This is a genomic window from Flavobacteriales bacterium (genome assembly GCA_020635795.1).
Classification (GTDB): Bacteria; Bacteroidota; Bacteroidia; order Flavobacteriales_E; family Vicingaceae; genus Vicingus.
Genome location: JACJZD010000001.1, coordinates 944,731 through 1,002,401 on the forward strand (window position 1 = coordinate 944,731; position 57,671 = coordinate 1,002,401).

At 32.9% G+C, this 57,671-nt stretch carries 53 protein-coding genes (2 of these 53 only partly in view); 37 read left to right on the top strand and 16 right to left on the bottom strand.

The features are described 5' to 3' along the window. The 11 genes from H6589_04080 to H6589_04130 form a co-directional block, all read left to right on the top strand. A protein-coding gene (locus H6589_04080) for an SDR family oxidoreductase (protein ID MCB9173764.1) crosses the window boundary here: on the top strand, positions 1 to 395 show its 3' portion. 340 nt of this gene lie to the left of the window's left edge; the window shows 395 of its 735 coding nt (coding positions 341-735); the start codon falls outside the window, past its left edge; it ends in the stop codon at positions 393 to 395. 29 nt (positions 396 to 424) lie between these two features. Then, on the top strand, positions 425 to 3,226 hold the full coding sequence (locus H6589_04085) for a molybdopterin-dependent oxidoreductase (protein MCB9173765.1): 2,802 nt from the start codon (positions 425 to 427) through the stop codon (positions 3,224 to 3,226). A 55-nt stretch (positions 3,227 to 3,281) separates the two neighbouring features. Next, positions 3,282 to 4,214 (top strand): FAD binding domain-containing protein, encoded by a 933-nt coding sequence (locus H6589_04090; GenBank protein MCB9173766.1) that lies wholly within the window; start codon positions 3,282 to 3,284, stop codon positions 4,212 to 4,214. Positions 4,215 to 4,345: 131 nt separating this feature from the next. Further along, entirely contained in the window at positions 4,346 to 4,873 is a 528-nt protein-coding gene (locus H6589_04095) for a hemerythrin domain-containing protein (GenBank protein ID MCB9173767.1), read from the top strand. A 36-nt stretch (positions 4,874 to 4,909) separates the two neighbouring features. Next, positions 4,910 to 5,251: an alkylphosphonate utilization protein gene (locus H6589_04100; GenBank protein ID MCB9173768.1), complete on the top strand. Its 342-nt coding sequence runs from the start codon at positions 4,910 to 4,912 to the stop codon at positions 5,249 to 5,251. A 10-nt stretch (positions 5,252 to 5,261) separates the two neighbouring features. Then, complete coding sequence (locus H6589_04105) at positions 5,262 to 6,194, top strand: TIGR01212 family radical SAM protein (GenBank protein MCB9173769.1); 933 nt, start codon at positions 5,262 to 5,264, stop codon at positions 6,192 to 6,194. Positions 6,195 to 6,284: 90 nt separating this feature from the next. Beyond that, complete coding sequence (locus tag H6589_04110) at positions 6,285 to 7,688, top strand: FAD-binding protein (protein MCB9173770.1); 1,404 nt, start codon at positions 6,285 to 6,287, stop codon at positions 7,686 to 7,688. A gap of 230 nt (positions 7,689 to 7,918) precedes the next feature. Further along, complete coding sequence (locus H6589_04115) at positions 7,919 to 10,129, top strand: T9SS type A sorting domain-containing protein (GenBank protein ID MCB9173771.1); 2,211 nt, start codon at positions 7,919 to 7,921, stop codon at positions 10,127 to 10,129. A gap of 91 nt (positions 10,130 to 10,220) precedes the next feature. Further along, on the top strand, positions 10,221 to 11,372 hold the full coding sequence (mqnE, locus tag H6589_04120; protein MCB9173772.1) for an aminofutalosine synthase MqnE: 1,152 nt from the start codon (positions 10,221 to 10,223) through the stop codon (positions 11,370 to 11,372). Next, positions 11,372 to 12,124, top strand: coding sequence for a hypothetical protein (locus H6589_04125; GenBank protein MCB9173773.1), 753 nt, complete (start codon positions 11,372 to 11,374; stop codon positions 12,122 to 12,124). Before mqnE ends, H6589_04125 begins: the two co-directional genes overlap by 1 nt. A 42-nt stretch (positions 12,125 to 12,166) precedes the next feature. After that, complete coding sequence (locus H6589_04130; protein ID MCB9173774.1) at positions 12,167 to 12,799, top strand: YceI family protein; 633 nt, start codon at positions 12,167 to 12,169, stop codon at positions 12,797 to 12,799. Here H6589_04130 and H6589_04135 read toward each other — a convergent pair. The 6 genes from H6589_04135 to recR form a co-directional block, all read right to left on the bottom strand. Continuing rightward, positions 12,796 to 13,458, bottom strand: coding sequence for a YggS family pyridoxal phosphate-dependent enzyme (locus tag H6589_04135; protein ID MCB9173775.1), 663 nt, complete (start codon positions 13,456 to 13,458; stop codon positions 12,796 to 12,798). The genes H6589_04130 and H6589_04135 overlap by 4 nt on opposite strands. A 5-nt stretch (positions 13,459 to 13,463) precedes the next feature. Further along, positions 13,464 to 14,705 carry a DUF1015 domain-containing protein gene (locus tag H6589_04140; protein ID MCB9173776.1) on the bottom strand — a complete coding sequence of 414 codons (1,242 nt, stop codon included), beginning with the start codon at positions 14,703 to 14,705 and terminating at the stop codon, positions 13,464 to 13,466. Next, entirely contained in the window at positions 14,705 to 15,658 is a 954-nt protein-coding gene (locus H6589_04145; GenBank protein MCB9173777.1) for a D-2-hydroxyacid dehydrogenase, read from the bottom strand. Before H6589_04145 ends, H6589_04140 begins: the two co-directional genes overlap by 1 nt. A gap of 87 nt (positions 15,659 to 15,745) precedes the next feature. Further along, positions 15,746 to 16,819, bottom strand: coding sequence for a 3-phosphoserine/phosphohydroxythreonine transaminase (gene serC / locus H6589_04150; GenBank protein MCB9173778.1), 1,074 nt, complete (start codon positions 16,817 to 16,819; stop codon positions 15,746 to 15,748). 75 nt (positions 16,820 to 16,894) lie between these two features. Continuing rightward, complete coding sequence (locus H6589_04155; GenBank protein ID MCB9173779.1) at positions 16,895 to 18,469, bottom strand: glycosyltransferase; 1,575 nt, start codon at positions 18,467 to 18,469, stop codon at positions 16,895 to 16,897. Positions 18,470 to 18,472: 3 nt separating this feature from the next. Further along, complete coding sequence (gene recR / locus H6589_04160) at positions 18,473 to 19,090, bottom strand: recombination protein RecR (GenBank protein ID MCB9173780.1); 618 nt, start codon at positions 19,088 to 19,090, stop codon at positions 18,473 to 18,475. 103 nt (positions 19,091 to 19,193) lie between these two features. Between recR and H6589_04165 the strand changes: the two genes are divergently transcribed. The 9 genes from H6589_04165 to H6589_04205 all read left to right on the top strand — a co-directional run bounded on the left by H6589_04165 (position 19,194) and on the right by H6589_04205 (position 27,007). Continuing rightward, a complete protein-coding gene (locus tag H6589_04165; protein MCB9173781.1) occupies positions 19,194 to 20,633 on the top strand; it encodes a sodium:solute symporter in 1,440 nt (479 codons plus the stop codon). 97 nt (positions 20,634 to 20,730) lie between these two features. Next, positions 20,731 to 21,630 carry a hypothetical protein gene (locus tag H6589_04170; GenBank protein MCB9173782.1) on the top strand — a complete coding sequence of 300 codons (900 nt, stop codon included), beginning with the start codon at positions 20,731 to 20,733 and terminating at the stop codon, positions 21,628 to 21,630. 29 nt (positions 21,631 to 21,659) lie between these two features. Continuing rightward, a complete protein-coding gene (locus H6589_04175) occupies positions 21,660 to 22,304 on the top strand; it encodes a hypothetical protein (protein ID MCB9173783.1) in 645 nt (214 codons plus the stop codon). Positions 22,305 to 22,375: 71 nt separating this feature from the next. Next, positions 22,376 to 23,362 (top strand): bifunctional oligoribonuclease/PAP phosphatase NrnA, encoded by a 987-nt coding sequence (locus H6589_04180; GenBank protein ID MCB9173784.1) that lies wholly within the window; start codon positions 22,376 to 22,378, stop codon positions 23,360 to 23,362. Continuing rightward, on the top strand, positions 23,362 to 23,880 hold the full coding sequence (locus H6589_04185) for an FKBP-type peptidyl-prolyl cis-trans isomerase (protein ID MCB9173785.1): 519 nt from the start codon (positions 23,362 to 23,364) through the stop codon (positions 23,878 to 23,880). Before H6589_04180 ends, H6589_04185 begins: the two co-directional genes overlap by 1 nt. Before the next feature lies 1 nt (position 23,881). After that, positions 23,882 to 24,694: an FKBP-type peptidyl-prolyl cis-trans isomerase gene (locus H6589_04190; protein MCB9173786.1), complete on the top strand. Its 813-nt coding sequence runs from the start codon at positions 23,882 to 23,884 to the stop codon at positions 24,692 to 24,694. Positions 24,695 to 24,718: 24 nt separating this feature from the next. Beyond that, entirely contained in the window at positions 24,719 to 25,441 is a 723-nt protein-coding gene (locus H6589_04195) for an FKBP-type peptidyl-prolyl cis-trans isomerase (GenBank protein ID MCB9173787.1), read from the top strand. 11 nt (positions 25,442 to 25,452) lie between these two features. Next, positions 25,453 to 26,199 (top strand): FKBP-type peptidyl-prolyl cis-trans isomerase, encoded by a 747-nt coding sequence (locus H6589_04200; protein ID MCB9173788.1) that lies wholly within the window; start codon positions 25,453 to 25,455, stop codon positions 26,197 to 26,199. A 49-nt stretch (positions 26,200 to 26,248) separates the two neighbouring features. Continuing rightward, positions 26,249 to 27,007, top strand: coding sequence for an FKBP-type peptidyl-prolyl cis-trans isomerase (locus H6589_04205; GenBank protein ID MCB9173789.1), 759 nt, complete (start codon positions 26,249 to 26,251; stop codon positions 27,005 to 27,007). Between the two features lie 51 nt (positions 27,008 to 27,058). On the opposite strand, the gene H6589_04210 is transcribed toward H6589_04205, so the two are convergent. Then, positions 27,059 to 29,938, bottom strand: a complete 2,880-nt coding sequence (locus H6589_04210) for a class I SAM-dependent DNA methyltransferase (GenBank protein MCB9173790.1) — start codon at positions 29,936 to 29,938, stop codon at positions 27,059 to 27,061. 85 nt (positions 29,939 to 30,023) lie between these two features. Continuing rightward, on the bottom strand, positions 30,024 to 32,564 hold the full coding sequence (locus H6589_04215; GenBank protein ID MCB9173791.1) for an LPS-assembly protein LptD: 2,541 nt from the start codon (positions 32,562 to 32,564) through the stop codon (positions 30,024 to 30,026). 130 nt (positions 32,565 to 32,694) lie between these two features. Here H6589_04215 and H6589_04220 point away from each other — a divergent pair, with 130 nt between their 5' ends. From H6589_04220 to H6589_04245, 6 genes are all read left to right on the top strand, one after another. Further along, positions 32,695 to 33,888 (top strand): N-acetylmuramoyl-L-alanine amidase, encoded by a 1,194-nt coding sequence (locus H6589_04220; GenBank protein MCB9173792.1) that lies wholly within the window; start codon positions 32,695 to 32,697, stop codon positions 33,886 to 33,888. 71 nt (positions 33,889 to 33,959) lie between these two features. Then, positions 33,960 to 34,868 (top strand): MCE family protein, encoded by a 909-nt coding sequence (locus tag H6589_04225; GenBank protein MCB9173793.1) that lies wholly within the window; start codon positions 33,960 to 33,962, stop codon positions 34,866 to 34,868. A 17-nt stretch (positions 34,869 to 34,885) separates the two neighbouring features. Next, positions 34,886 to 36,202, top strand: coding sequence for a (Fe-S)-binding protein (locus tag H6589_04230; protein ID MCB9173794.1), 1,317 nt, complete (start codon positions 34,886 to 34,888; stop codon positions 36,200 to 36,202). Then, complete coding sequence (locus H6589_04235; GenBank protein ID MCB9173795.1) at positions 36,192 to 36,611, top strand: phosphoheptose isomerase; 420 nt, start codon at positions 36,192 to 36,194, stop codon at positions 36,609 to 36,611. The genes H6589_04230 and H6589_04235 overlap by 11 nt, the downstream gene beginning before the upstream one ends. A 3-nt stretch (positions 36,612 to 36,614) precedes the next feature. Further along, positions 36,615 to 37,403: a (Fe-S)-binding protein gene (locus H6589_04240; GenBank protein ID MCB9173796.1), complete on the top strand. Its 789-nt coding sequence runs from the start codon at positions 36,615 to 36,617 to the stop codon at positions 37,401 to 37,403. Positions 37,404 to 37,411: 8 nt separating this feature from the next. Further along, positions 37,412 to 37,903 (top strand): hypothetical protein, encoded by a 492-nt coding sequence (locus H6589_04245; GenBank protein ID MCB9173797.1) that lies wholly within the window; start codon positions 37,412 to 37,414, stop codon positions 37,901 to 37,903. Here the strand turns inward: H6589_04245 and H6589_04250 are convergent. Together H6589_04250 and H6589_04255 are read right to left on the bottom strand one after the other, a co-directional pair. Continuing rightward, complete coding sequence (locus tag H6589_04250; GenBank protein MCB9173798.1) at positions 37,890 to 39,104, bottom strand: 3-deoxy-D-manno-octulosonic acid transferase; 1,215 nt, start codon at positions 39,102 to 39,104, stop codon at positions 37,890 to 37,892. The genes H6589_04245 and H6589_04250 overlap by 14 nt on opposite strands. A gap of 4 nt (positions 39,105 to 39,108) precedes the next feature. Next, on the bottom strand, positions 39,109 to 39,870 hold the full coding sequence (locus H6589_04255) for a hypothetical protein (protein ID MCB9173799.1): 762 nt from the start codon (positions 39,868 to 39,870) through the stop codon (positions 39,109 to 39,111). Positions 39,871 to 40,014: 144 nt separating this feature from the next. Here H6589_04255 and H6589_04260 point away from each other — a divergent pair, with 144 nt between their 5' ends. Genes H6589_04260 through H6589_04300 form a run of 9 tightly spaced genes read left to right on the top strand, consistent with a single transcriptional unit; the run spans position 40,015 to position 49,177 of the window. Next, on the top strand, positions 40,015 to 41,130 hold the full coding sequence (locus H6589_04260; protein MCB9173800.1) for a DegT/DnrJ/EryC1/StrS family aminotransferase: 1,116 nt from the start codon (positions 40,015 to 40,017) through the stop codon (positions 41,128 to 41,130). A gap of 10 nt (positions 41,131 to 41,140) precedes the next feature. Continuing rightward, a complete protein-coding gene (locus H6589_04265) occupies positions 41,141 to 42,454 on the top strand; it encodes a UDP-glucose/GDP-mannose dehydrogenase family protein (protein MCB9173801.1) in 1,314 nt (437 codons plus the stop codon). Between the two features lie 3 nt (positions 42,455 to 42,457). Next, complete coding sequence (locus tag H6589_04270) at positions 42,458 to 43,444, top strand: SDR family oxidoreductase (GenBank protein ID MCB9173802.1); 987 nt, start codon at positions 42,458 to 42,460, stop codon at positions 43,442 to 43,444. A 1-nt stretch (position 43,445) separates the two neighbouring features. Beyond that, positions 43,446 to 44,018, top strand: coding sequence for an N-acetyltransferase (locus H6589_04275; GenBank protein ID MCB9173803.1), 573 nt, complete (start codon positions 43,446 to 43,448; stop codon positions 44,016 to 44,018). 1 nt (position 44,019) lies between these two features. Beyond that, entirely contained in the window at positions 44,020 to 45,063 is a 1,044-nt protein-coding gene (locus tag H6589_04280) for a Gfo/Idh/MocA family oxidoreductase (protein MCB9173804.1), read from the top strand. Positions 45,064 to 45,095: 32 nt separating this feature from the next. Next, complete coding sequence (locus H6589_04285; protein ID MCB9173805.1) at positions 45,096 to 46,385, top strand: nucleotide sugar dehydrogenase; 1,290 nt, start codon at positions 45,096 to 45,098, stop codon at positions 46,383 to 46,385. A gap of 10 nt (positions 46,386 to 46,395) precedes the next feature. Beyond that, on the top strand, positions 46,396 to 47,448 hold the full coding sequence (gene rfbB / locus H6589_04290; GenBank protein MCB9173806.1) for a dTDP-glucose 4,6-dehydratase: 1,053 nt from the start codon (positions 46,396 to 46,398) through the stop codon (positions 47,446 to 47,448). Continuing rightward, the gene (locus tag H6589_04295) at positions 47,448 to 48,434 is read left to right on the top strand and encodes an SDR family oxidoreductase (protein MCB9173807.1); all 987 of its coding nucleotides are present in this window, start codon (positions 47,448 to 47,450) and stop codon (positions 48,432 to 48,434) included. The genes rfbB and H6589_04295 overlap by 1 nt, the downstream gene beginning before the upstream one ends. Continuing rightward, positions 48,431 to 49,177, top strand: a complete 747-nt coding sequence (locus tag H6589_04300) for a capsular biosynthesis protein (protein MCB9173808.1) — start codon at positions 48,431 to 48,433, stop codon at positions 49,175 to 49,177. The genes H6589_04295 and H6589_04300 overlap by 4 nt, the downstream gene beginning before the upstream one ends. Here the strand turns inward: H6589_04300 and H6589_04305 are convergent, their stop codons facing one another. The 5 genes from H6589_04305 to mutY all read right to left on the bottom strand — a co-directional run bounded on the left by H6589_04305 (position 49,178) and on the right by mutY (position 55,295). Next, entirely contained in the window at positions 49,178 to 51,745 is a 2,568-nt protein-coding gene (locus H6589_04305; protein MCB9173809.1) for a carboxypeptidase-like regulatory domain-containing protein, read from the bottom strand. 97 nt (positions 51,746 to 51,842) lie between these two features. After that, positions 51,843 to 52,415 (bottom strand): gliding motility lipoprotein GldD, encoded by a 573-nt coding sequence (gene gldD, locus H6589_04310; protein ID MCB9173810.1) that lies wholly within the window; start codon positions 52,413 to 52,415, stop codon positions 51,843 to 51,845. After that, on the bottom strand, positions 52,412 to 53,626 hold the full coding sequence (gene gldE / locus H6589_04315) for a gliding motility-associated protein GldE (protein ID MCB9173811.1): 1,215 nt from the start codon (positions 53,624 to 53,626) through the stop codon (positions 52,412 to 52,414). Before gldE ends, gldD begins: the two co-directional genes overlap by 4 nt. A 134-nt stretch (positions 53,627 to 53,760) precedes the next feature. Beyond that, positions 53,761 to 54,183 (bottom strand): single-stranded DNA-binding protein, encoded by a 423-nt coding sequence (locus H6589_04320; protein MCB9173812.1) that lies wholly within the window; start codon positions 54,181 to 54,183, stop codon positions 53,761 to 53,763. A gap of 53 nt (positions 54,184 to 54,236) precedes the next feature. Next, the gene (gene mutY / locus H6589_04325) at positions 54,237 to 55,295 is read right to left on the bottom strand and encodes an A/G-specific adenine glycosylase (protein MCB9173813.1); all 1,059 of its coding nucleotides are present in this window, start codon (positions 55,293 to 55,295) and stop codon (positions 54,237 to 54,239) included. 139 nt (positions 55,296 to 55,434) lie between these two features. Here mutY and H6589_04330 point away from each other — a divergent pair, with 139 nt between their 5' ends. Both H6589_04330 and H6589_04335 read left to right on the top strand, forming a co-directional pair. Further along, positions 55,435 to 55,725: an integration host factor subunit beta gene (locus H6589_04330; GenBank protein MCB9173814.1), complete on the top strand. Its 291-nt coding sequence runs from the start codon at positions 55,435 to 55,437 to the stop codon at positions 55,723 to 55,725. Between the two features lie 256 nt (positions 55,726 to 55,981). Beyond that, complete coding sequence (locus tag H6589_04335; protein MCB9173815.1) at positions 55,982 to 57,541, top strand: Rne/Rng family ribonuclease; 1,560 nt, start codon at positions 55,982 to 55,984, stop codon at positions 57,539 to 57,541. Between the two features lie 39 nt (positions 57,542 to 57,580). On the opposite strand, the gene H6589_04340 is transcribed toward H6589_04335, so the two are convergent. Continuing rightward, positions 57,581 to 57,671, bottom strand: partial view of a 6,7-dimethyl-8-ribityllumazine synthase gene (locus H6589_04340; protein MCB9173816.1) — the final stretch only. 398 nt of this gene lie beyond the right edge of the window; only the last 91 of its 489 coding nucleotides appear in the window; its start codon lies beyond the right edge, outside the window; it ends in the stop codon at positions 57,581 to 57,583.

The window sequence follows — 57,671 nt, forward strand, 5'->3', positions numbered from 1 at the left end:
TCATGTGTAAAAATGCTGCCAGCATTATGAAAAACCAACAAAATGGACGTATAGTAAACATTACATCAAGAGCATGGTTGGGAAACCCTGGTCAATCAAACTACTCTGCATCAAAAGCTGGAGTGGTAGGTTTAACACGTGTATTAGCATTAGAGTTAGGTAAACATGGTGTTTTAGTAAACGCTATTGCTCCTGGTTTAATTGATACGCCTTTAACTCAAAAATTACCTATAGATGTTCAAGAAAAATTGATTCAGGCACAACCTACAAAATCGATGGGTAAACCTGAAGATATTGCCAATGCAGTAGCATTTTTAAGTAGTGAAAAAACACAGTTTATTACAGGGCAAACACTTTATGTTGATGGCGGAAAAAGCATAGGAGCTGGCTTATAAAAATTGGAATAGTTTTTAAAGAAAACAATATGGAAATAGTAAGTTATATCGTTAATGGAAAGGAATACAAAGTTATTGTAGAGCCACACGATACTTTAGCGAAGGTTTTACGAGAAAAAATAAATTTAACAGGTACAAAGCTGGGTTGTGAGCAGGCAAGTTGTGGTGCTTGTACTGTTTTTGTTGATGGAAAAGCTGTTCAAAGTTGTGTTACTCCAGCATTAAGAGTTGCAGGATGTGTAATTACGACCATTGAGGGCGTTGCTGACCAAAATAAACTGCATAAGCTACAAGAGAAATTTGTTGAAAAAGGTGCCATACAATGTGGTTATTGCACTCCTGGTATGATTATGACTTCGTTAGATTTTTTAGAAGAAAACCCTAATCCTTCTACCGATGAAATTAAAGAAGCATTATCAGGAAATTTATGTAGATGTACTGGGTACAAAAAAATTATTGAAGCTGTTGAATCATACGTAAAAGAAGAAAATCATCTTCATCCACCTTTAGGACATCTTCCAAAAAGTGATGCTTCAAAATTTAAAATGGTTGGACAGGGTAGACCATATATTGAATCAACAAAAAAAGTTCAAGGAACAGCTGATTATGCTGATGACATTAAAATTAAAAATGCCTTATGTTGTAAGTTTTTGAGAAGTACGCACGCTCATGCTAAAATCAATAAAATAGATATTAAAGCTGCTTTGGCATTGCCTGGAGTAAGAGCCGTTATTACTGGTAAAGAACTACCTATAAAGTTTGGTGTTTTACCTATTTCGCAAGATGAAACAGCAATGGCTGTAGAAAAAACAAGGTATATTGGCGAAATTGTTGCTGCTGTTGCTGCAGATACAGAAGAAATTGCTCAACAAGCATGTGCTTTAATTAAATTAGATTATACACCATTACGACCATTTTTTGATATGGAAGAATGTTGTGAAGACATTGGTGATTACGAGAAAATTCACGAATACGGAAAATTTAACAACAACATTCATAAAAAGGCTGAATTACGTTTTGGAAACCAACAAGAAGGTTTAGCTGCTGCCGACCATAAAGTTAAAGTTGATTTTGATTTTCAAGGAATTAATCACGGGTTTACTGAACCGCATGCTGCAACTGCATGGTGGGACGAAAATGGGTTAACTATTATTACGGCAACCCAAGTGCCACATTATTTACATCGATATTTAGCCAAAGTATTAGAAGTTCCAATGAATAGAGTTAGGGTTGTAAAGCCTTATGTTGGAGGTGGTTTTGGTGGTAAATCCGACCCATTTCCTCATGAAATTATTATTTCACATTTATCTAGAATTCTAGGACAACCTGTTAAAATGCGCTTTAATAGAGAAGAAGTGTTTCTAACCAACCATGGTCGTCACCCATCCAAAATGAGTGTTGAAATGGGAGTTAATAAAGATGGAACTATTCAAGCATTAGATGCCGATATTATAATTGATGGAGGTGCTTATGGTAGCTTTGGTGTAGTAACATCATATTACAATGGGGTTTTATTACAAGCTCCATACAAAATAAACAACTTTGGATTTAGAACACGTAGGGTTTATACTAATAAGCCACAATGTGGTGCAATGCGTGGTCATGGTGCTGTAAATTCACGCTATGCTGTAGAAACCATTATTGACCGATTGGCTCATGAAATTGACATGGATCCATGTGAAATGAGATTGAAAAATTTTCTTGATGGAAATACCTTAACGGTTGGTCAGTATAGAATAACGTCAAACGGAAGTAGAGAATCCTTACAAAAAGTAATGGACTTGTCGGATTGGAAAAACAAGTTTAAAAAATTACCAGAAGGGTATGGAATAGGCGTGGCTTGTGGTTTTTTTATTAGCGGTAGTGCGTTGCCAATTCATTGGAATGAATATCCACAATCGGTGGTTCATTTAAAAGTTGATTTAGATGGTAGAGTTTTGGTAACATCAGGTGCTAGTGATATTGGACAAGGAAGTGACACCATGTTGGCTATTATTGTTGCCGAAGTGTTAGGATTGAGTTTAGATAACATTTTTGTTGTAGCTGCCGACACAACACTAACTCCAATAGATTTAGGTAGTTATTCTAGCCGTGTAACTTTTATGGCTGGTAATGCAGCAAAAACTGCTGCTGAAAACCTGAAAGAACAAATTTTAGACGCAATCTCAATACTTCATAATGTTAGTAAAGATGAACTAAACTTCCAAAACGAACGTGTGTTTAGTAATGATGGAAAGGTTGATTTGTCGTGGTCAGAAGCTATTGAAAATTCGACACGAAGAGTGGGCGCTTTAAACAGTACAGGAGCATATAATTCACCAAAATTAGGAGGCGATTTCAAAGGTTCTGGTGCGGGTTTGAGCCCGTCGTACAGTTTTGGGGCGGTAATTACTGAGGTAAAAGTAGATGCAGCAACAGGACATGTTAAAGTAATTGATATTTGGGGCGCTCACGATGCTGGAAAAGCGTTGAATCCTTTAGCTGTTGAAGGGCAATTAGAAGGTTCTTGGCACATGGGCTTGGGTCAAGCGTTGAGTGAACAAATGAAGTATTACAATGGCTTATTGGTAAACAGTAATTTGGTAGATTACAAAATTCCTACCACCAAAGATACTCCGCCAATACACACCAATATTATAGAAACCATCGACCCAGAAGGACCTTTTGGAGCAAAAGAATGTGGAGAAGGAGCAATTCACCCAGTAATTCCGGCAATAGCCAATGCTATTTTTGATGCTGTTGGTATAAGAGTTACTTCGTTGCCCATAAATTCGGAAGAGGTATTGAATCAGTTGAAAGTTAAAAGTGAAAAGTTGAAAGTGGTCAAATAAACAATCCATTTCAACTTTATAAACTTTAATCTTTACAAACTTTAAACTAATAAAAATGATTGCAGAAAAAAAATACATCATTGCAACAACAGTTGAAGAAGCAATAAGTCATGCAAAAGCCCATTTGGGTAATTTTAAATATTTATCGGGTGGAACCGATGTAATGGTTAATCGTTTTCAAGGAAATGAAACCTCTGATTGTTTGATAGATTTAACCAAAATTAAAGCTTTAAAAGGAATTGAAAAACAAAACGATTATCTTCGAATAGGGGCTTTAGAAATTTTAGAAGAATTAAAATTTAATCAAGCCATTAAAAACGAATTCCCAATGCTTATTGAAGCAGCTCTTTCGGTAGGTTCGCCATTGATTAGAAAAACAGCTACAATTGGAGGTAATGTATTGTGCGAAAATCGTTGTTTGTATTACAATCAATCGGAATGGTGGAGAGAATCTATTGGTTATTGTTTAAAATGCGATGGAGATATTTGTATAGCAACTCAAGGTAAGAATGCTTGTTTTTCGGAATTGGTTTCTGATACAGCTCCAGCTTTAATAGCTATGGATGCAGAAATTGAATACATAGATTTTAATGGAACACAACGTCAAAAACTTGAATCTATTTATTCTGGTGATGGTGTAAAACCTAGAAACTTGCCCGAAGAAGCAATAGTTACAGCTATATATTTACCTCTAGGCAGGGAGTTTAAAACGGCGTTTTATAAATTACGTGAGCGTGAAAGTTTAGAATTTACATCACTAACTTCTGCTTTAGCAATAGACAAAGCGGGAAAGATAAAAATTGCATTATCTGGCGTAGACCCAAAAGCTGTTGTAGTTGAAGGATTGAGTACTGATGATAAACAAGAACTAATTAAAAAAGCCATAAAGGGTTCTAGAACTGTTGATAATGATATGTATTCTCGAAAGTACCGCAGAGAAATGATTAGTGTGTATTTAAATAGAAGTTTTGAAAAAATTGAGCTATAATTTTAATAAAGGATGTTTTTGTCTTTTATTATTTTATTGTTAATTTTGATCTTATAAACATACCTAACTCTCAGTTTAAAACGAAGTATAAAACACAAAATTGAATGAGAGGAAGTAAAAAATCTATATAAATGGAAAATAATCCTTTAAGTGTAATGTATGCAGAGCATGACGTTATAATGAAAGCAGAAAAAATTATAGACAACATTGATGGTCTTTGGGAAAAAGATTCTGCAACCTATATTGAAATTGTTGACAATTTAGTATTGTTTTTTAAAGAGTATGCTGATGGATATCATCACCGTAAGGAGGAGGAAGTATTGTTTCCTGCCGTTTACAATCATCCCGATTTTGTATTGCAGGGGATTATTGATGAATTTGAACAACATCACGAAAGTTTTAGAGATTACACTCAAGAAATTCAAGAAGCTTTGGATAACGAGGAATTTCCAAAATCGTACAACTTACTTCAAGAGTATTGCAATGATTTATTAGACCATATTGCCGCCGAAAACGAAGAATTATTTGTTTTGGCAGAGAATTTATTGAGTGAAAATGAATTAGAAACAATTTTTTTTAAGTTTAAAGATATAGATATGGAGCTTGGTGAGGCACGTAAAGTGGAGTTAGAGAAAAGCATAGAAAATATTTTAGTTTAAATCATTTTATTAGCTTTGTTTTTTTAATAATACAACATGCAAGAAGAAATAACCCCGTGTCCTAAATGTAATTCCCCTTATGGATATCCAACTAATAATAATTTATTTGCTTGTCCTGAGTGTGGTTACGAATGGAGTCCTGAAGAGTTAGCAGCAGAATATGAATTGGTTGTGAAAGATGCTAATGGAAACAAATTGAATAATGGTGATGATGTGGTAATTGTTAAAGATTTACCAGTTAAAGGCTATTCGAAATCGATAAAAGTAGGAACAAAAGTAAAAAACATACGATTGGTAGAGGGCGACCATAATATTGATTGTAAAGTTGATGGTTTTGGAGCTATGGCTTTAAAATCGGAGTTTGTTAAAAAAGCTTAGTGCAAATCTTCTGTTTTTGAATACCTCAAAACCTTACAACGATTATTCGTCGTTTATTAAGCAAAAATTTAACGAACGAGTTCAAAAAATTTCGCTAAATACGGGGTTTACCTGTCCAAATCGCGATGGTACAAAAGGAGTAGGAGGTTGCACGTATTGTAACAACAACACTTTCAATCCATATTATTGTAAACCAAGTAAAAGTATAACTCAGCAGTTAGATGAAGGGATTTCATTTTTCTCAAAAAAATACAAAACACAACAATACTTAGCTTATTTTCAGGCGTATACCAATACCTATGCCGATGTTTATATAGTTAAAGAGTTGTATTTAGAAGCTATTAATCATCCAAATGTTATAGGTTTAGTAATTGGAACACGACCTGATTGTATTAATGAAGATTTGATAAATTTTTTGTCGGATTTAGCTAAAACTCATTACATAGCTTTGGAATTTGGGGTGGAAAGCACATTAAACAGAACACTTGATTTAATTAATCGCTGCCATACTTTCGAAGAAACCATTGCAGCTTACGAGTTGGCTAAAAATAAAGGGTTGCATTTAGGAGCTCATTTAATTATTGGTCTACCTAGAGAAACACGAGCAGAAATGCTCAAACATGCTGTTGAAATTTCTAAACTACCGATTAACACACTAAAAATACATCAACTGCAAATTGTAAAACATACCAAAATGGCTTTACAATTAAAAACAGAACCAGCCATATTCGAGTTGTTTGAAGCAGAAGAATACATCGATTTTATTTGCGATTTTGTGGCATTACTCCGACCAAACATTATCATTGAACGCTTTATTAGTGAATCACCCAGTCATTTATTACTTGCTCCAAAATGGGGTGGGATTAAAAACTTCGAAATGGTAGTTAAAATAGAAAAACGGATGGAGGAAAAGAATCTGTGGCAGGGAAAGTATTTTAACTAAGGGTTTATTAATTACAAGTTAAACTTTAGTATTATTTAAGTTAATAACTATCTTGTATTTTATTTATTTTTAGACCATAAAATCTGATAAATGAATTATACAAAAATAAGTGATAACCATATAAAAATGCTTCAACAAATAGTGGGAGTGAAATATGTACTGTTTGATAAGGAGAGTCTTGAAAAATACGGCCAAGACCAAACAGAAGACTTGATTTTTCATCCAGAAGTAATAGTAAAACCGAGAACGCCACAAGAAATTGCTGAGTTGATGAAATTCTGTAATCAAGAATTGATTGCAATAACGCCTAGAGGAGCAGGTACAGGATTGAGTGGAGGAGCATTACCTATAAATAAAGGTGTTTTGTTGTCGATGGAGCGATTTAATGCAATTATAGAAATAGACGAAAGAAACTTGCAAGCAACCGTTGAACCAGGAGTTATTACAGAAGTTTTTCAAAATACTGTTAAGGAAAAAGGATTGTTTTATCCCCCAGATCCTGCAAGTAAAGGAAGTTGTTTTATTGGTGGTAACTTGGCTGAAAACTCTGGTGGTACAAAAGCTGTAAAGTATGGTGTTACAAAAGATTATGTGTTGAATCTTGAAGTAGTTTTGCCAAATGGAGAAATAGTTTGGACTGGTGCCAATACCTTGAAAAATTCAACTGGGTATAATCTAACACAATTGTTTGTTGGTAGTGAAGGTACTCTTGGAGTTATTACTAAAGCAGTTTTTAAATTGTTGCCTTATCCTAAATTCAATTTATTAATGCTGGTTCCTTTTTTTAAAGTTGAAGACGCTTGTGCCTCTGTATCAGAAATATTTAAAGCGGGGGTAATTCCATCTGGTATGGAATTTATGGAACGTGATGCAATTTTGCTTGGAGCTAAATATATTGGAGACAATTCTTTTCAAATTGCTGATAATGTTCAAGCTCATTTATTAATAGAAGTAGATGGGAATGATTTAGATGTTCTATATAAAGATTGTGAAATTATTACTGAAGTACTACAAAATTTTAATTGTGATGAAATTCTTTTTGCAGATGATAATGCTCAAAAAGAACGATTATGGAAGATTAGGCGAGTAGTTGGAGAGGCTGTTAAATCACATTCAATTTACAAAGAAGAAGATACAGTGGTTCCAAGAGCTGAGCTTCCAACTTTGTTAAAAGGAGTAAAAGAGATAGGATCGAAATATGGATTTACCTCTATTTGTTATGGGCATGCTGGAGATGGAAATCTACATGTGAATATTTTGAAAAATAATCTTTCAAATGAAGAATGGAATAATAATATTTCATTGGCTATCCGAGAAATATTTTCTTTATGCGTTAAGTTAAAAGGAACGCTATCTGGGGAGCATGGCATTGGATTAGTTCAAAAAGAATATATGGATATTGCCTTTGCAGATACTCTAATAAAAATTCAAAAGGAAATAAAGATTTTATTTGATAAGAATCAAATATTAAATCCTGGAAAAATGTTTAAATAAAAAAACCCTGAATGGGTTCAGGGTTTCTTAAGGGAGAATAAAATTTTTTAAGACCTATCTATATTAACTTTAAAAACTCCTTTCAACCAAGACGATTAATATATAAAAAAGGTTGCTTTGACAGAACAACTTTAGGATTCATCGAATAAATAAAATCGCATATTGTTTTATTTAACACAAATAACTAATTTTAGTTGCTAATTTTAAAACAAACTAAACTTTAATTAAACATGAAAAAAACTACTTTATTTATTTCATCGTTGGTATTGAGTTCAATTTTGGTGTTTGGTCAGTCTTCAAGAAAAGCTGCTCCTATAACTAAATCAACTCACATTAATGCAATTGATGATCAAAGGAGTTTTGAAGTAATTCAAAACGCAAAAAGAACTCCTTCTGGACATATTAGATGTGTAACAACAGAAATGGAAGATTTACAAAGAGAAGCTAATCCAAATTTAAAGAGTAAAGAAGAGTATAGTGAATGGCTTGAACAACTTATAAAAAATAATCAGAACAATAATTCGACAAATAAAGCTTCAAGAAATATTCCTGTAGTTGTCCATGTTATCCATAATGGTGATGCTTTAGGTTCAGGTGAAAATATCTCAGACGCTCAGGTGATGTCTCAAATAACTGTATTAAATGCAGATTTTTCTGCTACAAATTCAGATTTTAATAGTACATCATATTTTAATTCTGTAAAAACAAATATGGATATTCAGTTTTGTTTAGCCAAAACTGATCCTAATGGTCAGCCAACAACAGGTATCAATAGAGTAAATTATGGTACAGCTTCATTTGGTCAATCTGCTACACAAGCAATGAAAGCTGCTACACAATGGGATCCCACTAAATATTTTAATATATGGGTGGTTCGTTTTGGTGGTGATTTAAATGGAGTGCTAGGTTATGCTCAGTTTCCAAATAGTGGAGCAGCTAATACTGATGGTGTTGTAATTGGGTATAATTATTTTGGTACAACTGGAGCTGTTTCAGCTCCTTATAATAAAGGTAGAACAGCTACTCATGAAGTTGGTCACTGTTTTGGATTGTATCATATATGGGGTGATGAATCTGCATGTGCTGCAGATGATAATGTAGCTGACACTCCACAACAAAAAGGTGAAAACTATGGTTGTCCTTCTTATCCACAAACTACTCAATCAGGAGGAAGATGTAGTACTTCTGACCCTAGTTCTATGTATATGAATTATATGGATTACACAGATGATGCATGTATGTATATGTTTACTGCTGGTCAAAAAGCTAGAGTAGATGCTGTTTTAGCAAGTGCTCCTAGGAGAGCATCATTATTAACATCTACTGTTTGTAATGTTGCAGCTATTAATGCTGATTTTACTGGAAATCCATTGGTAATAAACGAAGGTCAAACAGTTACTTTTACAAGTACTTCATCAAGCCCAGCTACCTTAAATTCATGGAATTGGACGTTTACGGGTGGTGTTCCAGGATCATTTAATGGTCAAACTCCTCCAGCTATTACTTACAGTACTGCTGGTACTTATGCTGTTTCTTTAACAGTTACGGATAATGCTGCAGGTACTGATACAGAAACGAAAACTGCTTATATTACAGTAAATGCAGCAGGAACAGTTACTTGTGACTCTACTGTTGCTGGATGGGATTGGAATACAGAAAGTTTTGGAGGAGCTTATTGGACTCAGGATGCGGCTGCTTGTAACTTACCTTTAGAAGGATATATTGTTGGAAACAACTGTTATGATGATAATGGGTGGGCTTCAAAAATTACTTCACCAGCTGGTGCAAAAGAATTGGTTGAGGTTAGATATGTTTTTGTTCAATCAACAGGTACTGGAGGTGCTAAATTAAAAATATGGAATGCAAATGGTGCAGGAGGAAAACCAAGTACAGTGCTTGCATCTACAGCTATTACTACTGGTCAGTTCTCAGGAAACTTAAATCAATTTATTTCAGTTCCAATTAGTCCTGCGATACCGATGAGCGCAACTGCTGGAGCTTTCTTTATTGGTTATGATCATGATGTTACTCCACTTAATGGTGACACAATAGTAATGGGTGTTGCTAATGCAACAACTAATAATACTTGGGCTAATGAATCAGGTGGTGGTTGGTTAGATTTAAGTGCTTATTCTGTTCTTTATAAAGGTACAGTTGTAGCAATCGTTTGCGATATCGCTACGGGCGTTCAGTCTCATTTAGCAGATTTGCAATCAATTGTGGCTTATCCAAACCCAACTACTGGTATAGTTGAAGTTATGTTGCCAAAAAATAACGGAACTGTTAAAGTTTATAATATGATAGGGGAAGAAGTAACTAATGCTTCTACAACTTCAAATATGATGAAAGTTGATTTAAGTAATCAGCCAAATGGTATTTATTTTGTTAAAGTATCTTCTAATGGAGAGGTTACAACGAAAAAAGTTATTTTATCTAAATAGTTAAATACTTTTTAATAAATATTAAGAGTCCCGATTAAATCGGGACTCTTTTTTTTGTCTAATAATCTTATCTTTGGAAAAAGATTTTTATATGTCAAGTGAAACCGTGAATCTATTATTAAATAAAACAATAACTGATAATAGACTGTTAGATATTTCAAGAAAAGTTTTAAGAAAAACTAGAATAAATACTGAAGAGGGTTTGTATTTATATCAACATGCAGAACTTAGTTTATTAGCTATGTTAGCTAATTATATTAGAGAAGATAGACATGGAGACAAAACCTATTTTAATAAGAATTTCCATATAGAACCTACCAATATATGTGTTTACGATTGCAAGTTTTGCTCTTATTCTCGAATGCTGAGGGATAAAGATGATTATGAAGCTTGGGAAATGACTGAAGAGCAAATTTATGATGCTATCAAAGCCTATAATAATCTAGATATTACTGAAGTACATATTGTTGGAGGGGTTCACCCGAAAATGGGTTTGGAGTATTTCAGAAACCTTATTCAAAACATAAAAGCTATTCGTCCAGAGCTTCATGTTAAAGCATTTACGGCTGTTGAACTGGAGTATATGTGTAGAAAAGCTAAAGTAAGTTATAAGGAGGGGTTACAGATTTTAAAAGATGCTGGTCAAGGTTCATTGCCAGGTGGAGGAGCAGAAATTTTTGATGAAACGATACGTGAGCAAATATGTAAAGATAAATGTACGTCTTCTCAGTGGTTAGAAATGCATGAAGCTGCCCATTCCGTTGGTATGCCTTCTAACGCAACAATGTTGTATGGGCATTTAGAAAATTATACCCATTTGATTGACCACATGAACAGATTGCGGGAGTTGCAAGATAAAACAGGTGGTTTTAATGCTTTTATTCCTTTAAAGTTTAGAAACAAAAACAATCAGATGTCAGGCATTAACGAAGTAAGCATTGTTGAGGATTTAAAAGTGTTTGCTATGAGCAGAATATTTTTAGATAATTTTAACCATGTTAAAGCTTATTGGCCGATGATTGGAAGAAAAACAACTCAACTACTCCTGTCGTTTGGAGTAAATGATATTGACGGAACCGTTGATGATTCAACTAAAATATATACTATGGCTGGATCAGAAGAGCAGAAACCTGTAATGACTTCTGAACAAATGATTGCTTTAATCAAAGAAGTTGGACGAAAACCGATTGAAAGAGATAGTGTTTATAATGAGTTAAACGATTATTCTTTAGTAGAGGCGTAATGAGAAAACCTTTAATAATAACTGGACATAGAGGTGCTGGAGGTTTAGCTCCAGAAAATACTTTGGCTTCAATTCAATTGGCTTTAGATTTAGGGGTGGATAGAATTGAAATTGATGTGCAACAAACCAATGATAATGTAATTATTGTTTTACACGATAGAACTTTGCGTCGAACAACTGATGGTTTTGGTTTTGTAAAAAACATGGATTACATAGATTTGTTGAAGTTCAGTGCTGGAATCAAATTCAATAAAGTTTATGCAGAAGAAAGAATACCTACTTTAGAACAAGTTATTGATTTAATAAACGGTAGAGTAGAGTTGGTTATTGAGACCAAATACAGTTATTTATATTATCCAAATATTGAGAGGCATATCTTAAATATTATTAAGAATAAAGATGCTTTTGGATGGTGTAAAATAATATCATTTAACGATAGGGCGTTGTTTAGGATTAATAAGCTAAATAAACATGTTAAAACAGGAAAATTATTTGTTGGAAAGCATGCTAAATTGCCTTTGTCATTCGATACTACTATTAACTTTAAACCTTTAGGAAGGTACGATTTTGTTGATGAAATTATTGTACAGCACAAATATGCTACTCAAGCATTAATTGATGAAGTTCATAAATTTGGAAAAGAATTGCATGTTTGGACGGTAAACGACCCTGAAACAATTGAAAAATTGATTGAAAGAGGTGTAGATGGAATTATATCTGATTATCCAAACCTTCTTTTAAAGTACAAATAGATAATTGTTACTTTTGTGTTATTAATCCTAAAAACAAAAAAAATGAATAACTATTTTTTAACCATCTTATTTGCTTCTTCGTTAATAATTTCTTCTTGTGGAAACGACAGTGCTAAACCAGAAAAAGAAGTAGCTTGTTTTTATGAATATGAAAAAACCAATGCTGTAAGCTTGAAATGGACGGCTTATAAAACGTCAGAGAAAGTTGCTGTTGGAGGTTCTTTTAATGATGTGTTAATTACCGGTGGTGAAAAATCGACAAAACTCGCAGAGGTATTGAATACTATTAAGTTTACAATTTTAACCAACAGTACAAATACAACTAATCCTGATAGAGACGATAAAATTGTAAATTCATTTTTTGGTGCTATGATGGGAACAGATATAATTATGGGACAAGTAAGTGGAGTAGAAGGTGACAACGAAAAAGGAAAATGTTCGTTTTTTGTTACCATGAACGAAATTGAAAAAGAAGTTGTTTTAGATTATACTGTTACCGACAATGTTGTAAAACTTGTTGGAGAATTAGATTTAAATAACTGGAATGCAACAGGGGCTATTGCATCTTTGAATAAAGTATGCGAAGATTTACATAAAGGTGCTGATGGTGTTAGTGTGTTGTGGCCAAATGTTGGTTTGGATATAGAAGTGGCTTTATCAAAAAGATGTCATTAATTGTAGTTACGTTTTCCAAAAATGGAACTACCAACTCTTATCATTGTTGAACCTTCTTCAATAGCTATTTTATAATCGCTACTCATTCCCATACTTAATATGGTAAGTTTGGAGTTTAAAGTTGAAAGTTTTTGAAACAAACTTTTCAAACCTTTAAACTCATTTCTAATTTGCTCTTCGTTAGGGGTGTTTGTTGCCATTCCCATCAAGCCTACAACAGCTATATTGGTTAGTTTAGTTAACTCGTTCGACTGAAATAGTGAAATAACTTCTTCTTCAGAAAAACCAAATTTGGTTTCTTCTTTGGCAATATGTATTTGAAGCAAAACATTAATGTTTCGTTGATTTGATTGGGCACGTTTGTTTACTTCGGTAAGCAATTTTAAGCTATCAATGCCATGAATTAAATGTACGAAAGGAGCGATGTATTTAACTTTGTTGGTTTGTAAATGCCCAATCATGTGCCACTCAATATCTTTTGGCAAAGTTTCGTATTTCGTAACCAATTCTTGAACTTTATTTTCACCAAAAGCTTTTTGACCTGCTTCGTAAGCTTCTAAAATAGCGGAGTTTGGATAGGTTTTAGATACTGCAACAAGGGTAACATTTTTGGGGATATTACTTTTAATCTTGTTTATGTTTTCTTTAATTTTAGACATGAATACTACTTCAAATCGTAAATGGTTAATCCACTTCTCATTTTTGGTTCAATCCAGGTGCTTTTTGGAGGCATAATTTCATTAGCATCAGCAACTGCTTTTAACTGTTCAATAGATACTGGGAATAATCCAAAAGCTACCTTTGCTTTACCAGAATCAACTACTTTTTTTAAACCTTCAACACCTTTAGTTCCTTCAATAAAAAATATGCTATCGTCTGTTTTTAAATCCTTGATGTTTAATATCGGGTTTAACACGTGGTCAGATAATATTTTTGTATCTAAATTCTGAATGATATTTTTATTTGAAATTAACTCTTCTTTTGTTTTAAGCAAGTACCATTTTTTATTTAAATACATTGAAAAATGATGGATTTGAGTTGGTTTAAAGCTTGATTTTTTTAATTCAATATCAAACGATGTAGATAGTTTGTTTAGAAACTCATCTTCGGTTAATCCATTGATATGATTTACCACTCTATTGTACTCAACTATATTGAGTTTGCTTTCGGCAATAAAGTAAGCTAAAAAATAATTGAATTTATCGTTAGGATTGTAATTTGGATTAACTTCTCTTCTTGTTTTAGCATACAAAACAGATGAGGATGAACGATGATGTCCGTCAGCAATATAAATTTCATTTACATGCTCGAAAGCAGAAGTAAGTATTTTAATATCTTCTACATTATCTATTAGCCATAAATCTTGCTTAATTAAATGGGTTGTACAGAACTCATATTCAGAGCGTTTTGAAAGGTATTTGTTAATAATACTTTCAATTATTGGGTTGTCTTTATAAGTTAACAAAACGGGTTCAGCGTTGAACTGACAAACATCCAAATACATTTTAAATGTTTCTTCACGCTGAGTTAGTGTATGTTCATGAATTTTTATTGTACCGTTTAAATAATCATCAACAGAAATACCAGCAATAATTCCTATATAAGTGTTTTGTGGTGTAATTTGTCGGTAAAGGTATAGGCAATCTTTTTTATCTTGAATAAACACTCCATTTTTTCTAAACTCATCAAACTTTTCTTTTACTTTCTCAAATCGTTCAATAGAGTTTGGTTTTGTCTTGTTGTCTTTTCTAAATTCAGGATTTATAACGTGTAAAAACGTATAAGGATTGCTCTCTAATTTAGCAGTTAATATATTTTTTTTATAAACATAAGAAGGCAAGGATGAAACCAAATAGGCTTTATCACGTGTTGGACGAATAGCTTTAAATGGAATTATCTTAGCCATTACTTTAACAACTCAATAACTTGCGTAGCTAATTCTTCTCCAATTCTGTCTTGAGCTTCTTCTGTTGCAGCGCCAGTATGTGGAGTTAATGAAATTTTTGGGTGCGACAACAAATCTTGACGAGGAGTAGGCTCGTTAACAAAAACATCTAAGCAAGCATGAGCCACCTTACCAGAGTTTAAATTAGCTATTAATACATCTTCATCAATAACACCACCTCTTGCAGCGTTAGCAATTACAACACCTTTTTTCATTTTATCGAATTCTTTTTCGCCTAAAACTGCACTACCATCTTTTGGAGCAGGAACATGTAATGAGATAAAATCAGCAGCAGCAAGTAAATCATCTAAAGAAATGGTTTTAATCTCCACATTTACGGTTTGATTAGCTACTTCTACTGAGACAGTTGCTTTTTCCATAAAAGGGTCGAAAGCAACTACATTCATACCACAGCCTAATGCATATTTTGCAACAGATTGACCTATACGACCAAAACCAATGATACCCATTGTTTTTCCTCGTAGTTCAATTCCTTTACCGTATTTTTTCTTTAAACCATTAAAGTCGTTTAATCCATGTGCAGGCATTTGGCGGTTAGCATCGTATAAAAAACGTACTGCACCAAACAAATGAGCCATAACTAATTCTGCTACCGATTGTGATGATGAAGCAGGAGTATTGATAACATGTAAACCTTTTTCTCTTGCATAAGCAACATCAATGTTATCCATACCAACACCGCCACGACCAATTAATTTTAAACTTGGGCATGCGTCAATAATATCTTTTCTTACTTTGGTGGCACTTCTAACAATTATCCCAACATAATTTTCTTTATTAATTACATCAATTAAATCGTTTTGAGGAACAGTTTCTGTAACTACTGTAAAACCTGCTTTTTCTAAATTTATTTTTCCGATTGGTGCAATACCGTCGTTTGCTAATATTTTCATTTTTTTATTTTCGATATTCCGCAGATGTCATCCTGAATTTGTCGAAGGATTGATGCGGAATCTATTTATAAATTCTTAATATAGATTTTAACCAAATTTAACTGCAAATGCTTTCATAACATCTACCAATGCTTGCACACTTTCTAAAGGCAAAGCATTGTACATTGATGCCCTGTAACCACCAACATCTCTATGCCCAACTATTCCACTGATGTTTGCGGCTTTCCACATTTTATTAAATTCTTCGCTTAAGCTTTCGTCTTTTAAAACAAATGTCGCGTTCATGTTCGAACGGTCAGCTTTATTAGCAGTTCCTTCAAACATTGGGTTAGCATCAATTTCGTTATATAATAAATCGGCTTTTTGTTGGTTAATTCCTTCTATCCATTCAACACCACCATTATCTTTTAGCCATTGTAGGGTTAACATTGAAACATAAACAGCAAATACTGGAGGTGTATTGAACATCGATTCTCCTTTTATGTGCGATCTAAAGTCTAACATGGTTGGAATTTCTCTTCCTGTTTTTCCTAAAGCACTATCTTTTACAATAAATACAGTAGTTCCTGCTGGTCCCATATTTTTTTGAGCACCTGCATAAATCATATCAAATTGGCTCACATCAATTTTTCGGCTAAATATATCAGAAGACATATCGCAAATAACTGGAATTCTACTTACAGGAAAATTTTTAAATTGAGTACCAAAAATGGTATTGTTACTTGTAATGTGTAAATAATCTGCATCGCCAGGGAGTTGGTAATTTTTAGGGATGTAGTTAAAATTTTTATCTTTTGATGAAGCCACTTCAACAACTTCGCCAAATCCTTTTGCTTCTTTTTGTGCTTTTGTAGCCCAAACTCCTGTATTAACATAAGCAGCTTTACCGTTAACTTTCATAAAGTTAAAAGGCACTTGCAAAAAACCAAGACTTGCACCACCTTGTAAAAACAAAATCGAATATCCTTCAGGAACATTTAATAATTCACGAACCAACGATTGTGCTTTTTCCATTACGGCAATAAAATCTTTACTGCGGTGCGAAATTTCAATCAACGATAAGTTTAAGTTGTTAAAATTAATTACTGCTTCAGAAGCCTGTTTTAATACCTCTTGAGGTAAAATACACGGTCCTGCACTAAAATTGTGAACTTTTGACATGTGGCTGTTTGTTTAAGGTTTAAAATTTTGAACAAAAGTAAGCTATAAATTAGCGGTATAAAAAAAGTATTTCTATTATTTTTTTATAATTTTTTCCACATGATGACCACCGATAATAAAGTCATTATTTACCGAAATTTTAAAGTCGATGTACTTACTTTTAGTGTTGTTCATTAACGTAATAATATCCTTGTACGATAAATCATTTGATGAAAATACAACTTCGTTTGCTTGATAGATCTCTGCAATATCGGGTAACTGATTTCTTTTTCCAATAAATTTTTTTTCGTCGCCACTCGTATAAATATCATTGTGTTTAATATTTAAAATATCGCTTGAAGGATTTCTTCCAATAATAAGGGATGAGATAACTTTTATAAACTCAGTTGTGCCAGATACAAGTGTGGTTTTTTTATTGTTTCGTTTAATTTTTAATTTATCAAAATAGTAAAGAATAAACCTACTTAAAGGAATAAACACAAATACGCCAGATAATATACTGATTAAGAATTTGTTAGAAAAAGATGAGTTTTCAGGAAAAACACTGTTTGACGAAAATAAGACGATTGAGCCTAAAATAAGCCCAATTAATGTTCGAGTAATGTTTACGGTTTTAGAATATGATTTGGTAATAGTTAAACCTATAATAAAAGAAAATATGGCTACCAATACATTTAATAATCCCCAATCGTTTGAAATTTCTATTTGATTTGGGAAGCCAATAAATGGTTTAAACAAAGTTAAAAGTGCCAATACTGATGAGATAATTAGAGTGTCTAAAATAGGTAGACGAATAAAATTTAAAAAACGAACTACAATTGCAAGTATTGCCCTTAAATAGATGGCGATGTTGATGAAAAAAGAAAACGCTTTTGCTTTTTTTGCAAAGTGCTTTTTCGAGAAAATAATCATGGCATTGTAAAAAACGTACACATAGTTAATACTTCCTTTTTTTGTGCTTTCACCTTTATAATGGATGATTTTTGCTTCGGGGAAATAATAGTTTTTGTATCCTGCTAAAATAATTCGATAGGATAAATCAATATCTTCGCCATACATAAAAAAACTTTCGTCAAGGTAGCCAATTTTATCTAATACAGATTTTCTCATCCACATAAAGGCTCCCGATAAGATTTCAATTTCGTTGGTTTCGTTATTGTTTAAATAACCCAAATGATATTTAGAAAATACTTTAGATTTAGGAAATAAACTCGATAAACCAAAAATTTTATAAAAAGAAACTGAAGGAGTAGGTAATCCTCTTTTTGATTCAGGTAAGAAAACACCATTTCCATCAATCATTTTAACACCTAAACCACCAGCTTCAGGATGTTTGTCCATAAAAGCAATACATTTTTCAAAAGTATCTTCTTCTACAACAGTATCAGGGTTTAAAAGCAAAACATATTCTCCTTTTGCAATGGCTATAGCTTGATTGTTTGCTTTTGAGAAACCTACATTTTTTTTATTAGCAATAACTTTTACTTGAGGAAATAGATTTTTTACCATCTCAACCGAATCATCTTTCGATTCATTGTCCACCACAAAAACTTCAGCGTCAATATTAGCGGTAGCTCTTAAAACAGATGTTAAACATTGTTCTAAAAAGTACCTTACATTATAATTAACAATAATTACTGATAGTTTCATTGCTTATAACGATAAGGTGTTTTCGAAAGGAATTCGGTTTAAAATAGAGCGTCCTAGAGTTAATTCGTCGGTATATTCAAGCTCATCACCAATACCAATACCTCGAGCAATGGTGGTGACTTTTACATCAAAATCTTTTAATTTTTTATAAATGTAAAAATTGGTAGCATCACCTTCCATGGTGGTACTTAAAGCCATTATTAATTCGGTAATACCATCGTTTTTAACTCGTTCAATAAGCTCAGTAACTTTTATATCGTTAGGACCAATACCTTCCATAGGAGAAATAATTCCACCTAAAACGTGATATTTTCCTTTAAATTGGTTGGTGTTTTCAATGGCAATTACATCTAGTACATTTTCAACAACGCAAATCAGTTGGTCGTTCCTGTTTACATTAGAACAAATGGAGCATATTTGATGTTCTGAAATGTTGTAGCAAGAGTTGCAATAATTAATTTCTTCGGCAAGTTGAACAAATGCATTTCCAAAGTCTTTTACGTCTTCAGTGCTTTTGTTTAAAAGATGCAAAACCAATCGGAGAGCAGTTTTTCTTCCAATACCAGGTAAGGAAGATAGCTGGTCTACAGCTTGATTAAATGAATGTGAAGAAATTTGCATAATTCGTACGCTGTCAACAATTAATTGTTATCAAAAATACGGTCTTCGTTATTAATGAGCGTAAAAAACAAGCATTTTTGTTAAGAATCTTATAAACAATAGTATGAGTCCAATCGTCATAAGTTCTTTTATATTAGGGTATTTCCTAATGTTAATAATAGTATCGTATTTTACCTCTAAAGGTGCTGATAACGACGCTTTTTTTTCTGGTAAGAAACAGTCGCATTGGTTTTTGGTAGCTTTTGGTATGATTGGAGCGTCCTTGTCTGGGGTAACATTTATTTCTGTTCCTGGTTGGGTAGGAGCAACGCAGTTTTCCTATATGCAAGTGGTGTTTGGTTATTTTTTCGGTTATATTGTTATTGCAACAGTGTTAATGCCTATGTATTATCGACTTAATTTGGTTTCTATCTATACTTATCTTAATGATAGATTTGGGTTTTACTCGTACAAGACTGGAGCTTCATTTTTTATTCTTTCAAGAGTTATTGGCTCATCTTTTCGCTTGTTTTTGGTTGCAAATGTGTTGCAATTGTTAGTTTTTAATCAATGGGGAGTCCCTTTTTATGTTACTGTAGCAATAACCATTGTACTAATTTGGCTTTATACGTTTAAAGGCGGTATTAAAACCATTGTTTGGACGGACACTCTTCAAACATTATTTATGCTTGTTTCAGTCGGGATAACCATTTACATCATCAGCACAAAATTAGGTTTAGGTGTTGACGGATTATACCATGAAGTAGTAAGTAGTGATTACTCACAAATATTCTTTTTCGATGATTGGAACGATAAACGACACTTTGTAAAAAACTTCTTTAGTGGTATGTTTATCACTATTGTAATGACTGGTTTAGACCAGGACATGATGCAAAAAAACTTAACCTGTAAAAACATTGGTGATGCAAAAAAGAACATGTTTACCTTTAGTTTTGTGTTGATTTTTGTAAACCTTGCCTTTCTTGTTTTAGGTGCTTTATTATTTATTTATGCCAATAAAATGGGCTTGCAAATTCCAGAACGAACCGATGATTTATTTCCATTAATCGCATCGGAACATTTAACCACTTTTGCAGGTGTTTTATTTGTTTTAGGGTTAATAGCAGCGGCTTATTCTAGTGCTGATTCAGCTTTAACAGCTTTAACCACATCAGTTTGCATCGATTTTCTCAATATCGATAAAAAACCAAAAGAGAAGAAAGAAACCATTCGGAAAAGAGTGCATTTATTGGTTTCGTTTGTCATGTTTTTAACCATATTAATTTTTAATTTAATTAGCGATGAAAGTGTAATTAGCTCCTTGTTTAAAGCTGCTGGTTATACTTATGGTCCGTTGTTGGGGCTTTATGCATTTGGTTTGTTTACCAAATTAAGTGTAAAAGATAATTGGGTACCGCTAGTATGTATTCTTGCTCCTATCATTAGTTTTTTACTTAATATGTATTCGGTTCAGTTGTTTAATGGTTATCAATTTAATTTTGAGATTTTAATAGTGAATGGACTCCTTACATTTTTAGGTTTGCTGATGATTTCTAAAAGATAATTTTTGTACCAAAACATTAATTTATATCTTTATAAAATAATTTATTGAGTTTGAAATAAAATATTAATACATTTGACGAAAGCAAATTTTTGTAGACATGAATAAAAAATCAAAATTAGCATTAGCGCTTCTAGTTGGATTTCCACTAGTATTTTTAACTTCTTGTGGTGGAGAGGACAAAGTTGAAGAAACTAACGACGACGTTGTAGAAGAGGTTGTAGAAGAAGTAAAAAACGAAAGTTATTATCAAATTCCTTCGCCAGACGAAATGTTTGGTTTTATTAAAGAAAGTGGGTTGAAATATAACAAGGCTTCTTTAAATCCAGTTCAAAATGCAAGTTCTTATACCAATCCAAGACAACAGGCATTAAATTTTGGTATTTACTCGGCTGATTTAGCTTATACTGCTGCGTTTGAAGAGTACCAAGAATCTATTAAATATTTTGGTAGTGTTCAAAAACTTGCCGATCAAATAGGTTTGTCTTCTGCTTTTGACAAATCACTTATCGAGCGAGTTCAAAATAACTTGAACAATGCAGATTCGTTGGTAGCTATTACCAATACATCTTATTTTTCGGTAGTTGATTATTTAGAGCAAAACGAACAAGGTGATAAATTAGGTTTAGTTGCTTCTGCTGGTTGGTTAGAAACTGTATACATTGTTTGCAATACTGCCAACTATAAAAAAGATAAAGCTGCAATTGATAGATTAGCTGACCAAAAATTAACCTTAGAAAACTTATTAGCTTACTTAGAAAAATACAACACCTCTGAAGAAGTGAATGAAGTTTATGGTTGGTTTAAAGATTTAGAAACGGTTTTTGCAGGATTAGAAGAAAAATCTTCAGGTTCGGGTATTTCTTTAAAGAAAAAAGAAGGTGCTAAGAAAATGGTATTAGGTGGTGGCGAAAACATCAAGATTACTGAAGCACAATTTAATGCAATTAAAAATAAAGTAAACGAAATAAGAAACAATATTGTTAAAGTTCAGGCTTAAACATTAATTGAAAAAATAAAAAATTAGTTATGAAAAGTAAATTAAATATATTTCTGATTGTAATCTCTCTTTTTGTGTTTCCAACACTTTCAAGAGCTCAGTATTGTAATTATTTCCATACCAGTTTTTGTATTCCTTCTGAAAATGAAATGTACAAACCTAACGGACAATCAAAAAGTGCTTTGTTTGCGAAAGGACAAACTTCTGAATTGAGTGTTATTGTTTATAAAGGACAAGACTATAGAATTTCGTTGTGTATGGATGAAAATTTAGGTGCTCAATTTACCTTTAAAGTATACGAGACTAAAAAAGTGAAAGTAGAGAAAGTGGTGGAGAAAAAAGAGAAAGAAGATATTTTAGATGCAGATGGCTATCCAACTGGAGAACAAAAAGAAGTGATAACCAAAGAAACAAGAATTGTTGAAGAAACGCAAAAAGAATTGTTGTACGATAATTCTACCGACAATTATGCTTCAGAGCTTGAGTTTTCTGTTGAAACAACAAGAAGGTTGATTTTAGAAATTTCTATCCCTGATGGTGGTGGAAGTGGAAAATCAAAAGGCATAGCTTCAGGTAAAGGTAAAATGGTGAAATCTAGCGAAATGGGTTGTGTAGGTATTTTAATCGAACACATGACTACACCTAAAACTGGTTTCTACGGAACAGGATTCTAATACATTAAATAATATTAATTTAGCCTCGCAATTTGCGGGGCTTTTTAATTTAATAAACCATACAAACATAGATGCAAGAACTTAAACAACGATTAAAACAAGCAAAACACATTTTAATTACCACCCATAAATCTCCTGATGGAGATGCTATTGGTTCGTCGTTAGGCTTGTATCTATTTTTAAAAAAAATAAATAAAAATGTAAGTGTTGTGGTTCCCGATGCTTTTCCAGAATTTTTAAACTGGATGTCGAATGTAGAAGACATTATTTACTTTGATGCGAATAATGAAACAGCAAGAGAACTTATCAATAAAAGTGATGTTATTTTTTCGTTAGATTACAATGCCTTGAACAGAATAGACGAAATGGGAGAGGTCATTGCTCAAACCAATTCCTTTAAAGTAGTTATCGATCACCATCAAAACCCACAAGATTTTGCAGATTATTATTTTGTCGATACTGATTGTTGTTCAACTGCACAGTTGATTTATGAGTTTATTGATAAGTTGGAGGAATTGAATAAAATGGATAAAGCAATTGCAGAGTGTTTGTATTGCGGAATTATGACTGACACAGGCTCTTTTCGATATCCATCAACTACAGCAAAAACACATCAGATTATTGCCGAATTTTTAAAGTTAGGTGCTGATGGTTCAAAAATTCATCAAGAAGTTTACGATACTTATTCCGAAAAACGCTTGCGGTTATTGGGGTATGCGTTATCCAATAAAATGAAAGTTTTTCCTGAAATAAATACAGCTTATATCTCGTTAAGTCAAGAAGAGCTAAAACAATTTGACTTTAAACGTGGCGATACCGAAGGGTTGGTAAATTATCCTTTATCCATCAACGGAATTAAGTTTGCAGCATTGATTACCGAAAAGGAAAAAGATGTAAGCATGTCGTTCCGTTCGAAGGATGATTGCTATGTGAATGAGTTTGCCTCAAAACACTTTAGCGGAGGCGGTCATATCTATGCTGCTGGAGGTAAAAGTGATTTATCGTTAGAGGAAACCATTCAAAAGTTTGAAACATTGATAAAAACCAAAAATAGTTGATGAAAAGTTGGTGTTTAATATTAGTTGGAATTTTGTTGTTTGCTTGTAATGGTAGCGAGCAAAATACCGATATGGAACTAAATCCTGAACAAGTAAAAGAAGCGCTGATTAATGCAAATAAAGCTGCGGCAGAGGAAGAATCGTTACAAATAGATGGCTATGTAAAACGAAGAAAATTGGATGTGATAACAACGGGAACAGGTTTGCGTTATCAGATTTATAAAAAAGGCGACGGAGAAAAAGCTGCTATCGGCAAAAGAGCTGTAGTTGCTTACGAAGTTTCGTTAATTGATGGAAGAGTTTGCTATTCTACCAAAGATACAGGCCCCGAAGAGTTTAAAATAGGCAGTGATAGAGTAGAGAGTGGACTTGTAGAAGCCATTTGTTACATGAGTGTTGGCGATAAAGCCAGGGTTATTATTCCATCTCATTTGGCACACGGATTAGTTGGTGATTTTGAGAAAATACCTGTTCGTTCTACTATTATTTACGATATCGAATTAATCAAGTTAAAGTAAGATGAGAATTCTAATAGTGCTTATTGTTCTCTTATCACTTTTTGCTTGTCGTCCCGAGAAAAAAGAGTTTACAGTTCTCGATGAAAACATCTCATACAAATTACTTGCTTTTGATGATAACGAAAAATCGTATCAAAAAGGGAATACGGTTAGAGCTGATATAAAACTTATTGCGTTAACCGATACTGTTTATAACCTGTACGAAGTAATTCCATTTAAACCCGAAAACACTCCATTTTATAATTTAATTAAAGAATTAAACGAGGGAGATAGTGTTTATTTTAAAGTAAAACCTGGATATCTAAAAAGTAATCAATTGAATTTGACATCAGTTAGTGATTCTGTTGTTTTAGATGGCTACCTAAAAATTTATGAATTTTTAACACTTGATAAAATTCGCTTATTTAAAGCACAAAACGACCCCGAATTGTTGGAGCAAAAAGTGTTGAACAGATTTGTTAGAACAATACCAAATGTGAAAAATAAAAATGGAGTGTATATTCAAACTATTCAAAAAGGACAGGGTGTTTCGGTGGAGTTGGGTAAAACTCTAATCTTAAAATATCAAGCTAGTTTTATTAACGGAATTGAGTTCGATAATACCCATAACGAGAATTATTTTGAATATACTTATGGCACTCCTAACCAAGTTATCGAAGGGTTGGATATTGCATTATTAGGAATGAAAAATAAAGAAAAATCAAAAATTATCATACCTTCGCAACTCGCTTTTGGAGAGGATGGTTCATCTACTGGAATAGTGCCACCATTTGCTTCGCTAGTGTACGATTTAGAAATTATTGACATCAAATAACAATTTAAAACTATAAAAAAACAAATGAAAAAAATTATTCTTCCTGCAATAGTTGCAGTTTCTATCATGTCATGCAGCAATGGAGATTCATCTGCAGATGTAACGTTAACTAACGAAATTGATTCAGTTAGTTATGCTTTAGGTGCTAACATGGCAAACAATATTGCTAAAGATTTTTCTGAAGCAAACAGCGAGGCTTTTATTAAAGGCTTTAAAGATGTGTTGGATTCGGCAGAAATGGTTATTCCAATAGAAGAATTACAAACTGTGTTACAGCCTTTCTTTCAAAGAAAGCAACAAGAAGCTATGATTAAGCAACAAGAAGAAGCTGAAAAAGCTGCTAACGAGCAATTTGGCGATGTTAAAGTTCAAGGAGAGAAATTTTTGGAAGAAAACAAAACTAAACCAGGTGTTAAAGTAACTGCTTCTGGTTTACAGTATATTGTAATGAAAGAAGGTAAAGGAAAACAACCAACTGCAGAATCTAATGTAGAAGTACACTACCATGGAACACTTATGGATGGAAGCGTCTTTGAAAGTACTGTCGAAAAAGGTAAAAGTATAGAGTTTAATGTAAGTCAAGTTATACCAGGATGGACAGAAGGTTTACAGTTAATGAAGGAAGGTGCTAAATTTAAATTTTTCATTCCTCAAGAATTGGCTTACGGTGCAAACCCACGTCCAGGAGGACCAATTAAACCATTTATGCCATTGGTATTTGAAGTGGAATTAATTAAAGTAAAATAAAAACATAAACTATGCGTATTTCAAAAATTAAAACTTCGTTATTGGCGCTTACGCTTATAACATCAATTACAACCGTTTCTGCTCAGAAAGGTAAAAAAGACAAAAAAGCAGCAACAGAAACAACTCCAAAAAACTTTGTTTTAGCTAATGAGGTGGACTCGGTAAGTTATGGTATTGGTTTAAACATGTCGGTTAGCATTAAAAAAGAATTTGCTGAAGCAAACGTTGATGCTATTGTGGCAGGTATTAAAGAAGGATTAAAAGATGAAAATACCATTTCTCCTGAATTACTTCAACAAGCAGTTGCTATATATTTTAAACGTAAAGCTGATGCAGCTAGTAATTTAAAATTAGAAGAAGCTCAAAAAACCTTAAAAGAAGGCGTTGCATTTTTAGAAGCTAACAAAGCTAAAGAAGGTGTAGTAACTACCGAAAGTGGTTTACAATACATTGTAATGAAAGAAGGTACAGGTAAAAATCCTTCGGCTACTTCTAGCGTTACTGTCCATTACCACGGTACAACGCCTGACGGAACTGTTTTTGACAGTTCTGTAAACAGAGGTCAACCAGCTACTTTTGGTTTAAACCAAGTAATTAAAGGTTGGACAGAAGGATTGCAATTGATGAAAGAAGGTGCTAAATACAAGTTCTTCTTACCAAATCAATTGGCTTATGGCTCAAATCCTCCTCCAGGTGGTGTTATTAAATCGTTAATGCCGTTGGTGTTTGAGGTGGAGTTAATTAAAGTGAATGACTAAAAAATACAACAATAAATTTTGGACAGGAATACTGTTAGCCACCGTGCTAATGTATTCCTGTTCTGCTTTAAACAAAAAACGTACTCTAGTGGGAAAAGAATTTAAAACAGAAAGCGGCTTAATTTATACCATTACACACGAAGGTAATGGTGCAAGAGCAAAAGCTGGCGATAAAGTAGTGATGCACTACACCGGTAAATTAACCAACGATTCGATATTTGATAGCTCTATTTTTAGGGCAGAACCTTTTGTGTTTAAATTGGGTGTTGGGCAAGTAATTAAAGGTTGGGACGAAGGCGTTGCCTTGCTTAACGTGGGTGATAAAGCTACTTTTACCATACCTCCTCATTTGGCTTATGGTGCAAATGGTGCTGGTGGGGTAATTGGGCCAAACGAAACCTTGATATTTGATGTAGAATTGTTAGAAATTAAAGAACCACTAAAACCTTACGATGTAACGGGTAAAGATACCGTAACTACTGCAACAGGTTTAAAAGTGATTAAGCTAAACAAAACCGAAGGTAAACAAGCCGAAGCCAACAAAATAGTACAAGTACATTACACGGGTTATTTGCAAGATGGTAGCATGTTCGATTCTTCTGTGGAGCGTGGGCAACCACTTGATTTTGCTTTAGGGCAAGGGCGAGTAATTAAAGGATGGGACGAGGGCATTGCTTTACTAAAAGTAGGAGAGAAGGCTCGTTTAATTATACCACAAGAGTTGGGTTATGGCGAGCGTGGTTACCCACCTGTTATACCTGCAAAAGCTACACTCATTTTTGATGTAGAATTGGTTGATGTAAAATAATACTTATTGTATATAAAAATGAAATCCCTCGAATGAGGGATTTTTATTTTATCACTTTTTCTTTTTTTTATCTTGCTCTTTTGTAAAAAGGTTTGCTGTGTATTTTTCATAGAGTTCAAATAAAAACTCCATTCTGTTGGCTTCACTTGTAAATGGTTGTGAGCGGTAAGCCAAATCCACAGCTTTGTCTAACTCGTTATGTGCTTTAACCAATGCTGGAGGCATTGTAGAAGGGTTATAGAGGTCGGCAAGTGAACTATTAGGAAATTCTAATCTTGCATCTAAAACCTTTTGTGCGGCTGTTTCAATTGCTTTTACTTGTTTGTTGTTTGGATTGTCAGGAAAAGGATAGTTATTGTAAACCAACTCGTTTGAATAACGATAATCACTTTTTATTCTTCCACACATATTTTTGACCCAAGTCATATGTATTGCAGAATGTAATATACCAAAATGATAAAGTTTTGCTCCTTCAATAGATAAACAACTATCACTTGCGATTGAGTTTTCATTAAAAAATCCCATCGGTATATACTTTCTGTTTTCAGATGAATGTCTTGGAATTAAAACGTATTCATTTTTTGGTTGTCTATCTTCACCAAATAATGTTGGAAAAGCTGCAAGTTTTTGAGTTGCTTGTCTAGTGCTTCCTTCTCTTAACTTTTTAACATTTTCAATTCTTTCAATTACAAGTTTAGCTTCTTTCAAATCTGTTGGGTTTGCATTTTTTAACCATAAACACCAACGCTTATGTCCGTTAAGAAATTCGTGTGCACTAATAAGAGGTTTAAAAAATTTTTCTGATTTTGGTTCTTTTGATAAAAATTCATTTCTTTCTTCGTCAGTAAATAAAAAATTACCTCCATCGTTTGGCATACTACCAAAAGAGATTTCTGGCACATTGCAAATTGGTTTTCTTCTTTTTCCTACAAAAATATCCTTTGCGTCAACCAAGTATGGATTAATGTTCTTTGCTTTTATTTCGTGGGCTTCTCCTTTAATATCTTCATATTCAAAAATGCGCTTGTTGTTAGTGTCGTAATTTGCAAATCCAACTATTACACAATATACTGCTGCATTTCCTTTGGCTTCGTTGCTCCATTTAAAAGTTCGGTGAGCAAAATGTATTTTAATGTTATACTTATTAAGCATTTGTCCCCATAAAATACTAGTTTGTTCTCCTTGAACAATTGAATTAGTGGAAACAAATGCAACTTTAGTTGTTGTATTTTGAATATATTTTGTTGCTTTTATGTACCAAGCAGTTACATAATCTAAAACGCCAGCACCTTGAATATTGTCAAATTCTTTAACTACACAATCTCGTTGAGATTGAGACATAATTTTTGAACCAATAAAAGGAGGATTTCCAATAATATAATCAAATTTTATTTCTTGCTTTAGTTGAGGCTTTTTGCCTTTATGAATTTCAAAGGTTTCTGTTTGAACATTTACAGTTTTATATTCTTCTATTGGTTCTTCTACCAAATAAATATTGGCATGTTTGGCAATAACATCAATTGTGTTTACAGGATTTAGTAAACTTTGCCAATCTGTTTTTAGTGCATCTCCATGAACAATTTTTGCAGCTTTTTTCAATGGTAAACGAACAAAATATTGTCCAAACTCATTACTTATTAGCATATTCATCTGGTGGTCTATTAACCACATGGCAACTTCTGCAATTCGAGCAGGAAATTCTTCGTATTCAATTCCATACATCATATCAACGTCAAGCCAAATAATATCGCCAACATTCATAACTTGTTGACCACCTTTATATATTTTTCTAAGAATTTCTAATTCCAATAAACGTAACTCTCTATAAGTGATTACTAAAAAGTTTCCGCAACCACAAGCGGGGTCAAGAAATTTAAGAGTGCTAATTCGTTTATGAAATTCTGGTAATTTATTTTTACTGTCTTTGATACTTTCAAATTCCTTCCAAAGTTCATCTAAAAAAAGTGGTTTTATGAGTTTCAAAATATTAGTTTCGCTAGTATAATGTGCTCCTAAATTTCTACGTTCCTTTGGATTCATTACACTTTGGAACATTGAGCCAAAAATTGCTGGCGAAATTTTACTCCAATCGATGTAGCAACAATCTAAAAGAGCTTGTCGCATTTTACTGTCGAAACTTGCTGTTGGTAATATTTCTTCAAACAGTTTTCCATTAACGTAAGGAAAATCGGCAAGTTGTTCATCCAAGTTTTTAAAACGATTTTCTTTAGGAGTGTTTAGCACCTGAAATAGTTCTTGCAGTTTTGCGGCAAGGTCGCTACCATCAATGGCTGTTCGTTGCTCAATAAAATCTTGAAATTGTTGTTTATTAAAAATTGTAGTGTCTTCAGCAAATAGTAAAAACAGAATACGAACCAAATAAACTTCTAATGGGTGTCCTGTATACCCAATTTCTTCAAGCCTATCATGAAGTTTTCCCATTAATTCTGCCGCTTTAATATTTGCTGGGTCTTGTTCTTTGTAAACTTTCTTTTGGTAACCTAACAAATAACCAAAGTGCTGAACATTATTTACAAGGTTTTTGAGTTTGAATTCAATGTGTTTATCGTCTTCTAAATCGAAAAGTCTAAAATTTTCAAAATCCGAAACAAGAATGTATTTTGGTAACTCGTCTTGTTTAAGACCATGGGTATAATCAATGGCTTGTTGATATGCTTTATCAAGGTTTTTACCTCGACTTTTCATTTCAATTAAAATAGTTCCTTTCCATAGTAAATCAATATACCCATCAGTATCAGAAAGCTTTTTAACTCGATACTCAAATGTTCCAATCTTTTTTCGGCTTATTCCAAACACATCAAAAAAAGCATCTAAAAAGGGTTTTGCATCTGCTTCTTCATTTGAAGTTTCAGCCCATTCTTTTGAGAAATTTAAAGCTCTATCTTTTATTTCATTCCAACTTAATGCCATTTTTTATAGTTTTGTTGTCATTAATTTTGTAACTATTTTGCTTGAATAAATTTAATTTGTCTTTCTCAAATATAACCCAAAATCTTTAAAAAATACTCGGAATATTTCTACGTATCAGTTTTAAATCTTGCAGCATGGCAGATTTTACTCGTATGGTAAAGGTATAACTTTGTCGAGGTCCTAAGGGTATCCATTGCAAGTCCATTTCCCAGCAATGTAAGTCGCGGTAAATGCTTAAACTGGTGTACGATAAGTCGTGTTGCTGAAAATCGTAACCAGAGGCAAAACCTACTTTCCATTTTTGGGTTATGCTTACATCGCCCGTTACTCCAATGGTTTGCACCACGCTTTTTGAGCTTTCAAACGTAGGTTTTGAGTAATACACGTTGTAAGCAAAATTTAATGTCCACGGTACGTCAAAATCAATGTAATCGTCTAAATGTGAGTTAATGTAAGCCAACTCTTGTTCGGTAGCAAATTTGGTAGTTTTCTCTGTTTTTTTAGCCACTTTGCTTTTTAGCATAAAACCCAAGTTCATCGAGGCACTGGTTAATCGTCCTAGTCCTCCGTTTTGGCTGTAATGCGATTTGTTTATTCTTGTACCAGAAGTATCTAAGGCATACGGGTCTATGCTACCATTAAAGTTTACATTTATTTTGTTAAACAAGTAGGTACGAGCCCCCATGGTAATGTTGCTCCAATTAAACGAATCGGCTAACATGTTGTAGCTGGTTGTAAGGCTCAGGTTTTCTAATAGCGTCACTTTTTTAATCGGGTTAACCGTATCGTTTTTGGTTTTGTATTTCATATCAAAACTCTGCAACAAGTTAAAGTTTAATAAACCTGCTTTAGCGGTGTGGCTTGTACCATAAACACCTTCTTGAAATATGGAGTATTTGTATTCCTTGTTTAAGGTATCGGTATAAGAACGTATGCCGCTATTGTTTTCTGGTGTATAACTCAACCCCACGCTTGGCGTAATTACATGGCGAATGGCTTTAATGTTGCCACCTTTAAAATTGTACATACCATACAATTTTGTAGTTAAATTAGCCGATGTGCTGTAAGTACTTCCTCGTTCAAATTTAGTTATAGTGTCTGTTCTTACATTGCCTACTTGCGAGGTATCCCAGTTTTTGGCAATGGTTTTTAAATACCAAATTTCAGAATAGTTTACCGCAGGGTTTAAGGTAAAATATTTCATTACTTTAAACGATGTGCTAATCGGAATGGTGTGTTTAATTCCGTTCCTCATCTTGTCGGTAAGCAAATTGGTTTTGTTAATGTTAAACAAGGAATCTTGAGCAATTACTTCGTTTCTAAAGTTCATCGAATACGACAAACCTATTTTCTCGTAAAACTTTTGAGCACCCACTTGTTTTTTTCGGGCAAAAGGGTAAATACGCGTTACGTTAAAAGCCAATTCGGGTAAACGCACCGTAATTTGTTTCGATAAGGTGTTTTGGTTGTGCGATGCGTTAGCGTTCAAGGTAAATGGTTTGTTATCCCAGCGCTTGGTATATGAAATGTTAGAGCTAAAATTGGTCGATAAATAATCGGTTGCCGAAGTGTTAAAGTTGTTGGTAAAGTTGGTGCTGGTACCCAAGTTAACATTAGCAGCAAAAACACTGGTAGGTCTTGCTTTTGGGTCTTGGTTGTGTCGCCATCTAAAAAAGAAATCGCGTTTTTCGGTATAATCAGGAAAATCCCGTTCGCTGTTGGTAAACACCGAATAGTTGGTTTCCACTCTACCATTAAACTTGTAGCGGTTGTTGTAGTTTGAGTTAAACTTTGTTCCCCAACTTCCTTTGGTATAAAAATCGGCGGTAAACTCAGCATCCAAGTGGTCGTTTACATACAAATAATAACCACCGTTTAACATAAAAAAACCAAGCTGTTGACTTTCGCCAGGCAAAGGAATAATAATACCCGATTTTTGTTTGGGTGTATTAGGGAAAAATCCAAACGGAATGGCAAGCGGAGTAGGCGTGTTTTCTATAAACAAATCGGCTGGTCCGGTAATTATTTTATCGTTAGGAATAATTTTAAGTTTACTTGCTCCAAAATGATAGTGAGGCTCAGCCAAGTTGCAAGTGGTGTATTTTCCGTTTTTAATGTAAAGTATATTATCGGGGTTTTTGTAAATCTTGTTTCCGTGTATGTAGCCTTCACCTTCTTGGGTTTTTACGTCGGTTATCAAGCCTTTCTTGCTATTAAAATTGTATTTTATTTCGTGGGCAAAAAATTCTTTTTCGCCTTGTTTAAAAAAAGGTTCTCCATAAAATTTATCGGTCGAATCTAGTTTTCCTCTTGCCGTAACAATGTTCGAGTCCAAGTCCGATTCAATTTCTTCGGCTTTTAATTCCAAATCTTCGTAGTGTACTTCCGATTCGCCAAACAAAAATATTTGCTGTGTTTTTAAATCAAAACGTATCGAATCTTTGGCTTTGTATTCAACTTTCGATTTTAAAGCATCTTTAGAAATAACCGAATCAAGTGGGTTAACCACAACGCTATCCGTTTTTAAACTATCGGTTTGTGCAACTGAAAAAATAGGAAAAACACCAAGCAACACTACCAGTAAAGTGAGTCTGAAAATAAGCTTGGTATAGTTGTTGTCTTTCATTAAAGCAATATTCCAATACTTTAAGGTGTTTTAAAACCTAAAATGTTAGAATTATTAACATTGGTGTTGTGATAAAATACTTACTGTTTTTATAAGGCTCAAAATTAAAAAAATAAATTTGACATCAGTTATGTTAAAAACCGACAACAATAATAAAAACAAGTCAGCACTTAAACGCTCAATTAGCTTGTTTCTTGTGTTTTTCGCTTCAATTTTCTTTACTTATCAAGCAAGTGGTACAAAAGATTTTTTTGGAGTAAAAACGGTAGTAATAGATGCTGGTCATGGAGGTAAAGATGGAGGTTGTGTGGGTTCTATTGCTAACGAGAAAAACATTGCCTTGGCCATTTCTTTAAAGCTGGGCAAGTACATTAAAGAAAATTTTAAGGATGTAAATGTTATTTATACCCGCGAAACCGATGTTTTTTTGGAGTTAACTGAACGTGCTAGAATTGCCAATAAAGCTGATGCCGATTTGTTTATTTGTATTCACGTAAATTCTGGAGCGGCCTCTTCGGCAATTGGTACTGAAACGTATGTAATGGGTTTACACAAAACTGAGTCGAATTTAAAAGTAGCTCAACGTGAAAATGCTTCTATTTTAATGGAAGATGATTACAAATCGAAATACGAAAATTTTGACCCCAACTCCCCAGAATCATACATTGTACTAACCATGACTCAAAGTGCACATTTAGAGCAAAGCTTGGTTTTTGCATCTAAAGTTCAGAAAGAGTTTACAGAGCGAGTAGGTCGATACAATAGAGGTGTTAAACAAGCTGGATTTTTAGTGTTGCACCAAACCGCTATGCCAAGTGTATTGATTGAAACAGGATTTATCACCAACAAAGAAGAAGAAAAGTTTTTAGCTTCTGATATTGGGCAGGATTATATGGCTTCTGCTATTTTTAGAGCTTTTAAAGAATACAAACACGAAATTGAGAGTAAAGGTGTTAAACAAGAACCCAAAGCTCCGATAGTCGAAGAAAAGCCTAAACCAAAAGAAATTGTTGAGGATAAAAAGAATAAAAAAGACAAAAACAAGCCTGAAGTTGAAATGGGAGTGCTGTTTAAAGTTCAAATTGCTACATCATCCATAAAAACAGAATTAAAACCTGAAAATTTTAATGGTTTAGAAGGGGTTGATTTGTACGAAGCTGGCGGATTATATCGTTATACCTATGGAAAAGAAAAAACCATGAGTGATGCCAATCAATTGCAGTTGCAGTTAAAAGATAAAGGGTTTAAAGATGCTTTCATCGTAGCTTTTAAGGATGGAGTTCGTATTCCAATTAGTGAAGCAATTGCTTTGCAAGAAAAATAACTTCGTTTAGCAGTTCATTTTTTTGTCATGTAAATTGCTTTAACGATATTTGCGAACAATTGAATTAACACATGAAAATTAGTAAAGAAGTTAAAGTTGGTTTTTTCTCACTATTGGCAATAGCTTTGCTTATTTGGGGGTATAACTTCTTAAAAGGAACCAATATTCTTTATAAGAGTAAAACAGTTTACACGGTTTATCCTTCTGTAGTTGGTTTAGCAAAATCTTCTCCTGTTTTGATTAATGGATTTCAAATTGGAGTAGTGGAAAGCATTTACTTTCATCCAAAAAATTCAGGCGATATTGTAGTTGAGATGGTTTTTTCTGAAACAGATTTTGTTATACCAAATAATTCTATTGCCAGCTTAATTAGTATGGACTTTTTGGGTTCTAAAGCTATTACCATTAAATTAGGAAACAGTTCAACTAATCTTTCAACAGGTGATACTTTAATAGCTGATTTAGAGAAATCTATGTTGGATGATGTTTCTGACCAAATTTTACCACTTAAAGATAAAGCAGAGAAACTAATGGTTTCGTTAGATAAAACATTAGCTCAACTTGATATTGTATTAAAAGATGTGGATGATGTGTTGAGCACGAAAAATAAACAACGTTTTTCGGAGGCATTGTTAAATCTAAACACTACTATTGTTGCTTACAAAGATGTGGCAGAATCGATGAATCACTCCATGAAAACGTTGCAACCTACATTAAAAAACTTTAAAACCTTTAGTGATTCCTTGGCTCATCTTGAAATGAATGCTACGCTTCAGAAAGCCCAATCTACTTTTGATAACATGTCGGCTATAATGGCTAAAATTAACCAAGGCGAAGGTTCCATGGGTAAGTTAATTAATAACGACAGTTTGTACTTGAATTTAGAAGCAGCAACCAAAGATTTGGATAAGCTTTTAATTGACATGAAAGAAAATCCAAAAAGGTATGTACATTTTTCAATTTTTGGTAGAAAGGATTAAGTAAAGTAAACACTATGATGATTTCTTCAATTATTTTTATTGCTCTCTTATTAGCAGCATCGTTGTTGTTTGCTAAAAATGTTAAAACCATCATTAGAAACATTAAGCTGGGTAAAGAGTTAGATCGTTCAGACAGAAAAGGGGAACGGTTTAAATTAATGGCAAAAGTAGCTTTGGGTCAATCAAAAATGGTAGTTCGTCCAGTTTCTGGATTGCTACATATTTTGGTTTACGTAGGGTTTGTTATCATTAACATTGAAGTGCTAGAAATAGTTTTAGATGGTATTTTGGGTGAACACCGATTGTTTTCATTCTTAGGTAGTTTTTATTATTTTTTAATTGCAAGTTTCGAAATTCTTGCACTATTGGTTTTGTTAGCTTGTGTTATCTTTTTAATTAGAAGAAATGTTATTCGTTTAAAACGTTTTTCTGGAGTTGAAATGACTTCTTGGCCAAAGTCAGATGCTAATTATATTCTTATTACCGAAATATTATTGATGTCGGCATTTTTATTTATGAATGCAGCTGATTTGGCTTTACAAAATCTTGGTTCCGAACATTATGTAATGGTTGGTACATTTCCAATAAGTGGTATTTTAGTTTCCTTGGTAGAATCAATGAATGAAAGCAGTTTAATTGTGTTGGAACGCTCATTATGGTGGTTTCACATTGTTGGAATTTTTGCTTTCTTAAACTATTTACCTTACTCAAAACACTTCCATATTTTATTGGCTTTTCCAAATGTTTTTTACTCTAAGTTGGCACCTAAAGGACAATTAGATAACATGGCTGCGGTTAAAAAAGAAGTTGAGTTAATGTTCGATCCTGCTGCCGATCCTTATGCTGCTCCTGCAGAACCACAAGGTGAACCTTCTCGATTCGGAGCAAAAGATGTAACCGATTTAACCTGGAAACAATTAATGGATAGTTATACCTGTACCGAATGTGGTAGATGTACAGATGTTTGTCCTGCCAACCAAACAGGTAAATTGCTTTCTCCTCGTAAAATAATGATGGATACCAGAGATAGATTGACTGAAGTTGGAAAAGGAATTGATAAAAATGGTAAAGATTTTAACGATGGTAAATCGTTATTACGAGATTACATTTCTGAAGAAGAACTATTGGCTTGTACAAGTTGTAATGCTTGTACAGATGCTTGTCCGGTAAATAACGACCCGCTTTCGGTTATTGTTGATTTACGAAGATATTTAATTATGGAAGAATCAAAATCTCCAGCTGAATGGGCTGGAATATTTACTAATATAGAAAATAATGGTGCACCATGGCAGTTTGCACAAGCTGACCGATTAAAATGGAAAGATGAAGAATAATTTAGAAGAAAAAATTGTTGACGGGCAAAAAATCAGCCCAATTTTACCATCAGACGTTAAAAATTTTTTAATTGATATTGATGGAACTGTTTGTGATGATATTCCAAACGAAGAGCCAGAGCGTATGGTTACGGCTAAAATTTATGATGGAGCTTTAGAAACCATTAACAACTGGTTTAATCAAGGTCACATCATTACTTTTTTTACCTCTAGAACAGAGGAACACAGAGCTGTTACCGAAGAGTGGTTGAACAGACATGGTTTTAAATATCATGGTATGTTAATGGGTAAACCAAGAGGTGGTAATTATCATTGGATTGATAATCATATTGTTAGAGCCACTCGATACGAGGGTAACTTTACCGATTTAGAAGTTCGTCCTGCAAATGTTGAAGTATTTAAAAGATAAGATATGAGTAACCTTAAAGTACCAACAATGGCTGAAATGATGGCTTCAGGACAAAATCCTGATGTGTTGTTTTGGGTAGGCTGCGCCGGTAGTTTTGACGATAGAGCAAAAAAAATAACCCGAGCATTTGTAAAAATATTAAACAACGTTGGTGTAAATTTTGCTGTTTTAGGTACAGAAGAAAGCTGTACTGGAGATCCCGCAAAACGAGCAGGAAATGAGTTTTTGTTTCAAATGCAAGCCATGGGAAATATTCAGGTATTAAATGCTTACGAAATAAAAAAAATAGTAACTACTTGCCCACATTGTTTTAATACCTTAAAAAACGAATATCCTGAGTTGGGAGGTAATTACGAGGTTTTACATCATTCCGAATTTCTACAAAACTTAATTAACGAAGGCAAATTAACTGTTGAAGGTGGTGTTTTTAAAGGAAAGAAAATAACTTTTCATGACCCTTGTTATTTAGGCAGAGCTAACGATGTTTACGAAGCCCCCAGAACATTAATTGAAAAATTAGATGCTGAATTGGTTGAAATGAAGCGTTGTAAATCAAAAGGATTTTGTTGTGGTGCTGGTGGAGCTCAAATGTTTAAAGAAGCTGAAAAAGGAAACAAAGAAGTAAACATTGAACGAACAGAAGAAGCTTTAGAATTACAACCTGATATTATTGCAACAGGTTGTCCTTTTTGTATGACAATGATGACTGATGGAGTGAAATTGAAAGATAAAGAAACAGAAACCAAAGTTTTTGATTTAGCCGAATTGATTGCTAAAGCAAACGATTTATAAGAATTGACATGAACGAAGAGTATAAAAAATTCCCTGAAAATAGTAAGGTTTGGGTGTATCAATCATCTAGATTATTGGATGAAGATGATGTAAATTTTTTAAAAGTAAGGATAGATGATTTTGTTAGTAATTGGGAATCACATGGAAGTTTATTAAAAGCAGATTTCGATGTGTTAAATCAATTGTTTGTGGTGTTTTTTGTTGATGAACAAAGTGATAGAATGTGTGGGTCAGCACAAGATAGAAAGGTGCGCTTAATGAAAGAATTGGAACAAGAATTAGAGGTTGAATTCCTGAATCGCATGAATTTAGCTTATTTAAAAAACAATGTAGCTACAGTGTTTAAAATGAGTGATTTAGGTGTGATGTATGAGAAAGGAGAATTGACTGATAATACAATAGTGTTTAACAATACCATTACAACAAAAAAAGAATTTGATTTAGCGTGGAAAATATCTTTAAAGGATAGTTGGCACAAACAATTGGTTAGTTTGACTTAAGATAATCTACAATTTTTGAAGTAGCTCCAATTTTGTTTTTTACAAAGTTGGAGCTATTTTTTTGATATATATCAAGATTCTCAAGTAAGGAATCTAAAATTGTATTAAAATCGGTTTCATTATTAATTTCAAAAGCTCCTTTCTGGTTGATTAGTTCTTGAGCTTCATGATATTTAATATGCTTTGACCCAAACAAAACTACATTTCCAAAACAAGCTGGCTCTAAAATATTGTGTAAAGAGCCACTAAACCCACCTCCAATCAATGAAACATCACTGTATTGATAAATGTTGGATAATATTCCAATATTATCAATAATCAAAACGCTTTCATTTAGCACATTTTCTAGCGTGGCGTTACTGTATCTCAAACATTTATTTTTAAAAAGGTGTTCTATTTGCTTAATGTGAGACTCGCTAATATCATGAGGAGCAACAATAATTTTAAAGCCTGTATTACTAAAACTAGCTAAAATTTGTTCTTCTGGTTGCCATGTGCTTCCTCCAACCATTAACAACTTATTTTCTTTAAACTTTGCAATTAACGGCAATTCTGTTGGATTTAGTGAGTTTTCAAAAACCCTGTCATAGCGTGTATCACCACTTAAAGTAACATTATTAAACCCATGTTCATTTAAAAGCCTTTTTGATGCTTCGTTTTGAACAAAAAAGTGAGTAAAACCATTTAATACTTTTTTATACCATTTTCCATACCATTTAAAAAAGAGTTGGTCGGTTCTAAAAACCCCAGAAACAAGATAAGTAGGAATGTTCCTAGCTTTTAATTGCAAAATATAATTGAACCAAAATTCATATTTCACAAAAAATACCATTTTTGGATTAACTAGTTCAATAAAAGATGTTGCATTTGAAATGGTATCGATTGGTAAATAAAAAGCATAATCAACTAAAGAATCATTTTTCCGTAGTTCGTAACCAGAAGGTGAAAAAAATGTAACTAAAATCGTATAATTTGGATATTCTAACTTTATTTTTTCAATTATGGGTTTTGCTTGTTCATATTCTCCAAGGCTAGCACAATGAAACCAAACATGGTTTTCCGAATTATTAATGGTGGTTTCTATTTTTTGAAGAAGATGTTGCCTTCCTTCAACCCATAACTTTGCTTTTGGCTTAAATAGTGAAGCAATTCTAATTCCAAATGCATAAAGTTGAATAGATATTTGATAAAAGAGAATCACTTTTTTAGTTGTAGTAAAATTCGTCTCTTGTTCTTCTATTTAAACGAATTATCCAGCCAACATTAAATCCATAAAGGATGTTCGACATATAATCGGTATCGGCTTTTTGAGTGTCGTAATTGTATTTTCTTAAACTTTGTGTTTGCCCGTAAATTAGGTCGAAACCGCCATAAAAGTTCAAAAACCGATTTTTACTTAAATGCATATAGCCAATAAAACAATTTGCTGCTAAACCAAACGATAGCCGATCATATCCTTTTTTGTATTCGTCAGATAAGCTTTTAATATCATCTTTAAAAGCAATTCGAATTTTATGATGCAGCGTACCAAGTCCTCCGTAAATTAAAATACCCGAGTTTTTATTGTTGGTAAATTTATTGATGAGTTTTCCTCCCACTAAAAAGAATGATGTTCCTCGTTCTTCCAAATAAATATATGTAAGTCTACCTTCATCATCAATTACATAGCCATCACTGGTTTTAATATTATCAACAATAGTTGTTTCTTTTACATCGCCACCCCAGTTAAAACTACCTTTTATGCCATAATACCAGTTTTTTTTGTTTTTAATAGTAAAAGTACCTCCTACTGCATTATTTCTCCCAAATCGATTGGCAATTTCTCCAGCTTTCCAATGCATACCATAATGTGCTGTAATCATCGGAATAGTAAAAGCAGAATCTTTTAGTTCGTTTTGAGATCTTCCAAACTGGGCATAAAGAACAGAATGAAATAAAATGGATATGATGATGAAAAGGTTTCGCATAGTCAATAATTGATACAAATAAACGAATAAAAGTCCTATTTATTGGCAAGACTTTTAATGCCATAAAATTAACACTTATAACAGAGTTTTTATTTAATTTAGCAGCCATTGTTTAATAATATTGTTCAAAACATGAATATTCAAATGGTTGACCTTAAAGGTCAATATCAAAAAATAAAATCTGAGGTTGACGCTGCTATTCTTGATGTTATTGAGTCTACAGCATATATTAATGGACCTGAAGTGCAATCTTTTCAAAAAGAACTAGAATCATTTTTAAAAGTAAAACATGTTATTCCTTGTGCTAATGGAACAGATGCTTTGCAAATAGCTTTAATGGCTCTTGATTTAAAACCTGGAGATGAAGTAATTACTTCAGATTTTACTTTTGCTGCAACACCTGAGGTAATTGGCGTGCTTCAATTAAACCTTGTTTTGGTTGATGTTGATGCTGACACATACAATATGGATGTCGAAAAATTAAAAAAAGCAATAACTTCAAAAACTAAGGCAATCGTTCCAGTTCATTTATTTGGTCAATGTGCCAACATGGAAGAAATCATGAAAATTGCGGCTGCAAAAAACATATTTGTGGTTGAGGATACTGCTCAAGCAATAGGAGCTGAATATACGTTTAGTAATGGAGAAGTTAAACAAGCTGGAACAATTGGGCATATTGGAACAACTTCATTTTTTCCATCTAAAAATTTAGGTTGTTATGGCGATGGTGGAGCAATATTTACGAATGATGATAATTATGCCGCAATTTGCCGTTCAATTGTTAATCACGGTATGGGTGAAAGATATTACTACGAGAGATTGGGAGTAAACTCAAGGTTAGATTCAATACAGGCTGCTATTTTGAGAATCAAATTGAGACAATTGGATAATTATGCTAAAGCAAGAAATGAAGCAGCTAATTATTATGATAAAGCTTTTGCTTCTTGCGAAAAAATAAAAACTCCAGTAAGAGATCCAAAATCAACACATGTTTTTCATCAATATACACTTGTAGGTTGTGGAGTAGACCATTTTGAACTTCAAAAATATTTAGGAACTAAAGGTATCCCATGTATGATTTATTATCCAGTTCCACTTCATACTCAGGAGGCTTATAAAACTCCTCAAATGAAACACGAAGATTTTGAAGTTACCAATGCCTTGTGTGAGTCTGTTTTTTCTCTACCAATGCATACTGAATTAACAACAGAACAATTAAAATACATTACCGATTCGGTTTTAGAATTTGTAAATAAATAATTTGAATAATATGAATATTGCAGTTATAGGTACAGGTTATGTTGGTTTAGTATCAGGGACATGTTTTGCTGAAACGGGAAACAATGTGATTTGTGTTGATATCAATGAAGCCAAAGTTAAAAAAATGAGAAATGGTGAGATTCCAATTTATGAACCTCATTTAGATGTATTGTTTGAAAGAAATATCAAACAAGGAAGGCTTAAGTTTACTACAGATATTAATGAAGCGATTAAAGATGCTAAAATAATTTTCCTTGCATTGCCAACCCCTCCAGATGAGGATGGTTCAGCCGATTTATCTTATATTTTGGGTGTAGCAGATACTCTTGGTAAAATCATTACAGACTACAAGGTTGTTGTTGATAAAAGCACAGTACCTGTTGGTACAGCTGAGAAGGTTAGGCAAGCAATAGCAAAAAATGCAACTGTTGATTTTGATGTTGTATCAAACCCTGAATTTTTAAGAGAGGGCTATGCTGTTGACGATTTTTTGAAACCTGATAGAGTTGTTATAGGAACTTCTTCAGAGAAAGCAAAAGAAATAATGAATCACCTATATAAACCTTATGTTCGACAAGGAAATCCAATCATTTTTATGGATGAAAAATCTGCAGAATTAACAAAATATGCAGCAAACTCATTTTTGGCAACAAAAATTACCTTCATGAATGAGATTGCAAACTTTTGTGAAAAAGTAGGTGCTGATGTGGATATGGTTCGTATTGGAATAGGTTCAGATTCAAGAATTGGAAAACGATTTTTGTTCCCTGGTATTGGTTATGGCGGTAGTTGTTTTCCAAAAGATGTTCAAGCTTTAGCTAAATCGGGTAAAGAATATGGCTACAACTTTGGTATACTAGAATCGGTAATGCGTATAAATGAAGAGCAAAAAACCATTATTGTTCCTAAAATTAAAGAATACTTTAAAAATGATTTGAAAGATAAAAAAATTGCCATTTGGGGTTTAGCTTTTAAACCAGATACTGATGACATTAGAGAAGCTCCAGCTTTATATGTTATTGATGAATTATTAGCCGAAGGTGCAAAAATTGTTGCTTACGACCCAGAAGCAATGGAGAATGTAGCTGAAAAATATGGTAACAAAATCACTTTTGCTACAAGCAGAGACGAGGCTATAAAAGGTGTTGATGCATTAGTTATTGCAACAGAATGGCAAGTGTTTAGAAACCCTGATTTTGATGTGATGTCAAAAGAAATGAAACAAAAAGTAATTTTTGATGGAAGAAATTTATATGATATTGCTGAAATGAAAGAATTGGGTTTTTATTATAGTAGTATTGGACGAATATTAGTGAGAGGATAGGTTATGAAAAAAGTTTTAATAACAGGTGCAGCAGGTTTTTTAGGCTCTCATTTATGTGATAGATTCTTGAAAGAGGGATTTTTTGTAGTAGGAATGGATAATCTTATTACAGGAGATATGAGAAATCTACAACACTTGTCAAATGAACCTAATTTTAGGTTTGTTAAACACGATGTTTCAGAACATATTAATTTTGAGGGAGAGTTAGATTACATTTTACATTTTGCATCTCCCGCATCACCAATTGATTATTTAAAAATTCCTATTCAAACCTTAAAAGTTGGGTCTTTAGGTACACATAATTTATTGGGGCTAGCCAAAGCAAAAAATGCAAGGATGTTAATAGCATCAACTTCTGAAGTTTATGGAGACCCTAAGGTTCATCCACAAACAGAAGAATATTGGGGTAATGTAAATCCAGTTGGACCTAGAGGTGTTTATGACGAAGCAAAAAGATTTCAGGAAGCGATAACTATGGCTTACCATCGTTATCATGGAGTGGAAACAAGAATAGTACGTATTTTTAATACTTATGGACCTCGCATGCGTTTAAATGACGGTAGAGTTTTACCTGCATTTATTGGCCAGGCTTTACGAGGGCAAGATTTAACCGTTTTTGGAAAAGGAAATCAAACACGTTCATTTTGTTATGTAGATGATTTAATTGAAGGAATTTATCGTTTATTAATGAGCGATTATGCCGAACCAGTTAATATTGGTAATCCAGATGAAATTACTATTTTGGAGTTTGCTGAAGAAATTATAAAATTGACAGGAACGAATCAAAAGATAATTTTTAAAGAATTACCTGTTGACGACCCCATGCAACGACAACCAAACATTGATAAAGCACGTTCTATTTTAAATTGGGAACCAAAAGTAAGTCGTGCCGAAGGGTTGAAAATTACATATGACTATTTTAGAAGTTTAACGGAAGAAGATTTATACAAGGTGGATCATAAAAACTTTGATGAATATATAAAAAAGTAAGATGAGTAATTATTTTTCACATGAAACAGCCATCGTTGATGAGGGTTGTGAAATAGGAGAAGGAACAAAGATTTGGCATTTTTCGCATATCATGCCAAATTGCAAACTTGGTGCAGGGTGTAACATTGGTCAAAATGTAGTTATCTCGCCAGAAGTTATTTTGGGTAAAAATGTTAAAATTCAAAATAACGTTTCTATTTACACGGGAGTTACTTGCGATGATGATGTGTTTTTAGGACCTTCAATGGTTTTTACAAATGTTTTGAATCCAAGAAGTGCAATAAACAGACGAGGAGATTATTTAAAAACTCACGTAGGGAAAGGTGCATCAATAGGTGCTAATGCTACTATTGTTTGTGGTCATGATATTGGCGAATATGCTTTTATTGGTGCTGGTGCAGTTGTTACCAAAAATATTCCTGCTTATTCGTTATGGGTTGGTAATCCAGCAAAACAAATAGGGTGGGTTAGTGAATATGGACACAGATTAGACTTTGACAAGGAAGGTATAGCAACATGTATGGAGAGTAAAGAAAAATATAAATTAGAAAATAATTCAGTCAAAAAAATATAACATGATTGCTGAAAATCAGAAAATAAAATTTGCGGTAGTAGGTTGTGGACATATTGGTAAACGACATGCTGAAATGATTGTTGGAAATCAAGAATCAGAATTGATGGCTTTGTGTGATGAGGGAGACAAAAATAGTTTGGGAATAGAAAAGTATAATGTTCCTTTTTTTAATTCTATTGATGATTTATTAAACTCAAACTTAGAAATTGATGTTGTTAACATTTGTACTCCAAATGGCTTACATGCTGAACATTCCAAAAAAGCATTAGAAAAAAAATATCACGTGGTTTGTGAAAAACCGATGGGGTTAACAAAAGCAAACTGTGAAGAGGTTATCTTCAAAGCATTACAAGTATCTAAAAATTTCTTCTGTGTAATGCAAAATAGGTACTCACCACCTTCAGTTTGGATTAAAGAGGTGGTTGAAAAGGGAATTTTAGGAGATATTTTTATGGTACAATTGAATTGTTATTGGAATAGAGATGATAGATATTATAAAAAAGGTGGATGGAAAGGCACTCAACAATTAGATGGAGGAACATTGTTTACTCAATTTTCTCATTTTATAGATATTATGTATTGGTTGTTTGGTGATATCACTAATATTCAAGGAAAATTTAAAGATTTTACTCATCAAGACTCAACTGATTTTGAAGATTCTGGTTTTGTAAGTTTCGATTTTATAAACGGTGGAATGGGTTCTTTAAATTATTCTACTGCTGTTGCGACTCAAAATTTGGAAAGTAGTATTACCATAATAGGTAGAAATGGTAGTGTAAAAATAGGTGGTCAATACATGAACGAAGTAGAGGTATGTAATATTGATGGTTACGAGATGCCCAAATTAGCCGCAGCCAATCCTCCGAATGATTATGGACCTTACAAAGGATCAGCAGCAAACCATCATTACATTATTGAAAATGTTATCAATACATTAAAAGGAAGAACATCTGCAACAACTAATGCTTTAGAAGGTTTAAAAGTTGTTGATATCATCGAAAGAATTTACGCATTAAGAGATAAATCACTTTTAAAAAACAATTAATTATTTTTAATTAAAGAGAAATAATAATGAGTATTTACAAGAAACTAAAAAACAAAGAGACTAAAATAGCTGTTATCGGTTTAGGTTATGTTGGGTTGCCAATAGCATTAGAATTTGCTAAATCTATGCAAGTGGTAGGTTTTGATATCAACCAAAAACGTGTTGATATGATGCGCAACAAAATTGACCCAAGTGAAGAACTTCAATCTTCAGCATTTGAAGGTTGTGATATATATTTTACAGCTGACTTGAACGATTTAAAGGATGTTACTTTTTTTGTGGTAGCAGTTCCAACGCCTATTGATAATCATAATTTACCAGATTTATCACCACTAATCGGTGCGTCTAAAACAGTTGGAAAAGTATTGAAAAAAGGAGATTATGTAGTTTTTGAATCTACAGTTTACCCAGGTTGTACTGAAGAAGATTGTATTCCAGTTTTAGAAGAAATATCAGGGTTAAAATTTAAGACAGATTTTAAAGTAGGTTATTCACCAGAAAGAATAAATCCAGGAGATACTACTCATACATTAACAAATGTGATTAAAGTTGTTTCGGGTTGTTGTCCAGAATCGTTAGAGGAAATTGCTAAGGTATATGAAACTGTTGTGAAAGCTGGAGTACATAGAGCAACAACAATCAGGGTAGCTGAGGCTGCTAAAATTATAGAAAATACCCAAAGAGATTTAAACATTGCCTTGGTTAATGAGCTTTCCATCATTTTTAATAAAATGGGAATCAATACTTATGATGTTTTAGAAGCTGCTGGAACAAAATGGAATTTTTTAAAATTTTCGCCAGGCTTAGTAGGAGGACATTGTATCGGTGTGGATCCTTATTATTTAACGTACAAAGCAAAAGAGCTGGGGTATCATGCTCAAATTATAAATGCTGGTCGTTTTGTAAACGATTCAATGGGAGGTTACGTTGCTAAACAAACGGTTAAAAAAATTATTGCTGCTGGTAAAAACATCGCTCAATCAAAAGTATTGGTGATGGGAGCAACATTTAAGGAAGATGTAAGCGACATTAGAAACTCAAAAGTAGCTGATGTGGTAAGAGAATTTATTTCATTTGGAGCAAAAGTAGAAGTGGTTGATCCTCACGCAGATTCAGAACAATTGAAGCATGAATATGGGTTTGGTTTGGTTGATAAATTGGCAAAAGATTATGATGCTGTTGTGATTGCTGTAAATCACAAAGACTATTTAAGTTTAGATGAAAAATACTTTGACTCGATTACTTCTGAAAATCCAGTTATTGTGGATTTAAAAGGAGCATTTAGAGGTAAAATAAAAAATCTTACCTATTGGAGTCTATAATTATAAATGAATGAATAAAACTATTTTAATAACAGGTGGAGCTGGATTTATTGGCTCTCATTTGGTTCGATTACTAGTTAATAAATATGCTAATTATAAGATTATCAATCTTGATAAATTAACTTACGCAGGAAATTTAGCCAATCTAACGGATATTGAAAATGCTAATAATTATGAGTTTGTAAAAGGCGACATTGTAGAAGCAGATTTTATTCATCAATTGTTCGATAAATATCAATTTGATGCGGTAATACATTTGGCTGCAGAGTCTCATGTGGATAGGTCTATTGCCAATCCGATGGAGTTTATTATGACGAATGTTGTTGGTACTGCAAATTTGTTAAATGCTGCAAAACGTGTTTGGAAAGATAAATCAGATAAGTTATTTTATCATGTTTCAACTGATGAAGTATATGGCTCATTAGGAGAAACAGGAATGTTTGAAGAAACAACCCCTTATGACCCACGAAGTCCTTATTCATCATCAAAAGCTAGTTCCGACCATTTGGTTAGAGCTTATTATCATACGTACGGATTGCCTGTTGTAATATCTAATTGTTCTAACAATTACGGTTCGCATCAGTTTCCAGAAAAGTTAATACCATTGTTCATTCATAACATCAAAAACAACAAATCGCTTCCAGTTTATGGAAAAGGAGAAAATGTTAGAGATTGGTTGTGGGTAGAAGATCATGCAAGAGCTATTGATGTGATCTTTCATCAATCAAAAATTGGCGAAACTTATAACATTGGCGGACATAATGAATGGAAAAATATTGATTTGATAAAGGTGATTTGTAAAGTGATGGACAAAAAAATAGGTCGACCAGAAGGCGAATCAGAAAAATTAATTACTTATGTAACCGATAGAGCAGGTCACGATTTAAGATATGCTATTGATTCTACTAAATTAAAAAACGATTTAGGTTGGTTGCCATCTCTTCAATTTGAAGAGGGTATTGAAAAAACCATCGATTGGTATTTAAATAACGAAGATTGGTTGAATAATGTTACTTCTGGTGAATACCAAAAGTATTACCAAAATCAATATGTAAACCGTTAATGTTTAATACACCATTTCATAAAACAGCTATTTCCAAAAGTACTTTTTTGGTTACAGGTGGAGCCGGATTTATTGGGTCAAACCTTGTAGAGTATCTTATCAAATATAATGCAGGTAAAGTAGTGGTGTTAGATAATTTATCAAACGGTTATCTAAAAAATATTCAACCATTTATTGGTTTGCCCAATTTTCAATTTATAGAAGGCGATATTACTGATTTTGATACTTGTGTAAAAGCCGTTGGTGGTGTTGATTATGTTTTACATCAAGCAGCGTTAGGTTCTGTGCCTCGTAGTATTGAAAACCCACTGGCAACACATCAAGCCAACGCAACAGGTTTTTTAAATATTTTAACTGCAGCTAAAGATTCTAGTGTTAAACGTATCGTTTTTGCTAGCTCTTCTTCAGTTTATGGCGATAGTAAAGAATTACCAAAAGTGGAAGATCGAATAGGTAATCAATTATCGCCTTATGCCGTAAGCAAACGAACCAAAGAACTGTATGCCAATGTATTTGCATTGACGTATAATTTAGATGTGGTTGGGTTACGATATTTTAACGTTTTTGGTCCAAATCAGAGCCCCAACGGACCGTACGCTGCGGCAATCCCATTGTTTATGGATGCAGTATTGAAAAATGAATCACCATTTATAAATGGTAGTGGTGAGCAAAGTAGAGATTTTACTTTTGTAGAAAATGTTGTTCAAGCAAATATTAAAGCATTGTTTACCGAAAAAGAGGTGAAAGGAAAAGTGCTAAATATTGCTTTTGGAGGAAGAACAACCATTAACGAGTTGTTTTTTATGATTAGAAATGCTGTTGGAAACAACGTTGAACCTATTTATAGAGCCGAACGTAAAGGAGATGTAAAAGACTCGTTGGCAGATATTTCGTTAGCACGAGAGTTGATTGATTATAATCCTAGTTTTTCTATTGAAGAAGGATTAAAAATTACCATTGATTGGTTTAAACAAAACAATATTTGAGTTTTTTAAGCAACATATTCGGTAAAAAAGAGCGTTTTGAAGCTATAGATTTCTCGGTTTTTGGAGCTGATATGCATTCGCATTTGATACCAGGAATTGACGATGGCTCTCCTGATGTAGCAACTTCTATTACGTTAATAAAAGAGTTTAAAGCAATGGGTTATAAGAAAATTATAACCACACCTCATGTAATGAGCGATTATTACAAAAATACCCCAGAAACTATTTTAGGCGGGCTAGAAAAAGTAAGAGCAGAATTAAAAAAACAACAAATTGATTTTGAGATTTCAGCAGCAGCCGAGTACAACTTAGATGATGGTTTAGAAGCCATTATTGATAATAAAAAGATTTTGACTTTTGGAGATAACTTGGTGTTGTTTGAACTTCCTTTTATGCAAGAACCACGTAACTTTCAGGAAATTGTTTTTAAGTTTCAAACAACAGGGTACCGACCTATTTTAGCTCACCCAGAGCGTTATAGCTTTTGGCACAAAGATTTTGAAAAGTATGAAGAACTAAAATCAAAAGGAGTATTGTTGCAACTTAATTTATTATCGCTTACGGGGCATTACTCACCCGATGTAAAAAAGATTGCAGAGAAATTAGTGGACGCAGATTTAATTGATTTTGTTGGTACGGATTGCCACAGAATGGATCACCTTGAAATTTTAAAGTCTTACGCTAATTCTAAGTATTTTAATATTTTGGCTAAGAATTTAAATCTGAAAAACGCTCAGTTGTAATTAAAAATCGATTTTTCCTTTGGCACGTATTGCTAGACCTTTAACTCCAAACAAAGAACCAATATCTTGGTTGTCTAAATAAGTTAATCGTTGCAATAAATCAACCCTAAATATTTTAAAGATATTAGAAACACCAATACTGGCTTCAGCATAAGGTATTCCATCTTTAAATTGATAAGTAATAGATTCTCGACGTTCGTTCATTGGAAACAAAAAAACATCTTTTTGAACATCAGGATTGTTTTCGTTGGTTAAACGACCATACATAAATTTTAAAGAAGCTATTTCGCGTAATTTAAGGTGTTTAAGTAAAGGTATTCTATTTAAAATAGCGCCGTTAAAACTGTGGGTGATTTTCAAGCTTACGTACTCATCGCTCATAAATTCCATAAAGTTCATTAAGTTAAACGATGTTTCTTGTAAAAAAAACGATTGATTGGCTTGTGGTAAATTCAATAATGGAAAGGGTACTTTTCCAAATACTTTTCCTGCTTCAAACTCGGTATCAGAATAGCCAATTAAACCCATAAAAAATCGTTTGGAAATGTTGGCAGATAATCTTGTATAGTTAATATCGCCATTAATAAAACCATTTATTCCTTGAGTAAAACGTAGGTTAAAAATTGGGTATTTATTAGGTATTGGCATTCTAAAGTTTTTACCTTGATAAAATTGTTCGTTAGGTGCAAAACGTAAATTAACACTTACATTATCGGTTTTAATGTTGTTAAAACTACGTTTCATTAATGTGTCGCTGCTAAGAAACTCAAGCGAACCAATCGGTTTTTGAATTTTGTTTTCGTAAATTAAATTGTAAGAAAAGCCACTAGTATATTCCTTTATGTAATTTAATTTATATGAATCAAAAAACAACATTCTACCAGCATTTCCTCTTCTAAACGACAACAAAAAATTATCATCATTTAAAAACTGAAGGTCTTGACCAGGAAAATTGGTTTCATGCTGATAGGAAGCAGTTATTTTATGTTGTGGGTTGGTTAAAAAGTTTTTATTGAAAGAGTAGGTGTATCCTCCAAAGTATTTAAACTCTTCAATTTTGGTTGAATAAGCTAAATAAGTTTCAAACATCATGTTTTCGATAAACTTTGGCGTAGTTCTAAAACCACCACGTATACGAAAACCCTCTACTTGGTTAAAACTATAAAAGGTGTTAATCGGGCCAATTTCAATTTTCCCTACACTATGCCAACCGGTAATTAACAAAAAAGCAACATCCATAAACCGTTTGTACGATTTAATATTTTGGATGCTATCAATCATAACATAAACACCTTTCTCACTTTTGGTAAGGGTGTCTGGACGAGCTGTAGTCCAAAATTCTTCTGTTTGATTAGTGTTATCTTCAACTTTAATCAATTTTTCAATAGGGTTGTAGATACTATCAGCTTGTTCTTTGTTAAAATCGAAATTGTTATAAAAAACGGTTCTATTCCCGAAAAAACCTCTCCCTTTTTTTGTGATATTGTAGTCGATAATTAGTTTGTCTTTACTCAACATCCAAATACTATCATGGTATTGTGTAAACTCTTGCTCTAAGCTTAAATCCTTAACAAAATTCACATTAATTTGTTTAGGCACACTCATGCTAACTTTAGCAATGTTATAGGTGCCATCGTTTAAAACATATAAACTCCCAGTAAAAGCATAGTCTGCTTTATTACGAGGTGTAAAAGCTAAATTTATACAGCTCTGACCGTTTACTTCGGTAGTATCAATAATAAAAAACTTGTAAATGGTTGGTGCTAAAACCGATATTGGACTTGTAAACTCGTGAGCTAGGAGATATATGGAGTTGTCGTAAATATCTACATCTTGGTAGAGTTTATCCATAATAAACGACAAACCATCTTCATCTACATATCCTTCAAACCCTGTTTGTTTGGTTCCTGAACGATACTCCTTTTCAGTTTTGGGTGATTTTCTATAATATACTTTGCTGGCAGTTTCTCGCAAATAGATTGGTAAGAAAGGTTTACCATTAACTTCAGAAGTATCGATGTTATCAATTACAACCTGAAAATTCTTTTTTAACCATCCTTTATTTAAAAAATCTTCAGTAAGGTTATTGATGTCGATTTCAATTTTCTCATATTTATTGAACTCGTAAAAATCCATGGCTTCTTTACGGTTCTTGTCTTTTCTATCAATAACTTCTTTTATCAAGTCTACCGCAGGATTGTCTTTATTTCTATATTTAGTTTTTTCAGCAACAATAGTTACTTCTTGCATGGTTATACTTGTTTCTTCTAAGGTGAAATTTAGGGTTTGAGTTTTACCTTTTTGTACACGTACCGTATCAACTTTATAACCAACAAATGAGGCCAATAATTTTGATGTTGCCCATTGGGTTTCTAGGTAATAATTTCCATCAAAATCGGTTGTAGTACCAATGTTAGCACCTACAAATGAAATATTTACAAAAGGCAAAGGTTGTTTAGTAATAGCATCTATTACTTTTCCTTTTATCTTGGTAAGCTCTTGCCCGAATGAGGATAATGATAAAACAACCCAAAGAGGTACTAATATAAGTTTTAAAAGGTTGTTCATTAATAGCGATAGAAATACATAAGTTTTACGAAGATTTCAAAGATAATTAAATATGCGTAATTATAGATAGAATAATTCTGCAATGATTATCTTCTCATTACTTCCACTCAAATGTAGAAAACAAGTGTTCAATATCTTGTTTAACAAAATCTAAAACGGGTTGTATAGAATCTTGATTTGGAGGAGTGTTAAAGTATAACGAACCAACCAAAAAATGATTAAGACTATCGGTTAAATGAAATTGAAACTCTGAAGCAGCATTGCCTTTAATATCGTAAATTAAACCGTACACTTTTTTTTGAGGGTAATTGATAATAATTTGCTCAATATCGGTTGCTTTTACGGAATGTTTAAAAGCTAATGTTCTAGAATCTTCTAAATATTTATCAATGTTGTTCTCAATTTGATTGTAACTAAAATACAAACTAGCATTTAATGTGTTAAAATCTAAATTAAACCAACAAGGTTTGTCAGCTTGTTCAACCATTTTTATCACAGAATAGGTTGGTTTTTCAAAAGTAAAAGGGCAATCTAAAGTTGCGGATTCGTAATTTTTTTCTGGTAAATCAATCCTAAAATAACCTTTAGGTTTTGGTGTAAAGGACTCGCTTTCACAAGAAAAGAGAAGGATAGCAAAAAATACAACAGTTATTTTTCTGAAAGAGTTCATGCTTTGTTGATAATTAATTTTACTCGTTTAACCCTTCTTTTGTCGGATGCTTCAATAATAAAACTGAAATGATGGAAATTTACTTTTTCATTTTTCTGAGGAATTTTTCCTGAAATTTCGATAATTAATCCAGCCAATGTTTCAGCTTCTTTTTTCATTTCAGTAAAAATGGTATTGTCATCTAGTATAATGATTTTGTTTAAATCATTAATAGTAGTGTTACCATCAAAAACATAAGTTGAATCATCTAGTTTTGAATAAACAATGTCTTCGGTGTCGAACTCGTCGCTAATTTCACCAACTATTTCTTCAATAATATCTTCTAAGGTTATAATTCCTGAAGTTCCACCGTACTCATCAACAATAATGGCAAGATGTATTTTTCGCTCCTGAAACTCCTTTAATAAATCATCCAGCTTTTTGTTTTCGGGAATAAAAAATGGGTTTCTTAAAAGTGGTAACCAATCAAAGTTGTCATCTTTGTTGATGTGAGGAATAATGTCTTTAATGTATAAAACACCCAATATCTTATCAAACGAATCTTCGTAAACTGGTATTCTCGAATGTCCACTATCAAGTATGGTTTTTATAATATCATTAAAGGGGGTCTCCTTTTCGATAGAAACCACATTAACACGAGCGGTCATTACTTCTTTTACACTCGTTTCACCAAACTTTACAATTCCTTTTAATATTTGATGTTCTTGTTGGTTGGAATGGATGTCGTTGGTTAAATCAATAGCATGAGATAGCTCTTCAACAGAAATATCGTGGGTTTTTCGTTTTATATTTTTATCGAAAAAATTGGTTGAATAAATAAGTAAAAAACTAATAGGCTTAAATACTTTGATGAGTAATTTTAAAGGTAAAGCCATTAAAAGAGCAATTTTTAAGGCATTTTTTGTGGCATAAACTTTTGGTACAATTTCACCAAACAATAAAATTAAAAAAGTTATCCCTATAACTTGAATAGCAAAATCTAACCAATAAGGCAGAGCCGAAAAATTAAATTGCTGTTGTAAGGTTAGTGTGCTTAAAATAATAATAGCAATGTTTACCGCATTGTTTACAATTAAAATGGTTGCTAATAAATACTTGGGTTGATTTAAAATAATAGATATGTTGGCAGAGCCTTTGTCTTCAGCATCTTTTATTTTATCCAAATCTGCAGGTGCTAATGAGAACAGTGCTACTTCCGAGCCAGAAACCATAGCCGAAAAAACGAGCAATACCAATATAATTAGAATATTCGCTAGAATTTCTATTGAAAAAGGATTAACGAAATTAGTTAATAAGATACTTGAATACAGAAAGGGGTCGTCCAATTTAAATTTCTTTTATTAAACTAAAATGGTAAATCATCATCAACTTCATTGTTGTTTTCAATATCTGGTGATGAAGGAGTAGATTCGTTACTCGCATTATCATCTCTTTTACCAACCATTTGCATGGTGTCAGCAACTATTTCAGTTGTGTATCGGTTGTTGCCATCTTTGTCTTGCCATTGGCGAGAACGAAGTTTTCCTTCAATATAAATTTGACTTCCTTTCTTCAGGTATTTCTCAGCTATTTCAGCTAAACCTCTCCAAACTACTACGTTATGCCATTCAGTAATAGATTTACGCTCACCAGATGTTCGGTCTTTGTAAGTTTCTGATGTTGCCAAAGTAAAATTAGCAACAGCGGTACCGCCCTCTAAATAACGTATTTCAGGGTCTTTACCTAAATTTCCTAATAATATTACCTTATTAACTCCTGCCATTTTTATAATTATCAGTTCACTATTCTCAATCTATATTCCTGCGTAGGCAGGAACAAAAATCAAAAATACAAATTTTGTAGCAATGATTTTATATAATTTTCTATCAATTTTGGAACAGGATAATCTTCTATATTGGTTATTGATATTGAATTGTAATCGGCATTTGTAATTTGTAGTTTTTTAGTTTTTATATTCCAAAAGGTTGCATGTATTTTTTGATGACTTAATTGATGAATATATTCATCAGATTTTGATACAATATTTTTGTTATTAAGCAGCCATTGATGTTCTGTGGTAATTAATTTTTTAAAATCATTTACAGCAGAATCCGTTTCAATTAATGGAAAATCGAATAGACCAATCCAAATGTCTTTTGCTGTTCTTTTTTTTAAAATCAGTTCATTTTCATCAGAGATAACCAAGTAATTAAAGAATCTATCTCGCTGTTTGGTTTGTTTTTCTTTTCTAGGGAGTTCGTTTATTTTCTTGTTGGCGAAAGCAAAACACTTACTTTGAAAACAACAATCATCACACAAAGGTAATTTGGGTTTACATTGTATTGCTCCAAATTCCATGATAGCTTGGTTATATGTTGCAGGATTTTTTTTATCAATCAATTCTTCTGCAAGCGCTTTAAACACATTTTTTCCTTTGTTGGAATCAATAAAATCTTCTATTCCAAAAATGCGAGATAAAACACGATAAACATTTCCATCAATAACAGGGTAGGGTTTATTATATGAAAAAGACATGATGGCTGATGCAGTATAATCACCTATTCCTTTTAAAGAGTGAACTTCTTTAAAGGTAGAAGGGAATTTATTCTTGTACTCATCCCTAATGGTAATGGCTGTAGCATGTAGGTTTCTTGCTCGTGAATAATATCCTAAACCTTGCCAGAGTTTCAATACGTCTTCCTGGTTTGCATTGGCTAAGTCGCAAACGGTAGGGTAGTTTTCAACAAACTTATTATAGTAGCTTAATCCTTGATCAACGCGGGTTTGTTGTAAAATAATTTCGGATAGCCAAATGTGGTAAGGATTTTTTGTGTTTCGCCAAGGTAAATCACGTTTGTTTTGCTTGTACCAAGCTATTAAAATCCTTGAAAAATCTATCATTCATTAAATCTTATCGAAAATATCCTGTTTTTAGGCTAAAATTAGATATTGTTTTTTTTAGTATTAATTAAAACTTGTATATTTGCAGCCCTCAAAAAGATAATTAATTGAAATTTAAATAGTTAAAAGTATTTTAAAAATGACAAAAGCAGACATAGTAACGAAGATTTCAGACAAGACAGGTATAGAAAAATTAGCTGTTCAGAGAACTGTTGAAGAGTTTATGAAAGAAGTAAGAAAATCTCTAGAAGGTGGTAAAAATGTTTATCTAAGAGGGTTTGGAAGTTTTGTGGTAAAGAAAAGAGCACAAAAAACAGGTAGAAATATTTCTAAAAATACAACCATTATCATTCCAGAACACTTTATTCCTTCATTTAAACCAGCTAAATCTTTTGCTGAAAAAGTGAAGAAAAATGTGAAAACGAAATAATAGAATTTACGACATTATAATAATATAAATTAAGAAGATATGCCAAGCGGAAAAAAAAGAAAAAGACATAAGATGGCTACGCACAAGCGTAAAAAAAGACTAAGAAAAAATAGACACAAAAAGAAAAAATAATTTCTTTTGATACATTTAGGTAACATTCTTACCAAAATCTATTCGTATTATATTTTTAAATTATCTCGAAACCTTTTAAGTATTCTTAAAGGGTATTCGTGTTTTAGTACACAAATACTTTCAAATGAGTGTTGAACTAATCATCGATTCTTCACCTAAGGAAGTTGTTATTGCCATTCTGCGTGATGGAAAATTACTTGAATTACACAAGGAGAAAAACAATAATAATTTTTCGGTAGGCGACATATATTTGGCCAAGGTAAAAAAAATTATGCCTGGGCTAAATGCTACTTTCGTAAACGTTGGGTACGAAAAGGATGCCTTTTTGCATTATTTAGATTTAGGTCCAAATTTTCATTCGTTTGTAAAATATACCAAAGGAGTAACTGGTGGAGCTTTAAATAGTTCTGCTTTAGATTTTAAGTTTGAACCCGAAATTGAAAAATCAGGTAAAATTGAAAAAGTATTAAAATCGAACGAGCAGATATTGGTTCAAATTGCTAAAGAACCCATTTCTACCAAAGGTCCACGATTAAGTTCTGAAATTTCTATTGCTGGTCGATACTTGGTGTTGGTTCCGTTTGCCGACAAAGTTTCTGTTTCTCAAAAAATTAAGGATGCTGATGAACGCGATCGTTTAATACGATTAATAAAAAGTATTAAACCTAAAGGGTTTGGTGTAATTGTCCGTACGGTAGCTAAAAACAAAAAAGTGGCAGATTTACATGCCGACATGTTGGATTTAACCAATCGTTGGGAAATATGTTACAATGCACTAAAAAATGGTCATGCACCTAAAAAAGTATTGGGTGAGTTAGACCGAACATCAGCGCTGTTAAGGGATTTATTAAATAGCGATTTTAATAATATTCATGTTAACGACGAAACACTTTATGGTGAGCTAAAAACCTACTTGCATACCATTGCTCCTGATAAAGAAAAGATTGTAAAATTCTATTCGGGCAAAATGCCCATATTCGACAATTTTGGGGTTGAACGACAAATAAAATCGTTGTTTGGACGTAATGTAACCTTAAAATCGGGTATATACTTAATTATAGAACACACTGAAGCTTTGCACGTTATTGATGTAAATAGTGGGCAACGTGGAAAAAGAAAAGATAGTTCGCAAGAACAAAATGCACTTGAAGTAAACCTTGAAGCAGCCGAAGAAATTGCTCGTCAGTTGCGTTTGCGTGATATGGGAGGTATTGTGGTGGTTGATTTTATTGATATGAAAGAATCGGAAAACCGACACCTTTTGTATGAAAAAATGAAGGAATTCATGAAAGACGACCGAGCTAAACACAACATTTTGCCTCCAAGCAAATTTGGTTTAGTACAAATTACTCGTCAGCGAGTACGTCCAGAAATGGAAATAAAAACGGCTGAAAAATGCCCGAGTTGTGGTGGTAGCGGAGAAGTGCAATCGACCTTGTTGTTGGTGGATGAAATAGAGAACAACATCAGATACATTGCACAGCAATTGAAGGTGAAAAAATTAAACATTACGGTTCATCCATTTTTAGAGGCATTTATTAATAAGCGTAAAGGCTTGTTTTCATCGCTTCGAAAAGAGTGGGAGGGTAAGTTTAAATGTAGCATTGAAATTATGCCTTCATCTTCATACAATTTCTTGGAATACAAATTTTTTGATGCTAAAGACGAAGAAATTCACCTTTAATATTTAAGCTTCGGATAAAGCCCATAATGTCAAAAAAATCTAGATTTCTTTTTGGAAATGAACCATTTTAATGGCAGTAATGGCAGCTTCATCACCTTTGTTCCCATGTTTTCCACCAGAGCGGTCAATG

Bases quoted from the DNA above. Each gene is read 5' to 3' on its own strand.
- gldD (MCB9173810.1), bottom strand. From the start codon at position 52,415: ATGAACTCTTTCAGAAAAATAACTGTTGTATTTTTTGCTATCCTTCTC.
- H6589_04110 (MCB9173770.1), top strand. From the start codon at position 6,285: ATGAATTATACAAAAATAAGTGATAACCATATAAAAATGCTTCAACAA.
- H6589_04265 (MCB9173801.1), top strand. From the start codon at position 41,141: ATGAATATTGCAGTTATAGGTACAGGTTATGTTGGTTTAGTATCAGGG.
- H6589_04205 (MCB9173789.1), top strand. From the start codon at position 26,249: ATGTATTCCTGTTCTGCTTTAAACAAAAAACGTACTCTAGTGGGAAAA.
- H6589_04200 (MCB9173788.1), top strand. From the start codon at position 25,453: ATGCGTATTTCAAAAATTAAAACTTCGTTATTGGCGCTTACGCTTATA.
- H6589_04220 (MCB9173792.1), top strand. From the start codon at position 32,695: ATGTTAAAAACCGACAACAATAATAAAAACAAGTCAGCACTTAAACGC.
- H6589_04125 (MCB9173773.1), top strand. From the start codon at position 11,372: ATGAGAAAACCTTTAATAATAACTGGACATAGAGGTGCTGGAGGTTTA.
- H6589_04230 (MCB9173794.1), top strand. From the start codon at position 34,886: ATGATTTCTTCAATTATTTTTATTGCTCTCTTATTAGCAGCATCGTTG.
- mqnE (MCB9173772.1), top strand. From the start codon at position 10,221: ATGTCAAGTGAAACCGTGAATCTATTATTAAATAAAACAATAACTGAT.
- rfbB (MCB9173806.1), top strand. From the start codon at position 46,396: ATGAATAAAACTATTTTAATAACAGGTGGAGCTGGATTTATTGGCTCT.
- H6589_04245 (MCB9173797.1), top strand. From the start codon at position 37,412: ATGAACGAAGAGTATAAAAAATTCCCTGAAAATAGTAAGGTTTGGGTG.
- recR (MCB9173780.1), bottom strand. From the start codon at position 19,090: ATGCAAATTTCTTCACATTCATTTAATCAAGCTGTAGACCAGCTATCT.
- H6589_04190 (MCB9173786.1), top strand. From the start codon at position 23,882: ATGAGAATTCTAATAGTGCTTATTGTTCTCTTATCACTTTTTGCTTGT.
- H6589_04170 (MCB9173782.1), top strand. From the start codon at position 20,731: ATGAATAAAAAATCAAAATTAGCATTAGCGCTTCTAGTTGGATTTCCA.
- H6589_04295 (MCB9173807.1), top strand. From the start codon at position 47,448: ATGTTTAATACACCATTTCATAAAACAGCTATTTCCAAAAGTACTTTT.
- H6589_04145 (MCB9173777.1), bottom strand. From the start codon at position 15,658: ATGAAAATATTAGCAAACGACGGTATTGCACCAATCGGAAAAATAAAT.
- H6589_04115 (MCB9173771.1), top strand. From the start codon at position 7,919: ATGAAAAAAACTACTTTATTTATTTCATCGTTGGTATTGAGTTCAATT.
- H6589_04155 (MCB9173779.1), bottom strand. From the start codon at position 18,469: ATGAAACTATCAGTAATTATTGTTAATTATAATGTAAGGTACTTTTTA.
- H6589_04195 (MCB9173787.1), top strand. From the start codon at position 24,719: ATGAAAAAAATTATTCTTCCTGCAATAGTTGCAGTTTCTATCATGTCA.
- gldE (MCB9173811.1), bottom strand. From the start codon at position 53,626: ATGGTTTCTGGCTCGGAAGTAGCACTGTTCTCATTAGCACCTGCAGAT.
- H6589_04235 (MCB9173795.1), top strand. From the start codon at position 36,192: ATGAAGAATAATTTAGAAGAAAAAATTGTTGACGGGCAAAAAATCAGC.
- H6589_04270 (MCB9173802.1), top strand. From the start codon at position 42,458: ATGAAAAAAGTTTTAATAACAGGTGCAGCAGGTTTTTTAGGCTCTCAT.
- H6589_04215 (MCB9173791.1), bottom strand. From the start codon at position 32,564: ATGAAAGACAACAACTATACCAAGCTTATTTTCAGACTCACTTTACTG.
- serC (MCB9173778.1), bottom strand. From the start codon at position 16,819: ATGTCAAAAGTTCACAATTTTAGTGCAGGACCGTGTATTTTACCTCAA.
- H6589_04090 (MCB9173766.1), top strand. From the start codon at position 3,282: ATGATTGCAGAAAAAAAATACATCATTGCAACAACAGTTGAAGAAGCA.
- H6589_04100 (MCB9173768.1), top strand. From the start codon at position 4,910: ATGCAAGAAGAAATAACCCCGTGTCCTAAATGTAATTCCCCTTATGGA.
- H6589_04165 (MCB9173781.1), top strand. From the start codon at position 19,194: ATGAGTCCAATCGTCATAAGTTCTTTTATATTAGGGTATTTCCTAATG.
- H6589_04135 (MCB9173775.1), bottom strand. From the start codon at position 13,458: ATGTCTAAAATTAAAGAAAACATAAACAAGATTAAAAGTAATATCCCC.
- H6589_04260 (MCB9173800.1), top strand. From the start codon at position 40,015: ATGGTTGACCTTAAAGGTCAATATCAAAAAATAAAATCTGAGGTTGAC.
- H6589_04180 (MCB9173784.1), top strand. From the start codon at position 22,376: ATGCAAGAACTTAAACAACGATTAAAACAAGCAAAACACATTTTAATT.
- H6589_04275 (MCB9173803.1), top strand. From the start codon at position 43,446: ATGAGTAATTATTTTTCACATGAAACAGCCATCGTTGATGAGGGTTGT.
- H6589_04095 (MCB9173767.1), top strand. From the start codon at position 4,346: ATGGAAAATAATCCTTTAAGTGTAATGTATGCAGAGCATGACGTTATA.
- H6589_04335 (MCB9173815.1), top strand. From the start codon at position 55,982: ATGAGTGTTGAACTAATCATCGATTCTTCACCTAAGGAAGTTGTTATT.
- H6589_04140 (MCB9173776.1), bottom strand. From the start codon at position 14,705: ATGGCTAAGATAATTCCATTTAAAGCTATTCGTCCAACACGTGATAAA.
- H6589_04185 (MCB9173785.1), top strand. From the start codon at position 23,362: ATGAAAAGTTGGTGTTTAATATTAGTTGGAATTTTGTTGTTTGCTTGT.
- H6589_04175 (MCB9173783.1), top strand. From the start codon at position 21,660: ATGAAAAGTAAATTAAATATATTTCTGATTGTAATCTCTCTTTTTGTG.
- H6589_04210 (MCB9173790.1), bottom strand. From the start codon at position 29,938: ATGGCATTAAGTTGGAATGAAATAAAAGATAGAGCTTTAAATTTCTCA.
- H6589_04255 (MCB9173799.1), bottom strand. From the start codon at position 39,870: ATGCGAAACCTTTTCATCATCATATCCATTTTATTTCATTCTGTTCTT.
- H6589_04240 (MCB9173796.1), top strand. From the start codon at position 36,615: ATGAGTAACCTTAAAGTACCAACAATGGCTGAAATGATGGCTTCAGGA.
- H6589_04085 (MCB9173765.1), top strand. From the start codon at position 425: ATGGAAATAGTAAGTTATATCGTTAATGGAAAGGAATACAAAGTTATT.
- H6589_04130 (MCB9173774.1), top strand. From the start codon at position 12,167: ATGAATAACTATTTTTTAACCATCTTATTTGCTTCTTCGTTAATAATT.
- H6589_04330 (MCB9173814.1), top strand. From the start codon at position 55,435: ATGACAAAAGCAGACATAGTAACGAAGATTTCAGACAAGACAGGTATA.
- H6589_04305 (MCB9173809.1), bottom strand. From the start codon at position 51,745: ATGAACAACCTTTTAAAACTTATATTAGTACCTCTTTGGGTTGTTTTA.
- mutY (MCB9173813.1), bottom strand. From the start codon at position 55,295: ATGATAGATTTTTCAAGGATTTTAATAGCTTGGTACAAGCAAAACAAA.
- H6589_04225 (MCB9173793.1), top strand. From the start codon at position 33,960: ATGAAAATTAGTAAAGAAGTTAAAGTTGGTTTTTTCTCACTATTGGCA.
- H6589_04280 (MCB9173804.1), top strand. From the start codon at position 44,020: ATGATTGCTGAAAATCAGAAAATAAAATTTGCGGTAGTAGGTTGTGGA.